This is a genomic window from Pseudomonas sp. GW821-FHT02A11 (genome assembly GCF_059421985.1).
The window spans coordinates 112,631-170,301 of sequence record NZ_JBWKWB010000012.1 but is presented as its reverse complement, the minus strand read 5'-3'; the positions used below and the strand labels follow the sequence as shown (position 1 = coordinate 170,301).

The following is a 57,671-nucleotide window of genomic DNA, read 5'->3' as shown; positions in this document are numbered from 1 at the left end:
GCCGCAGTGGCGCGCATGGATGTCCACCGCAGGCGGTTTAAATCTCACGCCCATGGTGATCCTCGGCTATGGCTCGGTGTTCACCGGCGGTGCCAAACCGCGCAAGCCTGAGGTGAAAGCGCCGTACCTGAACTATGTCGACTACATCACCCGGCAACTGGGCAACCCGGTAAAGTTCTACGAAGTCTGGAATGAGTGGGACGTCGACGGCCCTGGCGACGCACGCTTGAGTAGCGATTACGTGGCGCTGGTGCGAGACGCCGCGCCGATCATCCACAACAACAATCCACAGGCCAAAGTGCTGGCGGGCGCCGCAACCACCGCGGGTATCAAGGCGGGGTTCATCGATCGAATCGTCTCGGGCGGCGTGCTAAATTACGCCGACGGCATCTCGCTGCACCCCTATGTGCATTGCGAAGGCCGCGACCACAACACCCCGGAAAGCTGGATCACCTGGATGCGCGGCATCGACCGCAGCATCAGCAGCAAGGCGGGCAAACAGGTGCCGCTGTACCTGACCGAGATGAGCTGGCCCAGTCACCAAGGCGCCTGCGGCATCGACACCGTGCGTCAGGCCGCCTACCTGGCACGCAGTTACTTCCTCGCCCGCACCGTGCCCAACATCAAGGGCATGTGGTGGTACGACTTGATCAACGATGGCGCTCAGCGCGACGATCAGGAGCACAACTTCGGGCTGCTCGACATCAACCTGAACCCCAAACCCGCCTACCCGGTGCTCAAGGCCATCAGCCCGTACCTGCGCGACTTTACCTACGACGCCACCGCCAGCCTGCAAGCCGACAACGTCTACAAGCTAGCCTTCAGCGATGGCCGGGAAAAGATCATGGTCGCCTGGGCCGTGGGCCGAGAACGCCTGGAAAGCGTCGGCGGATCGGCCATGGACAACGCTCAAATGCGGATGCTCGACACGCAAAAACCGGACAAGGGCATGGTCGACGGCGGACAGCAATGGAACTGCAACGGCGATCAATGCAGCGTCCCGGTGACGTTGACCGAATACCCGAAAATCATCCGTTTAAGCCCCGGTTCGTAAATTGACCGAGCCACCAAGAGCCCGCCTGGCCCCGTCAGCGCGGGCTTTTTAATGAGGTTTTGATGTCATTTCGTGACGTCGCTTGCAAATAGTGGCATTACGACATATCTCGGACATCTCCCGCTGCTAGGCTAGGACTCCTTTCACAGGCACCCATGACCGAGGGAATGATGGGGACTGGATGCAGACTGATCATCGGCTGTTTGCTCTGCCTGTTCGCCTTGCCCATCGTGGCAGGCCCCTTTGTCGCAGGCGGCGCGCAGTGGAAACCCTACGCATTCGAAGACGATAACGGCCATTTGCAGGGCGTTGCAGTGGATATGGCCCGTCGCGTGATGCAGCTCTCCGACGTCGACGTCACCTTTGTCACCTACCCGGTCAACCGCCTGCAGTCGATGCTGCAAAAAGGCGAAATCGACCTCAACTACGCCGATGCACGCGTCTGGAACAGCCCGGAAGAACAAACCCATTACGTGTTCTCCAAGCCTTACTCCACCGTCAACGAGCACCTTTACTTCCTCGCCGATCACCCGGATCGCCAGCGCCCCATCGAACAACTCAGCCACCTCACCATCGGCATGGTGCGCGGCTATACCTACTGGGCGCTCGACCCGGCGCTCCAGGTGCACCGGCTCGAACGGCTGGAAACCTCACAGGACGACGCCCTGATCAAACTGCTGCAAAGCCGACGCGTCGACGCAATCGCCATGGTCGACGACATTTTCAATACCCTGGTAGCGAACTACCACCTTGACCCCAGCCAGTTCCAGCAAGGCGCCAAACTCAGCGAAGCGCCACTGGTGATCAAACTGCAGCCCGAACACGCGCAATGGCTCCCCCAAATCAACCGCGCCATCGACACGTTACGCAGCAGCGGGGAGCTGGAGAACATCAGGCGGCGTTATTTGCCAGGGAGTGGGGTGGTGTTGAATTGTGCGGGGGCTGGGAAGGGGTGTTGAGGAAAAATCTGACAGCCCACGCTGGAAAATCACTCTAGATGCGCCAATAAGACAGCAGTGCTGAGACGTATAATTCATCGCCGAAAACGAAGAACCCCGCCATAAGGCGGAGTTCTTTTACTTCGTCTGTCCTCGGGGGGAGGTGCTTGCACCCGCGTTTCCCGTGGCTAGTGCGAAAACTATATGGGTCTAGGTTCCTCGAGTCAATGCAACAAGCTTGCGCGGTAAAGACCGCATTGTCCCCTGCAAGAATGTCCACCTACGAGGTCCACGCGATCAACGCAGGCCGCGACATATCTGAAGCCCTGAGCCTGTATGCGTGGAATGCTCGGATGTGCAGTGCCTTGCTCACTCCCCTCCACATCTGCGAAGTCGTGGTGCGCAACGCTGTCGCCGAAGCTCTCGAATCGATCCACGGTTCACGATGGCCTTGGAACCCGGGCTTCGAAAGAAGCCTTCCTCGCCAAGCGGGACCAGGCTACAACGCTTTGGGAGATATTCAGGGTGTGCGTCGAAGATGGCATCGACGGGACAAGTCATCGCAGAACTCAAGTTCGTCTTTTGGGAAAAGATGTTCACCAGTAGGCACGATCATCGGATCTGGAATGCGCACCTCATGAGGGTGATGCCAAATCTTGAACCGACAACACCCGCAGCAGAGCATCGAAGAGGATCTTCGACGACTTGAACAAGATCAGATTGTTGAGAAACCGGATTGCTCACCACGAGCCCATTTTCGCTCGCGACCTGCTGAATGATTTTCAGATCATTCAACAGTTGGTTGAAGCCAGATGTATGGCTTCAGCGAATTGGTTGTTTATTGAACAACAAGTGATTGAAACCCTCAACAGCAGGCCATTCTAGGCATCGGCTTGCTCTGCAGGTCTTTCATCCTGCCTGATCCGAAGCCTTTATCGTCAAACGGTCTGGTTGATTTCCACGCTTATCCCCAACATCTCCCGCGCAATCCGGTCGGCATCGATAAACGCCCGCGAATAACTCCCCGACGACGGCACGTAATGGTTGTAATACGTGGCGCCTTCGACGATCGGGCCGGTTATCCACAGATTGGGTTGGGCTTTACCGTGGCTGTCGACGAAGATGCCTTCGCCTTGGTCGTTAAGGCTGTGGATAACTCCGCTTTTGCGCAGCTGGCGGAGGATGTTGGGCTGTGTGTCCGCGCTACGGCTGTCGCTGACGTGGGCGCAAACCAATGCGTTCAGCAGGATCAGCGACCCATCGTTTTGCAGAACCGACACATCGCCCGATTCAGGATTGTGCATAACTTTTGAGCTGTGAATCCATTGCACAAGCCCTGCGTCGACCAGCGCCAACAGCTCCTGATGACGCTCTTTTTGTGGGCCTGCCACCATGCGATTGACCAGCGGCGCGTACTCGGCGAAGAAAATCCGGTGAGACTCACGCGTCAGGCCATTGTTATCCACAACCCGGCGTAGTTGTTCACGACAGCTTCTCCAGACTTCGACCGCTGCCTTGATCGGGCTGTGGTCAAGGCCGGAAATACTCTCTCGCAGGTCCTCTTCGATGAATGCCCGAACGCATTGCGAATAGTTATCCACAACTGCTCGAAGAGAGCGTGGGTTGAAGACGCTTTCATCCAGCAGCGGAACATCGAATTGCTGTGCCAGCGCCCGGGTTTTGCTGTCGATCTCGCCCAACAAAAACGCGGTCGCAACCTCGGATTTAACCCGCAACGCCGACTCACCTTTGAGCGACGCCACCATGCCAAAGTATTCAGCGAACATCTCGGCCTTGAGTACCGGCAGCACATGTGCGTCGAAGTCCAAGCCATCGGGGTGTTGAGCGCGAAGGTCGGCCACTGTGGATAACGTGAAGATCAGCGGCGGGCTCGATGGGCGGTGAGGCGTGATATCGGGGCGAGTGCGATACGGCAATCCGCTGCGCGAATACATGAACATTTGCGGTTCGCGCCCCGAAGGCACATAACGCAGACCTTCAGGACCTTCGACGAAGTGCCCTCCCCGGCCAACCGTCAGCCCCGCGACGATGTCCATGGCTGAGAGCCCCAGCCCTTCGATGCCGAAGGTGTCTGTGGCTGAAACACTTGCCAGCGAAAAGGGTTGTGGATAAGCACGAAGCCGCTTGGTCATGCTTTGCATCCTGTTCACAGCCGGAGCCGCTTCCGCGTGTCCTACGGTGATCAGGAGCCAATCGACCGACTGTTTTTGCCCTCCCGCTGTGGACAACAGGAACCTACCCAAGTCCGTGTGCACAATGTTATCCACAACCCGCGCGTGATGGGTCACGTTGACCTGTTCGGGGAGGGTCCGCAGCACCTCGTCGTAGGTCCAGGCCAAGTACTCCCCAAGCCACTGTCGGGGCAGGAACTCGTCAGGCCGAACGACGCGCTTAGAAGATTTAAAGCGCAGGCACCATTCATAAAAATTCGGCCCCTGCCGCCCGCTCAGCCCGTCCAGCGCAGCCTTATCCGGAAACATCGAGATCTGCGACGCTACGGTATTGAGCATCAGGTAGGACGGTTGCTCCACCAAGTGCAGGCCGGGGCCTGGCCGATGGGGGTCGAACACGCTGATCTCGACCCGCTGCTCTCCCCTGCCAGCCAGCGCACACAGCCGCTCCAGGACCGTCAGCCCGCGCGAGCCGCAGCCGACGATGCCAATCCGGATGGCAGGCGCTTGAGCCCGCCCTTCGGAAACCGAACGGTCAGTGAAGGATTTGCCGAGGCGCAGCGCTGAACTCAGTTCCATCTCAAGGTTTCTCCAAAGAACGAATCAATGGCCACAGCCCGTGACTCGGCCAGCGCGGTATCGACGATGAATTTGCTCAGCGCCAGATCCAGCACACCCAAGCCAAATGGCGAGAATATCGAGGGTTTGCTGGGGTCCAGTTCGACCTCCCCGCGGATCAGCCCGGCCAGCGTGCCGTTCATGAACCGGCGATTGCCGGTGAGCTGCTCCGTCAAATGCGGCGAGGTATTGGCCTTCATGCAGTGCTCGACGTCATCACACAGGTTGTTGGCGTTCAGCAGCAATGGCGGGGCAATGTCACGCAGGGAAATATTCAGCACCACCTGGCCTGCGCGGAACGCCATCGGCGGTTTCACATAGGGCTCACCTGCCGTGGTGGCGAAGATCACAAGTTCAGCCGCCAGGGCTTCAGCGAGCGAGCCGTTGCGGGCTGTGCATAAGTCGATCTGCTCGACGAAATTCGTCAGAGCGCTCGCCGATGCCGCGTCGAAGTCATGCACAACGGCCTGGCCGATGTCCCAGCCTTCGACGGCCAACATGCGCGCGATGTTGCGGGCAATCACGCCGGCACCGACAAATCCTACAGACGCAGCCTTGCGCGACTGACCGTTGAGCCAGTAAGCACCTGACACCGCCGAAGCAGCTGTTCTGACAGCGCTGATCTGCGCGCCCTCCAGGCAGGCGTAGGGGTGGCCGGTCTCGCGATCGTTGAGAATGACCACCGCCGATGCGCGGGGTTTCTTATGCTCGACGTTACCGGGAAAACTCGAAATCCATTTGATCCCGGCCACAGCGTCTTCGCCTTCCAGGGACGCCGGTAGCGCGATGATGCGATTGGCCGGCTGCTGTGGAAAACGCAAAAAGTAACTGTCCGGGTTGAGGGTCTGGCCGTCGTGGTGTTGCAGGTAGACCTGCTCGATGCGGGCGACCATGGTGTGCGCCTGGCGTTCGAGGATGTCCTTGATCACGGCGCCGGGGATGACATGAAAATCAGACATTGGCCACCTCGGCTTCGAAGGTGTGGACGTAGTTCTTGAGGTAACGGCTGATAGGCTGCGAGGAAAGCGCTGACAGCTCAGCGAGACCGAATTTCTGCATCACCCACTCGTCGTTGTAGATGGTTTCCAGATAGCGCTCACCAGCGTCTGGCGAAATCGCCACGACAACCGCGTCCTTCGGGATGCCCAGCGACGGCGCGGCAAGGCCTGCGACAACGGTGCCGGTGGAGCCTCCTGCCAGCACACCGTTTGACTTCGCCAGCCAGCGGCACATCGCGACCGTTGCGCGCTCGTCGACCACCTGCTGTTTATGCAGGTGATTGGCGCGAAAGATCGGCGGCATCTGGCTCGATCCAAGCCCCGGAATGTAGCGATTGCCCGGCGCCTGGCCGAAGGTCACTGAACCTGCGCTGTCCACCGCGATGATCTTGGTACGCGGAGAATGCTTGCGAAAGTACTGCACGCAGCCCATCAGCGTGCCCGTTGTGCCAGCGCCCACCACCAGATAGTCCAGGGCCGGAAAGGCGATGTGGATCGAGCGTGCGGTGGTCTGTTCGTGGGTTCGCGCGTTGGCCGGATTGCTGTACTGGTTGAGCCACAAGTAGCGGGGATCGCGGGCAACGGTGTCGCGAATATAACGGATGCGAGTACCCAAATAGCCGTCGTTGTCATCACGTTCGGTGACGATCACGATCTGTGCGCCAAAGGCTTCCATCATCTTGATGTTGTGCAGGTTGGTGTTCGGGTCAACCACGCAGCAGAACTTGTAGCCGCGCTCGGCGCAGATCATCGCCAGCGCCACACCGAGGTTGCCGGACGAAGACTCGATCAGCACGGTGTCCTTGTGGATAAGTCTGCGCTCGGCGTAGGAATCGATCAGGCCGATCGCGGTTTTCATCTTGATCGAGCCAGCCGGGTTGCAGGACTCAAGCTTCAGGTGCAGGTTTTCAAACCCCAGGCCCTTGAGCCGCACGAAATTCGAATCGCCGACGATATGAGAGATGAAGTTCATGGGCGTGCCTTGGCGCGTGCGGCCATGGAGCGCTTGGGGTGTGGCACCACCGCGGCCAGTTGCCGAGGCTGTGTGGCGAGCAGCGCATCAGTCAGTTGCTGGGCCCGCAGCGCGACCATCGAAAACGACTGCGCATCACTGATGCCGTGGGTTTTCTCCGAGGTGCCGTTGGCGAGAATCTGCACGCCTTCACTGTTCTGCAGGCCGACGCGGTAGTGCCGGTCCACCGACAGGCTGCCGTCGACATCGCGCAGCAACCAGGGTTGCAGCAGCGTCAGCAATGGCGGCACGGCCAGTTGTTCATAACCGGTGCCTAGCACGATGCCGTCGACGTAGAGCGTGGTTTCAAGCCCGGTGTTGCTGTCGCGTAGCACCACTGAATAGGCGTCGCCAACCTTTTCCACAGACACCACGTTGGACCACGTGTGGAGGTTCAGACGCTGATGCCCGCTGACCTCACCTTCGTACATGAAGGAGTACAACGCCTGACTTTCATCGGCGTCGATGCCTGCGTAGTTGGTCGATCGGATCGCGTCGAACACCTCGCTACGACGTGCGGGCTCCAACTGGTGGAAGTAGTCAACCTGCTCCGGCAGGAACGCCATGTTGGGGAATTGCCCCAACTGGCCGACGCGAAAGCCTACGCCCCGATGCACAGAATGCACCTGCGTGGTGGGCGCTGCGCCCAGCAGATGCGCCACCGCCTCGCCTGCGCTCTGCCCCGAGCCCAACACCAGCCAACGCTGGGCAATCGGCCCGCCGCCCAAATGAATGTTTTTCAGGTACTGAGAAGTGTGGAATACGCGCCCACCCAAATGCGCGCTGAACGCTTCAGGGATTCGTGGCAGGCTGCCGTGGGAAAGCACCAGCCGCTTGGTGCGATACGTCCCCTGTGCAGTGACAACATCGACCGCGCGCAGGATGCCTTTTTCCGCGACAGGCAGTACATCCAGCACGCCTTCGTCGTAGGACACATAGTCCTTCAACTGCGCCGCCACCCAACCGATGTAGTCAGACCATTCCACCCGGCTGGCAGGACGCCCCAACAGCCCGAACTTGTACAGGCGCCCCTTCTCCTTGAGGTACATGGCGAACGAGAAACGGCTGCGCGGATTACGCGGGGTCACCAGATCGCGGAATACGTGATGATTAATGTCAGTGCCTGCCAGCAAAAACGCACCGTGCCAGGTGGAGTCGCGGCCTTTCTCGAAGAAACGCACCCGCCCAAACGGCTTCTTGCCGTTGTCTTCCGCTTCGTCTTCCAGCGCACAGGCCAGTGCGATACCGGCGGGACCGAAGCCAACCGACACGACGTCCAGCTCCTGACGCACACCCTCGATTTCAAACTGATTCATGGTGGTTCTTCCTGAAAGGTTTAAAGACGTGGCGAGCCTGAGTGGCCCGATTCAACAGAGCAGCCGTCGTTCGTGGACGCGCTTGTCGGCGTAGACCCAAAGCGAAACCCGGGCATGATCGTTTTCCCCATTGCTGAAACTGATGGGGCCTGCGGGTGTGGAAAACTGATCGAAACGCAATGCATCCAGCAGGCCGCGGCCCTGACGAGCCGCCAGATCCACCAGCGAGAACGCGGCGAGCGTCTCGATGGCGTACACCGGCGCCTTCTCGCCATAGATACGCTGATAGGCCAGGTCCACCGATTGCGCCTCGGGCAAGTCGCTGGCCACTGGAAAACTCACGACGTACACAGTGCCAAGCTGTTCGGGGCCACTGACCAGCGCAGGCGATGCCGCGTCATCGGTAAAGAACAACGGCAATCCAGAGCCGGCGGCGCGGTTTTCCACAAGGAATTGCCGACTGGCCTTGAGGCGTCCGCAAAACACCAGCCCATCGGCTTGCGAGACATCAGTGACGATCTGCACTGTGGATAACTTGGCGGTGTCTTGAAGTTCGTGAAGTTGCCGCTGCCCGTGCAGGCTCGGATCGGCAAACAGCGCCAGCCTTCGCAGGCCCTGGCTTTCAGCGAATGCAAGCAAACGCTTGGCGATCAACCGATCCGACGCACATACCCGAAACGTGGTGCTGCCTTCCTCGGTCAACGCCGCGCAAGTCGAGGCCGGCAAAATCAGCGGAATACCCGCCTGTGCATAAGTTTCCACCACAGCCGCAGCGGACTCCGAGGCGAAGTGACCAATTACCGCGTCCACCCCCGCCTCGAGGAAGCGCTTGGCTGCCGCACGCCCGCCATCGGCACTGGCGCCATCGTCGAAATAGATGTGCTGAGCCCGACGAACATGGCTGAACAGATGGCTCGACAGGTAAACGCCGCGCAGAAAGCTTCGCGCGTGGAGCGTGGTGCCGACGTCCAGCGCCGCGCAGATTCCCAAGCGCATCATGACAAGGCCACCTCAGTAAACCGCGAGGGGCAGAACGCCTGCATGATCGAACGGTGGCTGGCGTCCATCTGCACGCCAGTCATCAGCCCGCCAAGCTCGTAGGCCAGCAGTTCGGCGACGCTGGGCGCCATTTTGAAACCGATCCCGCAGAAGCCGGTCGCAAGGTAAATATGGCTCTGGCCACCTGTGCGCCCGATCAGTGGCCGGCCGTCGTCGGTGTAGGCGTCCCAGGCGACTTGCGTTACGACGGGCAGGCTGTGGTGCTGGTCGTAACCGAGTCTGGCGACTCGCTCCGCGACATCCTGTTCGTTGTCCAGCGCATTCAAGTCCAGTTGATCCGCGTGCTCGGCCTGCTGACGACGCTGCCCGCCGACTTGCATCAGCGTGTTTCCGAGCGGCAATAGATAGGTGTTCAGATGATGCGCAATGATCGGCATGCTCGGCGCCTGATCACAGCTCAATCGGGTGTAGGGAATGGTTCGCGCATGCACCGCGCCATAGGGCCGAAGCAAAGGGCCGCTGGCGCCACAAGCGTCGACCACCCAAGTGGCTTCCAGGCACAGCTTGCCAGCATGAACCTGCACCTTGCCGTCACGTTCCACACAGCTGTCCACCGCCAGATGATCGAGGAATACCGCTTTTTCGCGCACATAACGGCACAGGTTCGAGACTGTGACGCGGGCATCGACGATCCCGCCGTTGCGCTCGATCAGCAGGCATTCCTTTGGGCAAAACGTTGCGAAACGGCCGTTATCCAAGGGGCTGACGGAGGCATGCAACTCGATGTTCTGCGTGCCCTCGCTGCCGACTGCGTCGAGGTATTGGCCGCAGATCTCGGAGCTGGCGATGTAGGCGACGCCGGTGCGCTTGAGCGCCTGTTCGAACAGCGCATGAACGATGCCGGTGCTGCCATGGTGCGCGCCGCGGCTGGTGAGCGGGCGCAGGGCCGGGTCCAGTTCGAGCCCGCGCATAATGCCGCCGGTGTCGCGGGTCGCGCCCTGACCGCCGCCGATGCCCTTTTCCACCAGGGCAACGTCCAGGCCGCTCTCAACCAGCGCAGCAGCAATCGACGCGCCCATGACGCCGGCGCCGATCACGATCACATCGAATGACGTTTTCATCAGCGCGCCTCCCTGATCAGATCTCGTACTCAACGGCGCTGACGTACACCAGTTGCTGAAACACCTCGTTCTCGGTGAGACGGCAATAGCGCAGGATCTGCCTGGCAAGGTCCGGGAACACCGGCGCGCCAATGGCACCGATCAGCGCCATGTACGGCAAGATGCGTTTGCCCAGCAATTGACGGTCACGGGCGGCGTTAATGATGTCGGAGAGCAGTACCGCGAGGCCCTTCATGGTGAAGTGATCCACCGAGGTCACTTCGAACCAGCGTGCGACAAGGATCTTGATCGCGGCCGCATCGGCTGAAGTGACTTTCAGGCTATCGCCGTCCACACGTTCGCGCTCGGCTTGCGCCGCGAGTTTGACCAGCACCTCCTTGAAGGTCTGCTCGCGCCAGGCAGTAAACTTATCCACATCAAAATCGTCGGTGTCCTGCTCGGGAGCGATCAGCGCCAGGTAGAACCGCGCGCTGTCGGTGCAGGCGTTGGCCACCAGATCCCGCGCCCAGATCGCGTAATTGCGGCTGGTGGACAGGTTCTTGCCGTTCAAGGTCAGGAACTGGTTGGTGTAGAAAGTCTGGCGCATACGGTAGCCGTGCAGGGTCTGCAGCAACGCCGGGTAGACCATCATGTGGCTGAAAGCGCAGTCGTAACCGAGGAAATGCACCAGTCGGCCCTTGCCCGAACGGCAGTACTCGTCGTATTCCCACGGCGCGTGTTTTTGCTCGTTTAGGTATTCGCGGAATGCACCCAGGTAGCCCGACAGGCCCATGAACCAGGTGTGGATTCGCCGACTGCCGTCGGGCTTAAGGTCCAGCCCGCCGTCGTGAGGACGCGAGATGGCCCAATCGATGGGGCCGATCTCGAATTCTTCATTGAGAAAACGACGAATGAAAGGCCGCAGCGGCGTGTGCTCGAAGCTGCTTTTCAGGTGATTGCGAAAGTTGGACAGCGCCAGAAATTCGCGCTCTACAGGCTTCCAGATCATCTGCCCGGAGCAGAGCTTGCAGCGAAAATCGCTCATCTTCGAGGCATTGGGCGTGTGTGCACATTCTTCGCACTGGCTGGCGTCGGAATCCGAACCGCAATGATCGCAATTGCCCCGGCCAAAGGCTTCGTAGCCCCATTTGTCGCAATGTTCGCAGTAGGGTTCCTGGCTGACTTTCTTGTAAATGGCTCCCGCCTTCACAGCGGCTTCGTAGGTTTCCTCGACGGCCTTCTTGAAGTAGCTGTTGCGGTAAGGGCGCATCCAGAAGTCGACTTCGATCCCCATCTTTTTCAGGGTGTCGTTGATCTTGTCGGTGTTCTCCAGCGCCAGCTCCTGCGGCGCGCGATCCAGCTCGATACCGCGACGCAGCATGTACGACTGGTAGTCGTCGGAGTACGAAACCAGTGTGCAGTCATGGCCGCGCTGGCGTTGCGCGCGGGTGAAGATGTCGGCGGCCAGAAACGGGCCTGCCATATGACCGATGTGCAGATCGCCATTTGGCGTAGGCGGGGTAATGGTGACCAGAAGCTTGCCCATTACGAAGCCCTCTGATCGGAGACATCGTGAATCGTCGCCTTTTGCAGCGCGAATTCGTTCAGTGCGACGGCTTGCTTTGCGTCTTCATCCAGGAAGCGATTGGCCGAGTCGCGATCCCACCACACCACGTAGAAGTGAAAGTCCTCATCGGTGTCGTTGAGCACGTAATGGTCGGTGTGCTTGGGAATGGCAGCGATATCGCCCATGGTGAACGGGTACGTCTGATCCCCAACGACCAGCTTGGCGGTGCCTTTGATGCCGATGAAGAACTCCTGATCGATCTGCGTGTGCGACAGCGATTTGGTCCCCGGCCGCACTACGCACCAGCCCCCGCCAATCGGGGTGGGATAGCCGTCCCACGGCAACAGTCGGGAACCGTCGAGATCGTATTCATGAACCAGTTTGTCCCACGCCATGGGCCGGAATATTTGAAAGTCTGTCATGAAGTTATCCTTCAGCGCGGAGCATCCCTGCTCGTTGTTTATCGGCGCCAGCCTGTGCGGAACGACGCCGTTGAGTTGAGGGATAAACTGAAGAAAATCACGGGAGGGATCAAACAAGAAATACGCAATCAGCGGTTAAGTTTGACTTAACTCAACTTCGCTTAATCATGAAAGTTATCAGTCGTTTAAGCGGGTTTTCGCGGTTGTGTGTTGTATGAATCAACACTGAAGCAGGACTTAATTGTCGCGATAAACTTCGATGAAACGTTGCAGACAGGCAATACCCTGTGGGAGCGAATTCATTCGCGAGACTTGGGTTCAGGCGACACATCGCTGTCGTCTGTACGGACGTCTCGCGAATGAATTCGCTCCCACAGAGTTGGCAGAGGCTCACAGCGGTATTGATCCAGAGGCCCCCACCGCCGGCAAGCCGGACTGCTACAGAAGGCTAAACGCTTCAACGCGTGGTAAATTCCCGCTGGCTGGCAATCGCTTGGGACACCAGCCAGTCACGAAATTGTCGGCTGGATTTGGGCAGGATAGCGGTCTCGTCATAGACCAGGTAATACGCGATCGGCGTATCAATGGTGGCGCGAAACGGCACGACCAGACGCCCCGAGGCCAGCTCTTCGCGGATCAGCGAGCGGCGCACCAAAGCGATGCCCATGCCCGCCAGAGCGGCTTCGATCACGCCGTTGGAATCCACGAACACAGAGCCCCGATGCACGGCGGCCTCGGCGTCTTCGATACCTACGGCCCTGAGCCACAACGCCCAGTCTTCACGGTGTTCGTCGTGCAAGAGGTTGTAATTTTTCAGGTCGATGGGCGATGACAGAAAGCGCGATTCGGGGAGCAAACTCGGCGCACAAACTGGCTGCAGGCGGTCGTTGATCAGCATTTCCACTTCCAGCCCCGGATAGCGCCCCAAGCCGTGGCGCACTGCAAAGTCGACACCGTCGCCCAGCAGATCCACCAGCCGGTTGGTGGTGCTGATCAGGACTTCGATGCCTGGGCACAGGGCTTGAAAATCAGGCAGGCGGGGCAACAGCCACTGCATGGCAAAACCGCTGGTGCAGCTGACAGTGATGGTGTTGGGGCCGTTGTCGCTCATCAGACGCTGGGTCGCGTCAGAGATCTGCCCCAGTGCAGGGCGAATGGCGCGCAGGTAAATCTTGCCCTCGGGCGTGAGTTCCAGACGCTTGGTGTTGCGTATGAACAGGGTGACGCCAACCGCTTTTTCCAGCTTGGCGATCTGCTGGCTGATCGCCGCTGGCGTGACGAAAAGCTCGCCCGCCGCACTCTTCATGCTGGCGTGACGCCCCGTCGCTTCAAAGCACAGCAAGGCGTACAGGGGCGGGAATTTCATGCCAATCCTTGAGTTAAGAAAATCTAATGTGCGTTAGAAAAGCTCGCTTGAGCCCGGTGACAGACACTGCTGAAATCATCACACCCCGGCTCGACAACCGTCAATCACCCTGTTTCGAGCCGTTTTTTGAACGCATTGAATTCAGGAAGGAAGTGTCATGCGGCCATCTGACTATGTTCGGTTACTGCTTCTCGCGGCAATCTGGGGAGCCAGTTTTCTGTTCATGCGCGTGGCTGCTCCGGTATTGGGCGCGTTACCCACAGCCTTCTTTCGCGTATTGCTCGGCGCGGTCGGCTTGTTGGTCATTCTGGCCATTCTCAAAACCCGACACGACTTCAGCGGCAAGTTCAAAGCCACGCTGGTCTTGGGCGTGATCAACTCCGGTATTCCCTTCTTGATGTACAGCATGGCGGCCTTGTTATTGCCCGCCGGTTATTCCGCGATACTCAACGCAACTACGCCACTCATGGGCGTGTTGATCGGCTCCATGTTTTTTAACGACACCCTGACGACGAAGAAAGCCGCGGGGGTCGTGGTCGGCCTCCTGGGAATCACTTTACTGACGACAACGGGACCTGTGACCTTCACCAGCACGGTCGTCATGGGGGCGTTGGCCTGTCTGGTTGCTACCAGTTGCTACGGGGCCGCCGGGTTCCTGACCCGCCAATGGATTGCTGATCAGGGCGGACTGGATGCCAAACTGGTCGCGTTCGGCAGCCAGATCGGCGCCACGCTGTTTCTTGCGCCGTTCTTCGGGATCTCGGCAGCGGTCAACCCGCCGGCCACCTGGGGCGACTCCACGGTCTGGCTGTCCCTTGCCGCCGTCGGTTTCGTGTGCACGGCCTGCGCCTACATCCTGTATTTCCGTCTGATCGCCGACATCGGCCCGGTCCGCTCGCTGACCGTGACATTCCTGATCCCGCCGTTCGGCGTGCTTTGGGGCGTGCTGTTTCTGGACGAGCACTTGTCGGCTGGCCACCTGTACGGCGGCGGGCTGATCTGCCTCGCAGTGTGGTTCGTGCTCAGCAAGAGCAAACCCAAGCCGGTGCCGCAAGCGCAGGACACCCCCGCCACCACCTGATTCACGCATCATTTAGAAGTTATCCACAGCATGACTGAGGGTCTGGCGCCTTCCCCAATGGCGCCAGACAGGGCCCGGCTGCGCCTGATGTTTGCTTGAAAGCATCACTGCGATGGGACATGAACAGGCTTTTGGAAGTATTGATATGGCAATGCGAACCGAACCATCGACCCGTCAGCCAATTGGCTGTTTCATTCAGGCGGAGTCCATACGATGAGCAGAGCGATCCCGTTGATTGCCCTGCGCACCTTCGTCGAGGTGTGCAAGGTCGGCAGTATGAAACGTGCCGCAGACCATCTGTGCGTGTCCCCGGCGGCGATCAGCCAGCAGATCAAAGGCCTGGAAGACCAGATCGGTAAGCGCCTGTTCGAGCGCGACGCCAAAGGCATTCAGCTCACCGCCAGCGGCCGCAGCCTGTTCGACGAACTCTCCAACACCTTCGATGTGATCGAAAAAGCCTGGACAGGCGCTGCACTCAAGCAACCCCGGCAGACGCGCCTGGTCATCAGCACCACTTCCACCATCGCAAGCTCCTGGCTTATTCCTGCACTCGGCGACTTCAAGGAACGCTGCCCCACGATCGAGATTTCGATCCAGATCTGCAACGGGCTCTCTGACCTGAAACATGGCCATGTGGATATCTCTATCCAGCGGGAAATGGCCACCAGCCCGGACAACCACGCCACGCGCTTGTGGTCGTCTTACTTGATCCCGGTCTGCAGTCCGAACCTGCTCAACAAACAGCGCCGCATCGAAAGTCCACAGGACTGCCTGACTTATCCACTGCTGCAGGACACCGAACGCAATTACTGGAAGGTGTGGATGAACGCTTTTGGCATGGGCAATCGCAAAATGATTCAAGGCTCCAGTTATGGCGACGAGTCCCTGTTGATAAGTGCAGCGTGCGCAGGCCAGGGCATCGCGCTGGTCAACAGCGTCTTCGCCTGCGAAGCCCTGCGCTCCAAGCGTCTGGTGCAGGTGACCAACGCCACCGCCGAGCTGAAATTCGATTACTTCGTTTATTGCGCCAAGGAGCGGCGCGAGGAATGGGCGGTTGTCGAGTTCATGAAGTGGGCGGTGCAGCAGGCCGGTAAAACCGCAAAGGGCCACATGCGGGAAATCGACGGTGCCAGCAAGGTCGCGTGAGCGTCGCGAGAACGCCTTTCAGACGCTGAATTCACTGTTCGACGAGATGATCGTAGCGATGCTGAATGCGTTCCAGCTCGCCCGAACTGCGCAGTTTTTCCAACGCATCCGCCCAAGCCGCCACCACCTTGTCCTCGGAATCAGGGCTGAAGGCAATGTACAGCGACGCGCGATACAGCTCGACGGGAATCCTGCGCAATGTGCCGGGCGGAATATTCAATTGACGGCTGTAATACGCGACCCCTGCGGGTGTATCCCCGACGATGATGTCCGTGCGCCCCGCCAACAGCATGCGGTAGAGCTGTTCGCTCCCCGTCGCACTCTTGTCCAAATTGGTGAAGCCTTGCGCCTGCAACGTATCGGGAATGAGCCCGGCGATTCGCGTGGTGATCTGCGGCGCGCCCATCAACTGCGCCCTTGAGTTCACCGGTTCCTCACTGGACAGCTGATACGGGTAAATCGTCTCCTCCGCGATCGGCCCGACCCACTTGTACAACGACTCGCGATCCGGCGTGCGGAACATCGAAAACAGAATGGTTTTGGGCCGACTCTTCAGCACCTTGGAACTGCGCATGCTGGGCAGAACCACGAACTCGAAGTGATCTCCCGTCAACGCCATGATCGCGCGCACAACCTCGGTGGTCATGCCGGTAAGCTGATTGTTTTCGGTGTAGTTATAGGGCGCCCATTGCTCCGTGACGATCTGATAAGGCTCAGCAGAAGCGGGAGGGCCAAGCAGAAAACAGAGCAATGCCAAGGTAAATGCCGAACGTCTCAAATGTTCTGCCTTCTGAGCTTGCCGGGGAGTGACCAATGAATGATTTGCGAATCATCCGCTCCCTTCACCATAGCTGAGATGAGGGGATTTGGAGAGGAGTTGGCGCTTGGAATCGACGGTCCGGGCGGACCGTCGATTGGGGAGGAGAAGGGTGCTGAATTTTGAGAATTAAAACTGTCGCAGAAGGCCCTCGTTTTTCGGGGCGTCCAGCTCGATCGCGAAATATCGCAAAATTGGCGCAACCTCCCAATCGGCACTGAATTCTTGTTTCGGCTCTGCCCAGCACTGTGACTGCAACCGGACTGCTTAGCCAAATCCATAGGCATAAACCTACACAGAGCCATTATCCAAATTGCGCCCAGGACCACGCTTGCCGGGTGCAGTGATCAACATCAGGAGTTGCCGCTGGCCTGTACATTCCCTTCCGGACCCTTCCCGATGAAGGATCGGCAGGCGAGCGCTCAACTGCCAGCGCTTGCTTTAGCTAATTCTATTGTCCACTCAGATCGCTTCCCTCTTCCCTCTTCCCTCTTCCCTCTTCCCTCTTCGAGAGGCGGAGGCGCAAGCGGCTCCCCACTCCGGATTGGGTCTTTGATGCTTGACAGATCCTGGCAGTCCGCCTAGTTTTGGCGCACTTGCATACGTATGCGGAACGTATCATTCTGATCACGGGCGGCCCGCCCCGCACTGCGGTTACACGCTAATCCAATAACTATAAAAGCTAGGAGAACCTATGCAATCCCCATCACTCACAGCGGATCCAGCAGTGCCGGTTGCCGAGGAAGAACGGCGGTTGCTACGCAAGGTTGCGTGGCGCCTTGTGCCGCTGATCATGATCTGCTTCGTCGTCGCCTACTTCGATCGTGTGAACATCAGTTTCGCCAAGCTGCAGATGCAGTCCGAACTGGGGTTCAGTGACGCCGCGTATGGTCTGGGCGCCAGCATGTTCTTTGTCGGCTACCTGCTGTTCGAGATCCCGAGCAACCTGATTCTGGTGCGTGTCGGCGCACGTCGATGGATAGCGCGGATCATGATCACCTGGGGCATGGCGTCGTCTGCGATGATGCTCGTGCACACCGAAACCATGTTCTACGTGCTCCGGTTTTCACTGGGTGTGCTGGAAGCGGGCTTCGTGCCGGGGGTCATCTACTTCTTCATGCAGTGGTTCCCCGCCAGGCAACGCGGCCGAATCAACTCGTTCTTCTTCGGCGCAAGCGCGTTGTCAGGGATTCTCGGTGGCCCGCTTGCCGGTGGCATCATGAAGTACCTGGCCGGGGTGCATGGGCTGTCCGGCTGGCAGTGGCTGTTTTTGCTTGAGGGCCTGCCATCGATCATTCTCGGATTTGTCGTTCTGTTCGTGCTCAACGACCGGATTGAAGACGCCAAATGGCTCAGCGCACCCGAAAAAACCATGCTCTCCAACGCGCTGAATCGTGAACACAAGGTACATACCTCGCACTCCTTCGGCGCGGCCTTGCGCCAACCCGTCACCTACATGCTGTCGTTGATCTACCTGGGGCTGTGCGCGGGCATCTACGGGATCTTTTTCTGGATGCCGCAACTGGTCAGGACCGCCGGGAGTGCAGATCCATTCGAGATCGGCCTGATCACCATGCTGCCCTACTGCGCTGCCATCATCGGCATCGTCCTGATCGGTAGAAGTTCGGACCGCACAGGTGAGCGACGCTGGCATCTGGTGGGTTGCGTGCTCGCAGGTCTGGTGGGTTATGTGTTGTGCGCGACCTTCGGCGACAGCACGATTCTGTTGCTGATCGGCCTGAGCATCGCGACCACCGGTCTCATCTCGTCATTCGCCCTTTTCTGGGTTTACCCACCGCGCGTACTGACGGGTGTCGCCGCAGCCGGTGGCATCGCGCTCATCAATTCCATCGGGCAGTTTGGCGGTGTATTTGCGCCCTATATGGTTGGCCGGGTCAAAGACCTGACCGGCAGCGCGTCGATGGGCCTGTATGCAATCGCAGCGGTGTGCGGCGTGGCTGCCTTGCTCATTGCATGGGGCTTGCCACGCGCCATTCACTTCATTGAATCCAAGGAGATCACAGATGCGTCCCAACAACGTACTTGAATGCTGGGCACGCGGTCGAGCCGCAGTATCGGGCTGGCTGGCGATCGGCAACACCTACAGCGCGGAAATCGTGGGATGGAGCGGCGTGGATTGCGTGACGGTCGACCTGCAACATGGCATGACCGACATTCAACAGATGATTGGCATGCTGCAGGCCATCTCCGCCACCCCGGCCACGCCCTTCGTCAGGGTGCCGTCGTGCGATCCGGCAATCATGATGAAGGCACTCGACGCGGGTGCCTATGGACTGATTTGCCCGATGGTCGACAATGCCCGGCAGGCGCAGGAATTCGTTGACGCGACGCACTACCCGCCCACGGGTTCTCGAAGCTTTGGCCCGACCCGCGGCTTGCTCTACGGCGGTGCGGATTATTTCAAGCACGCCGATCAGACGATCGTGCGCCTGGCCATGATCGAAACGCTGCCCGGGCTGGAGGCGGTGGAGGAAATTCTCGCCGTCGAGGGCATTCAGGGCATTTTCATTGGTCCTGCGGACCTTGGGCTGGCGCTGGGCAAGGGACCGGTTGGCGACCCCATGGACCCTGATGTACTGGCAGCAATCGAGCGATGCCGGCAGGTTGCAGCCAAGGCTGGAAAGCACATCGGGATCTTCTGCACATCAGGTGCGGTCGCTGCGCGTTACGCGGCTCAGGGTTTCGACTTTGTCGTACCGAATCACGACGCCAACCTGCTCAAGGCAGTACTGGCATCAGAGGTGCAGGCAGCCCGAGGCTGATCCTGGAAAGCAGCAGTTCGAAGCTGGCCCGTCGTCCCCGGCACTGGTGGTAGTGCCGGGGACAACGGGCCGTAATCGCAATACCCAACGCTCGCGGGTCTGCTTGTCTTCCAGAGGAGGATTTTAGCGCGGGGGCTGGTCATTCCTTTGACCAGACACCTTGTGAGGCAGCAGATATTCGATGATCAGATACGATCACTCATTCCACGATGCCGGCGTACGGCATTTCTTTATGGCCATAGCGGCGCACTCGAATATCGGCCTGCTCTCCATGTCCGGAAAAACCTTCCAGTGCGCACAGACGAGAGCAGTACGAGCCCACCAGCGCTGAAGCCTCATCCGTTGTCACCTTCTGGTAGGTGCACGCCTTCAAGAACTTGCCGACCCACAACCCACCGGTGTAACGCGAAGCCTTTTTGGTAGGCAAGGTATGGTTGGTGCCAATCACCTTGTCTCCGAAGGAGACGTTGGTGCGCGGACCGAGGAATAACGCGCCGTAGTTGCGCATGTTCGCCAGGAACCAGTCAGGATTACGGGTCATCACTTGCACATGCTCAAAGGCCAGGGAGTTGGCAATCTCGAGCATCTCTTGATCGCTGTCCGCAACGATGACCTCACCAAACTTTCCCAGGCTTTACGTGCAACAGGCGCGGTCGGCAGGATCGTCAGCAGGCGCTCGATCTGCGCCATCGTGTCCAGGGCCAGCGCCTCGGAGGTGGTCAGCAGAATCGCGAAAGACTTCCGGCTAGTCTGGATAGGGGTATGTGGGTACGATAATGCGATTCTTTCCAGGCAGGATCCGACATTCATGGCTGAATCAATTCGCCGCCCCGTCACAGCTCACGATGTCGCAAAGCTGGCTGGCGTGTCTCAGTCAGCGGTATCGCGCACCTACACCAAGGGCGCGAGCGTGGGCCAGAAGACCCGAGAAAAGGTCGAAGCGGCATCAGCCGCGCTCGGATACCGACCGAACCTGGTCGCACGCTCGCTCATCACCCGCCGCTCGAATCTCATCGGTGTCGTCGTTCCCAGTCTGGAGAATCCGTTCTACTCCGAAGTACTCGAGGCCCTGTCCAAGGCGTTCGACGGATCGGGTTACCGGGTGCTGTTGTTCTCCACCGCTGCCAGCGCAGACTCCGATCCCATACTCGAAGAAGTTCTGCGCCACCGGGTGGACGCACTCATTCTGGTGTCGTCGAGTCTTTCTTCGCGCTTCGCCGAAGAATGCGTACAAATCGGGCTGCCGGTGGTTCTGCTCAATCGCAAGAATGACAGTCAGGCGGTTTCAAGTGTGACCAGTGACAACGCCGAAGGCGGCGCGGTCATTGCCGACTTCCTCGTTGCTTCGGGTCACCAGACGCTGGCATTCATCGCAGGCACCCCCTGCTCGTCAACGAGCAGAGACCGCGAACTGAGTTTCACTAGCCGACTTGAAGAGCACGGCCATGGGACGTTTCTGCGTGAGGTGGGTGGCTACACGTTTGAGGGAGCAATGGCGGCAACCCGGCGACTCATGGCGCGCGCAGAGCGCCCAGACGGCATCTTCTGCGCCAATGACCTGATGGCCATTGCGGCCATGAACGTGATCACCCATGAGTGCCAGTTGACCCTGGGCCACGATGTATCTGTGATTGGCTTCGACAACATCGCGATGGCAGCCTGGCCTTCAGTGTCGTTGACCACTTATCGTCAGCCCATTGACCGCTTCGTACAGGACGCGGTGGACATCATCGAGGCACAGTTGAACAACCACGACACCCCTGCCATTCAAAAAGTGATCGCCGGAAACCTGATCGTTCGCCAGAGCGCCAGATTGCCGAAGGCCGGTTTTGCTGAGGCGAATGGCGAACGAATCTGGCGCGCTGGCAGCTGAACCCGTGCAAGATCGGGCTCGCGGTCTGCCGCGAACCGGATCGTTATCACTCTCCCCTACTACTGAGCCGTCCAGCCGCCATCGATCTTCAGTGACGTCCCGGTAACCATCCGCGCAGCAGGCCCTGCCAGGTAAAGGGCCGCGCCGACGATGTCCTCCATCCGCGCCATGCGCCCCATCGGAATCTTCTCGACCAGGCTTTCGATCTGCCCCGGCGCACTGGCGATCTTGCGGATCAGCGGCGTATCCACGAAGGTCGGGCAGATCGTGTTCACCCTGATGTTGCGGTCGGCAAACTCAACCGCCATCGCTTTCGTCAGCCCCTCGATGGCGTGCTTGGTCATGCAATAGGCCGTGCGGTTGGGCGCACCGACATGGCCCATCTGCGAAGACACATTGATGATCGAGCCACCTTCTTCACCGTTGTGCTTGAGCATTTTCCTCACTGCAGCCTGGGCGACGACGTAGCACGCCCGGACGTTCAGATCGAGCATCTCGTCAAGATGCTCATCGCGCATCTCCAACATCGGCTGCGGGTAATTCGTGCCGGCGTTGTTGACTAGGATATCCAGCTTGGGCAGTTCGTCGATGAGCGCCCTTACATAGGCGCCATCGGTGACGTCGCAGACCAGGATTCTGGCCACTCCCCCACTCGCCTGAATCGTGCGGGCAACTTCTGTCAGCCTGGACTCTGTCCTGCCAAGCAGGAGAACCTCAGCTCCGGCGGCCGCCAATGTCAGCGCGATGCCTGCCCCAATTCCGCCTCCCGCTCCAGTAATCAGAGCCGTTTTTCCTTCCAGACGAAAGGATGGCACTACAAAGGACCTGCTCGACTCGACCATGGCAACCTCAATTTTGCATTCGTATGCACAAAAGCATATCGCTATTGGTGCCTAGTTGAAAGATCATGATAAGAATTGACGACGCCCATGTCGTATTCATAGAAATTGACACGGGTGGGATTAATTTTTGGCGAGTAACAACTTAGGGGGTGAATTCAACCGATCGACGCATCTAGTGTATTGATTGCCTCGCCCCAACTCGCACCACGCGGCAAACTCGATTGGCACCAGAGCCTTGGGAATCAAGGCACCCTTATGTTGAATAACGACCTAAGCCAACTCATGCCCAACGATGCGGCTGTCGACGGGGGCTCGCCATGCAGACGATCGGCCAAGTACCCGGCGCTGAAAGCGTCCCCGCAACTGTAGTATCCAACACGGCCGGCAACTGCTGTGCAGGCACTTCGAAGTGTCCCGATGAACTCGCGATCAGACAGGCTTGAGCGCCGCGCTTGATCACCACCTCACCCACGCCGAAATGCGCGTAGACGCCAAACAATGCTTCAGGCGTTGCATCAGCGAACAGCCCGCTGACGCCCTAGCGTTCAATGCCGGAGTGTTCGGCATGCAGCGCACGACAGGCCGGGCGCCCAGCCATCCGGCCAGGCTGGCGCAGTTGATGCCGGCCGCAGTCGACACCACCAATTGCTGAGGCAGAAGGTGTGGTCGCAGGGCTTCGCAGACCAACCTGATCACTTGGGGCTTGACCGTCAGTACCACCACGTCGGCACCTTCGATAGCGTCGGCGTTGTCGGCAAAGGTGTAGATGCCGTAATCGGCACGGATCTGCGCGCGTTTTTCCGACCTGGGGCAACTGGCGCTATTGCTCATGGGGGTTCTCGTCAACGCAACTGATTGAACACGCGCTCGATGCGGATCAGGCCCCACTCAAGTTCGTCGAGGGTGATGCAAAGCGGTGGCGCCACGCGCAAGACGTTCTCGTGCGTCTCACGGGTCAGTACGCCTTCGCGCAGCAGTGCCTCGCAATAAGGTTTCGCCAGCCGATTCAACTCGATTCCGACCCACAAACCGCAACCACGCACCTCTTGAATCGCCGGATCGTTAAAACCTTGCAGACGTTTTTTCAAGTGTTCACCCAGGCGCGCACTGTTTTCAATCAGGCACTCTTCGTCCAACACCTTCAAGGCCTCAAGCCCAATGGCCGCCGCCAGCGGATTGCCGCCGAACGTCGAGCCATGACTGCCGGGTTCAAATTGATCGAGAATCTCCCGACCGGCGACAAACGCCGACACCGGCATAATTCCGCCACCCAAGGCCTTGCCGAGAATCAACGCATCGGGACGGATCTCTTCGTGTTCGAAGGCGAACCATTTACCAGTGCGCCCGAGGCCGGACTGAATTTCGTCGAGGATCAGCAGCGTATTGGTTTCATCACACAGCTTGCGCAAATCGCGCAAGAAACCCGTCGGCGGCACACGAATGCCTGCCTCACCCTGAATAGGTTCGATCAGCACGGCACAGGTCCGTTCGGTGATTGCATCGCGAAAACTGGCGATGTCGCCAAAGCGCGCTTGTTTAAAGCCGTCACAAAACGGACCGAAGTCGGCTTTGTACGAAGGCTCGGACGAGAAGCCGACGATGGTCGATGTACGGCCATGGAAGTTGTTGTCCGCGACCACGATTTCCGCACGATTAGCCTCGATACCTTTGACCCGGTAACCCCAGCGGCGCGCTGCCTTAATCGCGGTTTCGACGGCCTCGGCGCCGCTGTTCATTGGCAATGCGCCACTGAATCCGGTGACCCGCGACAGCTCTTCTAGAAAGGCGCCCAGTGGCTGGCTGTAGAAGGCCCGAGACACCACGCCGATCTTGTCGATCTGAGCCACCGCCGCCTGACGGATACGCGGATGCACGTGACCGTGACTGACCGCCGAATACGCCGACATCATGTCCAAGTAGCGCAGGTCATTTTCGTCGGTTGCCCAAACACCTTCACCTTGAACCAGCACCACCGGCAGCGGTGAATAGTTGTGAGCGCAGAAGCGGTTTTCCAGCTCGATCGTATCTACAGAGTTCATCGTTGACTTCCTGAAACATTGAATGCGTGTGCGGTGCCTTTAGGCACCCAAAAGCATGCCGGTGCGAATCGGCACCGGACCGGAAACCCGCCCCAGCGGATCACCCGGCTTCACATAGCGAATCTCGCGGCGCATGTAGAGCACGCCGGTGTTGTGGCTGCTGAGGGTGGTCGTTTCGCCGCTCGAAGGGTCGACGATGTCGAACAGCGCCTGGCCGGCCTGAACCTGGCTGCCGACCGGAACTCGATGCACGAGAATGCCAGCCGTGCGGGCGTAGAATTGTTCGCTGCCGGACAACGGCGTGGCTGGATTGAGCAACGGCGGCAGGGGCGACGGCGTACCTTCGATGGCGCCGCGATGGATCAGGTACTCAATGATCGCGGCAGCGTCCCGCTCGGCCAGTTCATAGGAGACGTCACGCTGCCCACGGTGTTCCACCGTCACGGCGATCGTGCCATTGGGAACGGGGAATGCTTTACCGAAGCGCGCTTGCAGGCTCGTCCAAAGCAGGCACAGCGCTTCATCGAAGGAGTAACCCTGTGAGTCATTGGCCAACAGCGAAACCTGCGCGCCCAGGTAACGCGACAACGGCTCCACTTCGTTCCAGATCTCTTCGCCGGTGTACAGGTGCACGGCCGCTTCACGGGAGCAATGCAAATCAAGCACCACATCGGCGTCGTGGGCCAGCAACATCAATGTGCGTTGCAACGATGTGTATTCATCGACAGGGGCCCAGGCGGTCAGACACTCGCGCCAAGCTGCGCGAATCACTTCGAGGTTGCGGTTGGAGTCCTGCCCCAAGAGGCCTTCGACTTTCTGCGCGATCTCTTGATGATGAACCGGGAAATGGCGGTTGTAGTTTCGCCCACTGCTTAACTCGAAACGTCCGCTCAGCGCGCCCATGACGTACTGGCTCAGCCCAGGCGGATTGGCCACGGCTACCAGAACGATTTCATCCTTCAGCCGGTTGGCTTTTTCCAGCGCAACTAGGCAGCGGCGCAGTACCGTCGCCACCAACATAGCGGGTATTTCATCAGCGTGCAGCGCGGCTTGGATGTAAATCTTGCGGCCCTGTCCGGTCGGTCCGTAATGCTCGCTGTCGATATGCCTGCTGCTGCCGTGTGTCGCCTTAAGCAGGGGATGTTCGCGATGTTCCATAAGGTAAAACTCTCGAGTTCAAAAGTAGGACGGCCACTGGGTCAATCATAAATAGAGGCTCTAAATCGCCGTAAGGGCGGTCTCGGCTATCCCGATCGGTCAAATCGATCAGGCGGAAAAAGGTTCATCACCACTGGCGACACTGCTGTCAGCCAGCGGCAAAAACACTGATAAAGGCGGCATCGGCTGCGGCTACCAAAGAGCCAAGGTGTAGCCGAGAATGAGGCGGTTTTCGTTGGTGTCGTTGTAGTAATTCCCGTTGTTCTGCGCGTTGCGCCAGCGCACCGACACACCTTTCAGCGGCCCGCTCTGCACGGCGTAGGAGATGTCAAGATTGCGTTCCCACTCACGTCCCTCGCTAGCGAAGCCGATGATTTCGGCCTGGTCGCCTTTGGCGTAGCGCGTAGAGAACAGCAGACCAGGCACACCGAGTGCGGCGAAGTCGTAGTCATAGCGCGCATGCCAGGCACGCTCATTGGTTTGCGAGAAGTTGCCCAGCTGGTACTCAGTGAAGAGATACGTGACCGCGCCGTCGACATAGGTAAATGGCGTGCTGCCCATCTGTTTCTGGTAACCGCCTCCGATGCTGTGCCCGTTCCAGTTCCATGTCAGGCGGGTGCTCAGGGCACGGTTGTCGACCTTGCCGGCCAGACCGGAGCCATCCTTGTCGGCATCGAAGTAACGTATGTCTGTTTTCACCGTCCCGGCACCGAAAGCGAAGCTGTTTTTCAGGCCGACATACTTTTGCTCATAAAGGTTTTCGAGTTGAGCATAGTGGTAGCTCACGACGGTGTTCGGGGTGAGCTTGTAGTCACCGCCTGCGTAGCGAAACTGGTCGCTGGTGGCGTTTTTGTATGCCTTGTTCTGCGCCGTCAGTCGCATGTCTTCGTAGTCGGTCGAGTCCCGCTCCTTGAACTGATCGAGCTGGCCGAGGCTCACTGTCAGGTCCTTGATGTCGCTGGAAATGAGTTGAGCGCCGTTGAACGACTGCGGGAACAGGCGACTGGTGTTGGGTTGCAGTGTCGGGAGGTTGGGCACCAGATAACCCACGCGCAATTCACTCTTAGCCAGACGCGCCTTGCCGGTTACGCCGAGCTTGGAATAGTCATCGTAGGCACGTTTGTCGCTGCCGCGATTTAGCAAACCTGTACCAGAACGATCAGGACTTGAGTCGAGTTTGATCCCCAGCATGCCGATAGTGTCCACACCAAAACCCACGACGCCCTCGGTAAGCCCGGACTTCACATCGAGGGTAAAACCTTGCGCCCACTCTTCACGCTTGGACTGGGTCGACTCTTCGCGATAGTCACGATTGAAGTAGTAGTTCTTCATGTCCAGCGTGGCACTGCTGTCCTTGAAGAAATCGGCTTGGGCCATGCCCGGGATGCAGCCGGTACCTACGACGCTCAGGCCGGTCATTAATTGAGTCAGGGGTTTTTTCATGTTGTTAGCTCCTGGCAGATCAATTGTTGAGGGAGTGTTTTTCTTGTTTTTCAGGCATGGCTTCGCCGTTCGCGCAAATCATTGATTTGCGCGCCGGTGTCGCGTTGCCTGCTTAGATCACGACTTAAAGCACTGCGGGGACTGGGCTGGGTCGTATGCGATAACCGCCGCCTTCAAGTTTTTCCAGAGGGCTGGCCGCCGCCAGTAGTTTTTGCGTGTAAGGGTGTTGCGGGCGATCAAAGATCTCATCGCGTGCGCCCATCTCGACCACCTTCCCCTGACTCATCACCGCGACCCGATGGGCAATGCGCTCGACCGCCGCCAGGTCGTGGGAGATGAACAGGCAGGCAAAGCCATACTGAGCCTGCAACCGCTCAAACAGCTCGAGAATCTGTTTCTGGATGGTCATGTCCAGAGCCGAAATCGGTTCATCAGCGATCACAAGTCGAGGGTGCCGTACCAACGCGCGGCCGATCGCAACGCGCTGTCGCTGACCGCCCGAAAGTTGATGCGGGAAGCGGTCGACGAAATGATCGGCCAGACCGACATCGATTAAGGTTTGGCGTACGCGTTCGAGCCGTTGCTCCGCATCGAGGCTGTGCTCGTGACGTAAAGGCTCGGCGAGTATTTCGCCAATTTTCATCCGTGGATCGAGAGAGGAAAACGGGTCCTGGAAAATCATCTGGCATTGCAGTCGATGTTCGCGGTTGCCCTTCTTGAGTATGTCGACCCCTTCGAAACGAATAGCGCCTTGACACGGATTGACCAACCCGACCACCGCACGACCTAGGGTGGTCTTGCCCGAACCGCTGCCACCCACCAGCGCCAAGGTTTCACCCGGTGCGATGGTTAGGCTGGCCGAATGCACGACTCGCTTGTATTGGCCCCGCCCCCAAAAACTGCGCGGTCCGGGATGCTCGATGCATAGACCCTCCACTTCCAGCAACGGCCGCTCGCTTGGTGGCAGCGGCAGCAGGTCGCCGCGCCGGGGCAAGGCCTCCAGCAACTGGCGGGTGTACTCGGCTTGCGGAGCCAACAGGATGCGTTCGATGCTGCCCTGCTCCACGGCTCGACCGTCGCGCATGACTACTACTTTGTGGGCGTAGCGCGCCACCAGCGACAGGTCGTGACTGATGAACAGGATCGCGGTGTTTTCCTCGCGAGTGAGCTCGAGCATCAGCTTGAGCACGTCCAGTTGCGCCAAACAGTCGAGTGCAGTGGTCGGTTCGTCGGCGATCAACAGCGCCGGCCGCAGCAACATCACCGAAGCCAGCATGATGCGTTGGCGCATCCCGCCGGAGAACTCGTGGGGATAAGCCGCGAGACAACGCTCGGCATCGGCGATGCCGATGTGGCCAAGCATCCTCAGGCTGCGCTCACGGATTTCCTCTTCGCTCAGATCAGTGTGCAGGCGCAAACCTTCAGCCATTTGCTGGCCGATGGTCAGCGACGGGTTCAGCGAAACCATCGGCTCCTGAAACACCATGCCGATTTTCGCCCCGCGGATCTGGCGCAGTGCCTCTGGCGTTAAGGCATTGAGGTCTTGCCCCTGAAAACATACCGCGCCACCACACTGCTCCAGCGGTGGCGGCAGCAGGCCGATCGCCGCGCGCGCCGCCATGGTCTTGCCGCTGCCGGACTCACCCACCAGCGCAACGATTTCACCGGGAGCGATCGTGAAGCTCAGATCGTCCACGGCCAACGAGCCTTCCGGGCCGACCCGAATCTTCAGGTTTTCCACAGCCAACAAAATATCGGGTGCCGCCATGATCACTTCCTCATCCGCGGGTCGAGACGATCGCGCAGGGCATCGCCGGAAAGATTGAAGGCCAGCAACGACAGGGCAATAAGAACGCCCGGAAACAACCCGAGCCAACTGGCGGTGGCGATGTAAGGACGGCTCGCCGCCAGCATGTTGCCCCAGGTGGCGGCCGGTGGCGGCACACCGAGGCCGAGGAAGCTCAAAGAGCTTTCAGCGAGGATGGCCCAGCCGAACATGCTGGTGGCCAACACGCAGATCGGCGCTACGCAATTGGGCGCGATGTGACGCAGCATGGTGTAAAGCTCCGAGTTGCCGATCACGCGGGACGCCTCGACGAACTCTTTCTCACGCAACGACAACACGGTACCCCGCACCACGCGCACCACCGACGGCGTATAGGCCAGGCTCAGCGCGAGGACAATGCCGTACAGGCTCGGGCCGATGATCGCCATCAAGCCTAGCGCCAGCAGGATGCCGGGGAATGCAAGCAAGGCGTCATTGATCATCATCAGGATGCGATCGACCCAGCCGCGCATGAAGCCCGCGAGCAACCCGAGGAACGTACCGGCGATGACCGCCAGGCTGACCGTCAGCCAGCTGATCCAGAGACTGGTATGCGCACCGATCATCAGGCGGCTGAGCACGTCGCGTCCGTATTCATCGGTTCCCAATAAGTGCTGGAGCGACGGCGCTTGCAAGCGGGCCATCAGGTTCAGCGCCAGGGGATCGGACGGCGTCCAGATCAAGCCCAGTATCGCCATGGCCAGCAACGAAATGAGGAGGCCGCCGCCGATCATGCCGTTCAATGGCAACCGGCCTCGCGCGCGCCGACGCGATACGACGACCGGCGCAACGGGAACGGTATAGGGAGGTGTAGAGACGGGCTTGTTCATAACTTGACCCTTGGATCGAAGAGCGGATAAAGAAGATCGACCAACAAGTTGACGAGCACATAGACGAAGGTCACCAGCAACAGGCAGCCCTGCAACACCGGGTAGTCCCGCGCATAGATCGAATCGACCATCAGGCGACCGAGACCCGGCAAGGTGAACACGGTTTCCAGTACCGCAATGCCGCCGAGCAGGTTGCCGAGGATCAAACCGATCAGTGTCAATGTCGGCGCAAACGCATTGCGCAAAGCGTGGCGCCACAACACCGCCCGCTCGGATAGACCCTTGGCCCGCGCATGGGTGATGTACTCCAAACGTAACACTTCGACGGCACTGGCGCGGGCCATGCGGGTGATAGCGCCAAGCTCGACCAAGGTGAGCGTAACAATCGGCAGGACGATGTAGCTGAGCGCCTGCCCAGGGTTATCGCCGAAGGCGACATAACCCACCACCGGCAACCAGCCCAACTTGATCCCGAACCCGTACAGCAGCAGGAGCCCCAACCAGAAGCTGGGGATCGACAGCAGCAAGGTCGCACCGGCGACCACACCGAAATCCAAGCCGCTGTTCTGTTTCCACGCCGACAACAAACCCAACGGCACGGCAATCAGCGCCGCCATCAGCACCGACACCAGAACGATGCTGGCGCTCACGCTGAAACGGTCGAGCAGCAGCGGCAAGACCGCCTGATTGGTAGTGATAGAAAAGCCTAGATCACCGCTGAGCACCGCTTTGAGCCAGAACACGAACTGCATGACCATCGGCTGATCGAGGCCGAGTGCCTCGCGTGTGGCGGCCAGGCTCTGGACGTCGGCCATATCACCGAGCATCAGCAGCGCCGGATCACCCGGCACCATGCGGATGATGGCGAACACCATCAGTGAGATGAGCAGCAGTGTGGGCAGCGACATGGCTAGCCGCTGCAAAATGAAACGCACCATGTTCAGGGTCTCCCGGCTTGTAGATCGACAGTCCACAGGCGTGGTTTGGAAACCGGCCACGGACGCAGTCCCTGCACGTAATCACGGTGCGCCGAGATCGAGTTGCCGTTGTACATCACGATCAACGGCACATCTTTGATCATCTGTTGATGCAGTTGATCGAACAGCGCCTGACGTTTGGCCGGATCGGATTCGCGCATGGCCTCGGCCAACCACTGCCGGGCCTGCGGATTGTCCCAGACCTTGCGCGGCTCCTTGTCCTTATCGCCGGTTACCGAGTCGAAACTTAGTGCCGGGTCCAGGCGTTCGGAGTAAGGGAACGCCATCATCTGGAAGTTACCGGTCTGATAACGCTCAAGCTGAGTCCCCCATTCCAGGGTTTCGAGCTCAAGGTTGATCCCGCTTTCCTTAGCCATGGCTTGGGTGAACACGCCCATGTCGAAGATCGAGGGATAGCGCTTGTTCACCAGCAGTTTGATCGGCTGACCTTTGTAACCGGCCTCGGCGAGCAGGCGACGGGCCTTCACCGGGTCATAGCCATACCCCTCCTCCTCCACCGCCTGATGGTATTTGCTGCCCATTGCCACCATCGATGCATTGGCCTTGGAGCGGTTGTCGGTCAGGGCGGCGACGATTTGCGATGTGTCCAGCGAGTAGGCAATTGCCTCGCGCAAACGCACATCCTTGAGCAGCGGATCGCGGGTCTGGAACAGCAAGGCGCTGATCGACATGGTACCACTGGACGAAATCTTCACCCCGGGAATCGCCGCCAACTCGTTAGCATCCAGTGGCGTGACATCGATCAACAGGTCGACGTTTTTCGACAACAGCGCAGCCTTGGCCGCCGCTGGATCAGGGATGACCATCAGTTTGATTCGATCGAGCTTCGTCGATTTGTTGCCTGTGTAGCCGTCGGGGCCGGCCTCTTCGCGCGGCGTGTAACCGGCAAAACGCAGCAGTTCGATCGACTGCGCCGGTTTCCACTCACCCAGCTTGAAAGGCCCGGTGCCGATTGGCGCTTTCCAGGCGCCGGCCACAACCGAGCCAGGGTGCAGGATGCCGCTGCCACCACATTCAGGCAGCGCCGTGCTGGCCAGGAAAAGTCCGCTTGGCTTGTCGAGTGTGAACACCACGGTCAGCGGATCTGGTGCGGAGATGTCGACAACTTTGGTACCAGCGCTGCCATCAAATGCGCCGATGCAACGCCATTGGGTTTTCGGGTCGAGGTAGCGGCGCCAGGTCCACAACACTTCTGCAGACGTCAGCGGCGCGCCATTCTGAAACATCACGCCTTCGCGCAGATGGAAGGTGTAGCGCAAGCCGTCATCGGAGACCTGCACATCTTTCGCCAGCAACGGTCCGACGCTGGCATCTTCGCGAAAGGCCACCAGGCCTTCGGTCAAATGCAGGATCACCGCATCAGAGTTGGTGTCACGGTTAACACCCGGTTCGGTGCTGCGGATGTCTGCGTTCAAGGCCACTGTAAGCGAGCTATCTGCCCAAGCGTTGGCTGTCAGTACCGCAGAGAGGCCGCCGACCAGAAGAAAAGCTTTGTTCATTTCAAGAACCTTTAGCTGTCGGCCCGGACGTTGGCAGGACCTCAAGACGAAGGCGCGACCGGGCACAGGGTGATTTTTCTTGTTTTAGCCCCGCCAAACACAGGTCCGGTGGTGGCTTTTTTTGTTTTCTGTGTTTTTGTTTTGAATTCGTTGATGAGGCGGATCTTAGGGGGGCGGTGAGCGCGTTGAGAAGAACGTATGAGTCGATCGTGTTCGGCATTTCCGGCCGCCCCACCATCTATTCATCGGCTTTGCGAATCAAGTGCCCGGCACACGGGGCTTTGCCAGACGATACTGATCTTTTGAAATTCATATCGCCCGATCACGATCACTTCAACGGATAGGCTTTGCAGGCATCTGTTCGGATAAGCTTCGGTCAAATCGATCACCACCCCGCCATGCCCCCAGAGGTAACTGCCCATGACGCTGGTTCACCTTCGTGCCTTCTGCTCGGTCGTCGAGAAAGGCAGTTTTCGTTCGGCGGCACGGCAATTGGGTGTTGCCCAGAGCACACTGACGCAATCGATTCAAAGCCTTGAAAAAGAACTGGGGATCATTCTCATGGCACGCTCCAACCAGGGAATCAACCTGACCCCTGCCGGCGAAAGTTTCCTGACCCGGGCGCGCTCGATCACCATGGACTGCGATCGTGCGTTGCAGGACATCCAGCAGTGGAAAGGCGAGCCTGAAGGGCAGATCGCTCTGGGTGTCACCGCAGAGCCGTTGGCCGAACTGCTGATGCCGGTCTTCAGCAGCTTCACCCGCAAGTTTCCCAAGGTGCAGGTTCACGTCGCCAGCGGCTCGACGAAAATGCTGATCGAGAAAATTCGTGACGGCCGCCTCGATTTTGTCATGTGCCCATTGGCACCCAACGTCACCGACATCGACCTGACGATCGAACGACTCTACAGTTCGGATGCCAGCATCATTGCCCGCAAGGGACACCTCCAGACGCAGGCACGTTCGGTGCGCGAGTTAACTGACTGCCAGTGGATCAGCGTACGCCCGGCAGGCGTCGTGGGTGGTGCCGAAAACCGCCTGATCGAATTGTTCAGGGCCGAAGGCCTGCCACCGCCGAAGATCGCGATCACCGCCGATTCGTTACTGGAAATCCTGCATATCGTGTCCGAGTCGGATTACCTGACAATAGAACCGCGCATGCTGCCCGGCATGAAACTGTTTTCGTCATCGCTGATCACCATCCCGATCCGTGAGCCGCTGGCCACGCGCGACATCTGCTTGATCAGCCGTCGAAGCTCACCGTTCACCCAAATCACGCAAGAACTGACCAGCATGCTGATTTCCTATTCGCGCCTAGTCCATCGGGCCAAAGGCTGACCACGCCCGGGCCGCTCGATCAACCCCGTACACCCCACAAGAGATTTGCTTTCATGCCTGCGCTGCCTTCGTCGTTGTGCGCCGCTCCACTCTCAACAGCCCATGACGGACTGCTTCGCGCGGCGGCCAGCGAAACAGGGATCGACCCTGATCGCATCGTCGCTTTTCTCGACGACGTCGATAACGCTGGGCTGGATCTGCACGGCATGATCCTGCACCGGCACGGCAAAGTCGCGGCTGAAGGCTGGAAGTGGCCTTACGCTCCGGAGCGCCCGCGAATCCTGCACTCGGTGGCGAAAAGCTTCACGGCGTGTGCCATTGGGCTGGCCGTAGATGAAGGCTTGCTGCGGCTCAGCGATACAGTCATCTCTTTTTTTCCGGAACACCTGCCGGCGCACATCGACCCACGGTTGCCGAGCATGACTATCGAGCATCTGCTGACGATGCGCACGGGACATCAGTCCAACACGTCAGGATCGATCTGGCGCGGCATCGACAGCAGCTGGATCACCGAGTTTTTCAAGGTTCCGCTGGTCTACGAGCCTGGCGGACAGTACGTCTATACCAGTGCGGCCAGCTACATGCTGTCGGCCATCATGACCCAGATCACCGGCCAGACCATGCATGAGTATCTGCGTCCTCGTCTGTTCGAACCGCTGGGCATCACTGATGAACATTGGGCAATTGGCCCAGACGGGATCAACCCAGGCGGCAACGGTTTGACCGCCACGCCAGCGTCCATGCTGAAGCTGGGTATCCTCCATGCCCAAGGCGGACTCTGGGAGGGCCAGCGCATTTTGTCCAGCGAGTGGGTGCAAGCCGCGACTCACCCGCAAGGCGCTCCCGACAGCAAGTACGGTTACCATTGGGCTATCAAACCCCAAGGGGGTTACTGTGCCGTCGGCGTGTTCGTGCAAATGGCGATCGTTTTTCCAGCCTTCGGCGCAACACTGGCACTGGTTGGCGCCATGAAGAACTCAGCACACATCATCCCGCACATCGAACGGCATTTTCCGGCGGCGTTTCTCGACAGCAGTGAACGAGCGGATGACGCGGACAAGCGTCTGCTGCAACGCCTCTGTGCGATGCGCCAGATCCCTAGACTCGAGTCCGCGGCCGTTTCGCGGTTCACCACGCCGGTCACCTTCGACGTCCAGGAAAACGAACTCGGCGTCACTCGACTCAGCTTTGCCTTTGAACCAGACACGCTGACCGTCGACCTGAGCGACGAGGCGGGCTCTCACCGTATCGTCAGCGGGTTGAATCGCTGGCATCAGGGCACCACCGACATGCCGGGCAGCGAACTGCATCATGGCTATACCTTCAAGGACGAGGCCGTGATTGCCGGTGCCCGTTGGCTTGACCCGATAACCTTGGAAATGCAGTGGATCTATATCGCCAGCGCCTTCCGTGACACCATCCGCTGCACCTTTACAGAGGATGGCGTGGCGTGGGAACGCTCGGTCAATGTGAACAGCGGAGCATTGGCTCATCCACCGCTACAGGGACGCCGTCGGAAAATCTGAGCCCCAGAGGCACTTGATGTAAAGACTTCTCCTCAAAATCCTGAGCTTTTCATCACTGTCGCGCAGGGAGCGTAAACTGACCGGAGTAGCGTGCATCCAGCATCTGGCGTTCACGGTCGCCAGCAAGCGCATTATGGAGCCGAAGTCGCACTGGGTAGACGTACTAACCAACCAACTAATACATAGGGTGGCTTTTTGAGATTATCGTAAACAGGAAAGCAGTCGGGAGGCGTGAAAACGAGATTCACGACTAGCGATTAAGAATAGCGATTGAATCAATGCCAGACTGACGTAACAGAGACGCCGAACGGGGCCAACGGGCGTGAAATTGCGATGCTACAGCTTCAACAAAATACTTCATAACCATACTGGCTAACCTGGGTACAGCATAATTCGGTCAAGGTTTGATTACTCATATTCGGGATTCGCTTAGACGCCTCAACGGGCTGGCACGAAGGGACGGAGGTAGGCATGGATGGATCCAACGGGGTAGCAGGAGCTAGGGGCTGCTAGCTTCACCGGCTCCTGCGACAGCTTTAATTCTGTAAAACCAGTGCTGAGAAAAACGTGGATAACTTATTCCACAGTCACCGACTTGGCCAAGTTACGCGGCTGATCCACGTCCGTGCCCTTGAGCACGGCGACGTAGTACGACAGCAGCTGCAGCGGGATGGTGTAGAGAATCGGAGCCAGGGCGTCGACGATATGTGGCATGGCGATGACGTGGGTGCCTTCGCCGTTGTTCAAGCCGGCCTGTTCGTCGGCGAAGACGATCAGCTCGCCGCCACGGGCGCGGACTTCCTGCAGGTTGGACTTGAGCTTTTCCAGCAGTTCGTTGTTCGGCGCGACGGTCACGACCGGCATGTCGCTGTCGACCAGTGCCAGCGGGCCATGCTTCAGCTCGCCTGCCGGATAGGCTTCGGCGTGAATGTAGGAGATCTCCTTGAGTTTCAGAGCCCCTTCCATCGCCACCGGGAACTGCGCGCCACGGCCCAGAAACAGGGTGTGGTTCTTTTCGGCGAACAGTTCGGCGACCTTTTCCACCGTGCTGTCCATGGCCAGCGCTTCACCCAGGCGGGTCGGCAGGCGACGCAGTTCTTCGACCAGTTCGGCTTCTATGCCCGCTTGCAGCGTGCCCTTGACCTGGCCCAGGGACAGGGTCAGCAGCATCAGCGCAACCAGTTGGGTGGTGAACGCCTTGGTCGAGGCGACGCCGATTTCAGGACCAGCCTGGGTCAGCAAGGTCAGGTCGGATTCGCGCACCAGTGAGCTGATGCTGACGTTGCAGATCGCGAGGCTGGCGAGGAATCCCAGCTCCTTGGCGTTGCGCAGCGCAGCGAGGGTGTCCGCCGTTTCGCCGGACTGCGAGATCGAAACGAACAGGGTATCGGGCTGAACCACGACCTTGCGGTAGCGGAATTCGCTGGCGACTTCGACCTGGCACGGAATACCCGCCAACCCTTCAAGCCAGTAGCGAGCAACCATGCCAGCGTGGTAGCTGGTGCCGCAGGCAACGATCTGCACGTTACGCACCTTGGCGAACAGTTCAGCAGCCTGAGGGCCAAAAGCCTGAACCAGCACCTGGCCCTGTCCGAGGCGGTTTTCCAAGGTGCGCTGCACGACTTTTGGCTGCTCATGGATTTCCTTGAGCATGAAATGGCGGAACTCGCCCTTGTCGGCAGCTTCGGCGCCTTCGCGGTACTGCACCACTTCGCGCTCGACCGGCTGACCGTCGGCGGTCCAGATCTGCACGCTGTCACGGCGGATCTCGGCGATGTCGCCTTCTTCCAGGTACATGAAGCGGTCGGTCACCTGACGCAGCGCCAACTGGTCGGACGCCAGGAAATTCTCCCCCAGACCCAGCCCCACCACCAGCGGGCTGCCGCTGCGAGCGGCGATCAAGCGATCCGGTTGCTTGGCGCTGATCACGGCCAAACCATAAGCGCCATGCAGCTCTTTGACCGTGGCTTTCAGGGCAGCGGCCAGATCTGGCGTGTCCTGCAGCTTGTGGTGCAGCAGGTGGACGATGACTTCGGTGTCAGTGTCGGAGGTGAACAGATAGCCCAAGTCTTTGAGGCGATTGCGCAACGGCTCGTGGTTTTCAATGATGCCGTTGTGGACAACAGCCAGCTCGCCGCTGGAGAAATGCGGGTGGGCGTTGTGCTCCACAGGTGCGCCGTGGGTGGCCCAGCGGGTGTGGGCGATGCCCAGACGACCAGCCAGCGGCTCGCCTGCCAGAGATTGCTCCAGCTCGTTGACCTTGCCGACGCGACGACGGCGCTCCAACACACCCGCATTGCTGAACAGCGCCACCCCGGCGCTATCGTAGCCGCGGTATTCGAGGCGCTTGAGGCCTTCAAGCAGGATGGCAGTGACATTACGTTCAGCGACGGCGCCGACAATTCCACACATGGTCTTCTCCTAGGAAACAGCGGCGCAGATCAACGTCACGCCGCGAGCCTGAATTTGGTCGCGAGCCTCTTGGGGCAAGCGATCATCGGTAATGAGGGTATGGATGCTGCTCCACGGCAGCTCCAGATTGGGAATCTTGCGACCGACTTTGTCGGCTTCGACCATCACGATCACTTCCCGGGCGACTTCGGCCATGACGCGGCTCAAGCCCAGCAGTTCGTTGAAGGTCGTGGTGCCCCGCTGCAAGTCGATGCCATCGGCACCGATAAACAGTTGATCGAAATCGTAGGAACGCAGCACCTGTTCGGCGACCTGACCCTGAAAGGACTCGGAATGCGGGTCCCAGGTGCCGCCGGTCATCAGCAACACCGGCTCGTGCTCCAGTTCGCCCAAGGCGTTGGCCACGTGCAGGGAGTTGGTCATCACCACCAGGCCGGGCTGCAGACCCAGCTCTGGAATCATCGCGGCGGTGGTGCTGCCACTGTCAATGATGATCCGCGCATGTTCACGGATACGAGCGACCGCTGCCCTTGCAATGGCCTGCTTGTAACGTGACACCGGCTGGCCGGGCTCGCCGATCAGCTCCTGCGGCATGGGAATAGCGCCGCCGTAGCGGCGCAACAACAGGCCATTGCTTTCCAGCGCGGCGAGATCCTTACGAACCGTAACCTCAGAGGTTTCGAAACGCTTGGCCAAAGCGTCCACGCTGACTTCGCCCTGCTCATTGAGCAGCGCAAGAATGTTATGGCGACGTTGAGGTGTATTGCGTTTCGACATTTGGGCTTTAAGTTTCGTTTCGAAAGATAACGACGGCAATAGAAGCCTATCGAAAGATATTCGTCAAGAGGTCAAACGCTTAATAAAGCCGAAGGGTACAGCGATGGTTGTGGATAAATTGAGGCTGGCAAAGGAGATGGAATTAGGCCTGGACACCCCTTGGCAGATGTCCAGGCGAATTCGCTCTGTGGATAACTTCAGGTTTTCTTGATCTTTACCGGACGCTTCCAGCCATCGATGTTGCGCTGACGTGCACGCGCCACAGCCAGTTGCTCGGCGGCAACGTTCTGGTTGATCGTGGAACCTGCCGCCGTGGTCGCGCCAGAGGAGATATCCACAGGTGCCACCAACGAGTTGTTGGAGCCGATGAACACGTCCTCGCCCAGCACCGTTTTGTGTTTGTTGGCGCCATCGTAGTTGCAGGTGATGGTGCCCGCGCCGATGTTGGTGCGCGCACCGATCATAGCGTCACCCAGGTAGGTCAGATGGCCGGCCTTGGCGCCCTCGCCCATCTCGGCGTTTTTCAGCTCGACGAAGTTACCCACATGGGCTCGTGGGCCCAGCACACTGCCCGGACGCAAGCGCGCGAACGGGCCGGCATCTGCGGCTTCCCCGACGATGGCGCCTTCCAGGTGGCTGTTGGCCTTGATGATCGCGCCTTTGCGCAGGGTGCTATCCTTGATCACGCAGTTCGGGCCGATAGACACATCGTCCTCGATGATCACACGGCCTTCCAGGATCACGTTGATGTCGATCAGCACGTCACGCCCCACGGTGACTTCGCCACGGACATCAAAACGCGCAGGATCACGCAGCGTCACGCCCAAGGCCATCAAACGGCGTGCTTCGCGCAGCTGATAGTGACGCTCGAGCTCAGCCAGCTGGTTGCGATCGTTGGCGCCCTGTACTTCCATGGCGTCCAGTGGCTGCGCGGTCGCGACGGTCAGGCCGTCATTCACCGCCATGGCGATGACATCGGTGAGATAGTACTCGCCCTGAGCGTTGTTGTTCGACAGACGCCCCAGCCAGTCTGCCAGGCGCTTGCCGGGCACCGCCAGAATGCCGGTATTGCCTTCCTTGATGGCCTTCTGCGCGTCGGTAGCATCCTTGTGCTCGACGATAGCGCTGACGCGGTTGTCGGCATCGCGAACGATACGGCCGTAACCGGTCGGGTCGTTCAGGTTGACGGTGAGCAGCCCAAGCTGCTGATCGTTGACCAAGGTCAGCAGGCGCTGCAGAGTCTCGACCTCGATCAGCGGCACGTCACCGTAGAGGATCAGCACAGTGTCGGCACTCAACACAGGAACGGCTTGAGCCACGGCATGACCGGTGCCCAGTTGTTTGTCCTGCAGGACAAAATTCAGATCATCGGCTGCGAGTCGCTCGCGCACTCGATCTGCGCCGTGACCAATCACCACTTGAATGCTCTGCGGAGAAAGCTGGCGCGCGCTGTGGATAACATGACCCAACATGGAGTTGCCGGCGACCGGGTGCAGCACCTTGGGCAGAGCCGAGCGCATGCGAGTGCCCTGGCCCGCAGCGAGAATGACGATATCGAGAGACATGAAGAGATTCCAGGCAAACGTGCCGCAGCCGAAGCCGGGCGGATGATTCAGGCGTTGGACGCCGAAAAAAGAAAAAGGGTAGCCGAGGCTACCCTTTTACTCAATCGCGCATGAAGGACGATGGCCTTAGCCGCCGAACTTCTTGCGAATCTGCTGAACGGTACGCAGCTGGGCTGCGGCTTCCGCCAGACGTGCAGCGGCAGATCCGTAATCGAAATCTGCGCCCTTTTCATTCAGGGCTTTCTCAGCAGCCTTGACGGCTTCCTGAGCAGAGGCTTCGTCCAGGTCGGCAGCGCGTTGCACGGTATCGGCAAGCACTTTGACCATGTTCGGTTGAACCTCAAGGAAACCACCGGAGATGTAGAACACCTCGGCTTCTCCACCCTGCTTGATCAGACGGATAGGACCCGGCTTCAGATCAGTGATCAGCGGCGCGTGACCTGGAGCAATACCGATATCACCCAGGTTACCGTGCGCAATCACCATCTCGACCAGACCGGAGAAAATCTCTCCTTCCGCGCTGACGATATCGCAATGGACTGTCATAGCCATTTGCCTGCCTCAACCTGATGAGCGCCCGTTGCCGGGCGCCTGGATTACAGTTTCTTGGCTTTCTCGATCGCTTCTTCGATGCCGCCAACCATGTAGAACGCTTGTTCTGGCAGGTGGTCGTAGTCACCGTTGAGGATGCCTTTGAAGCCAGCAATGGTGTCTTTCAGGGAAACGTATTTACCCGATGCACCGGTGAAGACTTCAGCCACGAAGAACGGCTGCGACAGGAAGCGCTGAATCTTACGAGCACGGGCAACCAACTGCTTGTCGGTTTCGGACAGCTCGTCCATACCCAGGATCGCGATGATGTCTTTCAGCTCTTTGTAACGCTGCAGCACGTACTGAACGCCACGAGCAGTTTCGTAGTGCTCGGTACCGATCACGTTCGGGTCCAGCTGACGCGAAGTCGAGTCCAGTGGATCGACCGCTGGGTAGATACCCAGGGAAGCGATGTCACGGGACAGAACGACGGTGGCGTCCAAGTGGGCGAAGGTGGTCGCTGGCGACGGGTCGGTCAAGTCGTCCGCAGGTACGTAAACGGCCTGGATCGAGGTGATCGAACCTTGTTTGGTCGAAGTGATGCGCTCTTGCAGCACGCCCATCTCTTCAGCCAGGGTCGGCTGATAACCTACTGCCGAAGGCATACGGCCCAGCAGTGCGGATACTTCAGTACCGGCCAGGGTGTAACGGTAGATGTTGTCGACGAACAGCAGAACGTCGTTACCTTCGTCACGGAATTTCTCGGCCATGGTCAAACCGGTCAGAGCTACGCGCAGACGGTTTCCCGGCGGCTCGTTCATCTGGCCGTATACCAGTGCCACTTTGTCCAGAACGTTGGAGTCCTTCATCTCGTGGTAGAAGTCGTTACCCTCACGAGTACGCTCACCCACACCGGCGAACACGGAATAACCGCTGTGCTCGATGGCGATGTTACGGATCAGTTCCATCATGTTTACGGTTTTGCCTACACCGGCACCACCGAACAGACCGACTTTACCGCCCTTGGCGAACGGGCAAACCAGGTCGATAACCTTGATGCCGGTTTCCAGCAGGTCGTTGCCGCCTGCCTGGTCAGCGAACGAAGGCGCTGGACGGTGGATGCCCCAACGCTCGTCAGCCTCGATCGGGCCCGCTTCGTCGATCGGGTTGCCCAGAACGTCCATGATGCGGCCCAGAGTACCCTTACCAACCGGTACGGAGATGGCGGCGCCAGTGTCGATGACGTCCAGACCGCGCTTCAAGCCTTCGGTGGAACCCATCGCAATGGTACGAACCACGCCGTCGCCCAGCTGCTGCTGAACTTCCAGAGTGGTTTCCGCGCCTTGTACTTTCAGCGCGTTGTAGATGCTCGGTACGCTCTCGCGTGGAAATTCCACGTCGATCACGGCGCCGATGATTTGAACGATACGTCCGCTACTCATTAGCTGGATCCTCTGAATATTTGAACCGTTAAACCGCGGCAGCGCCGCCGACGATTTCCGAGATCTCTTGGGTGATCGCTGCCTGACGCGCCTTGTTGTAGATCAGCTGCAAATCGCTGATCAGGTCACCGGCGTTGTCAGTGGCGTTCTTCATTGCGATCATCCGCGCGGCTTGTTCAGCTGCGTTGTTCTCGACCACCGCCTGGTAGACCTGCGACTCCACGTAACGCACCATCAAGCCGTCCAGCAGCTCTTTTGCGTCGGGTTCGTACAGGTAATCCCAGTGGTGCTTGAGTTCTTGATCCGGGGTTGCGACCAACGGAACCAGTTGCTCGACCGTTGGCTGCTGAGTCATGGTGTTGATGAACTTGTTGGATACCACGGACAGGCGGTCAATACGGCCCTCCAGGTAGGCATCCAGCATCACCTTGACGCTGCCGATCAAATCATTGATCGACGGCTCTTCGCCCAGATGGCTGATCGCAGCGACGACGTTGCCGCCGAAGTTGCGGAAAAACGCCGCACCTTTGCTGCCGATCACGCACAGATCGATCTCTACGCCGTTTTCACGGTTCTGCGCCATGTCCTTGACCAAAGCCTTGAACAGGTTGGTATTCAAACCACCGCACAGACCACGGTCACTGCTCACCACGATATAACCGGCACGCTTTACTGGGCGATCGATCATGAACGGGTGGCGGTATTCCGGGTTAGCGTTGGCAAGATGACCAATCACCTGGCGGATGCGCTCCGCGTAAGGACGGCTAGCAGCCATGCGCATTTGAGCCTTGCGCATTTTGCTGACCGCCACTTTTTCCATGGCGCTGGTGATCTTTTGCGTGCTTTTGATGCTCGCAATCTTGCTGCGAATCTCTTTTGCGCCTGCCATGTAACACCTATCAGGTTAGCAAGCGGGAGCCTCGCGACTCCCGCTGCGGCTTACCAGGTTTGGGTGGCCTTGAACTTCTCGATACCGGCTTTGAGGCCAGAATCGATTTCGTCATTGAAGTCACCCTTCACGTTGATCTTGGCCATCAAATCGGCGTGATCGCGGTTGAAGTAAGCAATCAGCGCTTGTTCGAAGCTGCCGACCTTGGCGATTTCAACGTCGGTCAGGAACCCACGCTCAGCGGCATACAGCGACAGCGACATGTCGGCGATCGACATTGGCGCATATTGCTTCTGCTTCATCAGCTCGGTAACGCGCTGACCATGCTCAAGTTGCTTACGGGTCGCTTCGTCCAGGTCAGATGCGAACTGGGCGAATGCTGCCAGTTCACGGTACTGAGCCAGAGCGGTACGGATACCACCGGACAGCTTCTTGATGATCTTGGTCTGAGCGGCACCGCCCACACGGGATACCGAAACACCAGCGTTCACTGCCGGGCGGATGCCCGAGTTGAACATGGCCGACTCCAGGAAGATCTGACCGTCGGTGATGGAAATCACGTTGGTCGGAACGAACGCGGAAACGTCGCCAGCCTGGGTTTCGATGATCGGCAGTGCGGTCAGGGAACCGGTTTTGCCGGTCACTGCGCCGTTGGTGAACTTCTCTACGTATTCTTCCGAAACGCGGGAAGCGCGCTCCAGCAGACGGGAGTGGAGATAGAACACGTCGCCTGGGTAAGCTTCACGTCCTGGCGGACGACGCAGCAGCAGGGAGATCTGGCGGTAAGCCACAGCCTGCTTGGACAGATCGTCATAAACGATCAGCGCGTCTTCACCGCGGTCGCGGAAGAATTCGCCCATGGTGCAACCGGCGTAAGGCGCCAGGAATTGCAGCGCAGGGGATTCCGAAGCACTGGCAGCCACGATGATCGTGTTGGCCAGCGCGCCGTTTTCTTCCAGCTTGCGAACCACGTTGGCGATGGTCGATTGCTTCTGACCAACCGCGACGTAGACGCAGAAAATGCCGCTGTCTTTCTGGTTGATGATCGCGTCGATCGCCAGAGCGGTTTTACCGATCTGACGGTCACCGATGATCAGCTCACGCTGGCCACGGCCGACAGGGATCATGGCATCGACAGCCTTGTAGCCAGTCTGTACAGGCTGGTCTACCGACTTACGCCAGATAACGCCCGGAGCAACTTTCTCGACCGCATCGGTCTCGGTGTTGTTCAGAGGGCCCTTACCGTCGACTGGGTTACCCAGTGCGTCGACTACGCGACCCAGCAGTTCCTTGCCAACCGGAACTTCCAGGATGCGGCCGGTGCACTTGGCACTCATGCCTTCAGCCAGCGATGTGTATGCGCCCAGTACCACCGCACCTACGGAGTCTTGCTCCAGGTTCAGTGCCATACCGTAGACGCCGCCCGGGAACTCGATCATTTCGCCGTACATAGCGTCGGCCAGACCGTGAATCCGCACGATACCGTCAGACACGCTGACGACAGTGCCTTCGTTTCGGGCTTGGGAGGCTACATCGAGTTTCTCGATGCGGCCCTTGATGATTTCACTAATTTCGGAAGGATTGAGTTGCTGCATTGCTCTGCTGCCCCTTCAAACTCAAGATTTCAATGCTTCGGCTAGTTGCGCGAGTTTGCCGCGAACTGAGCCATCGATAACCAGGTCGCCGGCGCGGATGATGACACCACCTATCAGGGCAGCATCCTCCGCAGCGTGCAGGCGCACTTCCCGGCCGAGCCGTGCACTGAGAACCTTGGCGAGTTTGTCTTGCTGTTCTTGGTTCAATGCAAAAGCACTGGTGACATCCACATCGACCGATTTTTCCTGCTCGGCTTTCATCAGCTCGAACAGTTCGGAGATCTCCGGCAGAAGCTGGAGACGGTCGTTTTCAGCAACGACGTGGATGAAATTCTGTGCCTTGGCATCGAACTTGTCGCCGCACACTTCAATAAAAGTGGCGGCCTTGTCTGCGCTCGTCAGTCGCGGGGCCTTGAGCAGGCGCTGCATAGTGTCGTCTTGCGACACTGCAGCAGCCAGGCCGAGCATGGCTGACCAATTGGCCAGTTGCTGGTGGGCCTGGGCATGCTCGAAGGCTGCCTTAGCGTAAGGTCGGGCCAACGTGGTCAGTTCTGCCATGATCGCCCTCGCTTAAATTTCTGCAGCCAGTTTGTTAACCAGCTCCGCGTGCGCGTTTTGATCGATTGTGGCACCCAGGATCTTCTCAGCACCGTTGACAGCCAGGCTACCCAGTTGGGCACGCAGCGCGTCTTTGACACCGTTCAGTTCCTGCTCGATCTCGGCCTGAGCCTGAGCCTTGATGCGGTCGGCATCGACACGAGCCTGTTCACGGGCTTCGTCGACAATCTGAGTACCGCGTTTCTTGGCTTGCTCAATGATTTCAGCTGCCTGAGCTTTCGCATCGCGCAGTTGCTGGGCCGCTTTATCTTGGGCCAGCTCCAGGTCGCGAGCTGCTCGGGTGGCAGCGTCCAGTCCATCCGCGATCTTCTTCTGACGTTCGTGCAAAGCCGCGATGACCGGAGGCCACACGAACTTCATGCAGAACAGCACAAAAATGAAGAACGCAACGGACTGGCCAATCAGGGTTGCATTAATGTTCACGCCAACACCTCGCTCGTTCGTTGTCCATCACACTAATCAACTCGAAAATTCGAGTGATTAGCCAGCGAGTTGACCAACGAATGGGTTCGCAAAGGTGAAGAACAGAGCGATACCAACACCGATCATGGTCACGGCGTCGAGCAGACCAGCCACGATGAACATTTTAACTTGCAGCATTGGAACCATTTCTGGCTGACGCGCTGCGCCTTCCAGGAATTTACCGCCCAGCAGGCCGAAACCGATTGCGGTACCCAGAGCGCCCAGGCCGATCAGCAGTGCAACAGCGATAGCAGTTAGACCAACTACAGTTTCCATCTTTCCTCCCGACTTTTACGTCGTATTGGTTAGGTTTTCTTAGATTAAAGCGGTAAAACAAAATCGTTTTTTACATCAGCCCTTGCGGGCACCCCTCACCGCAATGAGGGGTTCATCAGACTCGCCAGGCGGGTCTTAATGGTTATCTTCGTGAGCCATCGACAAGTAGACGATGGTCAGCATCATGAAGATGAACGCTTGCAGGGTGATGATCAGGATGTGGAATACCGCCCACGCCCATTGCAGAACCACGCCCAGACCGCTCAGCCAGAGCAGGCCACTGCCGAACATGACGGCGATCAGGATGAACACCAGTTCGCCAGCGTACATGTTGCCGAACAGACGCAGAGCCAGAGAAACCGGTTTGGCGATCAGAGTCACGAATTCAAGCAGGAAGTTGACAGGAATCAACAGCGCCTGGACCAGAACGTTCTTGCTGCCGAACGGGTGAAGGGTCAGCTCGCCGATGAAGCCGCCGATGCCCTTGACCTTGATGCTGTAGAAAATGATCAGCGCGAAGACCGACAGCGCCATACCGATGGTCGCGTTAGGGTCGGTGGTCGACACCGCGCGGAACGGAATGTGGTGGTCGCCCGAAATCATGACCGCCAGCTGTGGAATCCAGTCGACAGGCACCAGGTCGACCGCGTTCATCAGGAAAACCCAGACGAAAATGGTCAGTGCCAGTGGCGCGATAACGGCGCTGCGGCCGTGGAAGCTGTCTTTCACGCTGCCGTCGACGAACTCGATCAGGACTTCAACGAAGTTCTGCAGAGCGCCCGGTTGACCGGAGGTCGCCTTTTTGGCGGCCAGGCGGAAAATCAGGACGAAAATCAGACCCAGAGCGACCGACCAGCCGAGAGTATCGAGGTGGAAAGCCCAAAAGCCCATTTCTTTTGCTTCGGCTGCGGAATGCGCGAAGCCCCAAGTGCCGTCAGGCAAATGACCGAAGGTCAAGTTCTGCAGGTGGTGCTGGATATAGCCCGAAGCTGTTTGCTCTGCCATGGTTGCCTCAAACGCCCTAAGGTCTCAAAAGTCTTGTTCTCATCAGCAGGGGTGCGAACCAACTGACCAACTGGGTCAGCATGAACACGCCGAAAACCGCCAGCGGGGCCAGCGGCTTCACACCTGCAAAGGTCAGTGCAAAGAGCACTGCCGTAAAAATCAGTTTGCCTGCCTCGCCGGCGTAGAACGACCGAACGATGGCTTGCGCTGCCCGGGCTCCGGAAAACCGGAAGGCCTTATGGGCAAAGTACAAATTGGGCAGCCACGCTATCAGGCCTCCGCAAAGACCTGAATATCCAGCTACGACTCCGTGCCACTGCCATAGCGTCACCGCTGCCAGCAGCAGGACGATCAATTGCGCCAGCAATACCGGGAAAACAGCCAGACGATGGAACGGCAAGCGGTTTGGCGTGCGTGTTTCCATCACATGGGCTCCTCGTATGCCAGCCGCCAAAATCAATAACTTGGCATAATTTGTGCCGACAAAATGCGCGCAGAGTATAGGGGCGGTTCAGCCCCTATTCAACTGCCGGGTAGTGATTTCCGACTACGCGCTACCGATCATTTGTTTCAGCGGATGTGGGCGAGTACGCCCTGCAACTCGTCGAGCGAGTTATAACGGATGACCAACTGGCCTTTTCCTTTCTGGCCATGGCGAATCTGCACCGCAGAGCCCAGCCGCTCGGCCAGGCGCTGTTCAAGACGGGCGATATCCGGGTCGGCTTTGACCGGTGCAGCGTTCTCCTGTTTGCCGCTCAACCACTGGCGAACCAGTGCTTCAGTCTGGCGCACGGTCAGGCCGCGTGCGACAACATGTCGCGCCCCGTCAACCTGCTGTTCTTCCGGCAGCCCCAGCAACGCACGGGCATGACCCATTTCCAGATCGCCGTGGGACAGCATGGTCTTGATTACTTCAGGTAGCGCGATCAGGCGCAGCAGATTGGCCACGCTGACGCGGGACTTACCCACAGCCTCGGCGACCTGCTGCTGCGTCAGCTGAAATTCGTTTTGTAGACGCTGCAGGGCAATCGCCTCCTCAATGGGATTGAGGTCTTCGCGCTGAATGTTTTCGATCAGCGCCATGGCAATGGCCGCTTCATCCGGCACGTCGCGCACCATCGCCGGGATCGTCTCGACGCCTGCTTGCTGGCTCGCGCGCCAGCGGCGTTCGCCGGCGATGATCTCGAAGCGACTGTCGGCAATCGGACGCACCACGATCGGCTGCATGACGCCTTGCGCCCTGATCGAGTTGGCCAGTTCTTCCAACGCCTGGGGGTCCATGTCGCGACGTGGCTGGTACTTGCCGCGCTGGATCAGGTCCAGCGGTATGTGTTGCAGCTCGCGCTGATCGGCCTGTACGGCCTGTTCTTCCAGCGCACTGACGGTGGGACTGCTCAGAAGTGCGTCCAGCCCACGTCCGAGTCCTCGTTTCTTGACGGCCATGGAGTTTCCTTAAGTGGGCTGGGCAGCGGCGCGGGGTGATCGGCGTTGACGACGAACCATCTCGCCAGCCAGTGCCAGGTAAGCCAGCGCACCGCGTGAACTCTTGTCGTAAGCCAGAGCAGGCATGCCGAAACTCGGGGCCTCGGCCAGACGGATGTTGCGCGGGATCACGGTGTCGTACAGCTGATCGCCGAAATGTTCCTTGAGCTGCGCCGAGACGTCGTTGATCAGGCTCAGGCGCGGGTCATACATGGTCCGCAGCAGGCCTTCGATCTTGAGCGAAGGATTGAGCAGCTCACCGATGCGTTTGATGTTATCCACAAGGTCGCTCAGGCCTTCGAGTGCGTAATACTCGCACTGCATGGGGATAATCACGCCATCGGCGGCCACCAGCGCATTGAGCGTCAGCATCGACAGCGAAGGTGGGCAGTCGATAAGGATGTAATCGTAATTTTCGCGGATTGGTGCCAGCGCGGTGCGCAGGCGCGCCTCTTTCATCTGCATTTCCAGCAGGACGACTTCGGCAGCGGTCAGGTCGCGGTTCGCCGGCAGCAGTTGATAACCGCCGTGCTCGGAGAAATGCATGGCCTGATTCAGGTCGCATTCGCCGATCAACAGATCGTAGACGGAATGCTCAAGCGCGTGCTTATCCACACCGCTACCCATGGTGGCGTTGCCCTGTGGATCGAGATCGATCAACAACACCCGACGTTTGGTTGCGACCAGCGACGCTGCGAGGTTGATGCAGGTGGTGGTTTTACCCACACCACCCTTTTGGTTCGCTATCGCGAATACCTTAGCCATTCTTGCGTGTGTTCCCTGTCATGCCGTGCGGCGCAGTATCAGCAGATGCCGTTGCCCTTGGCAACCGGGCACGGCCAAGGCCTGCGCGCTTTCCAGATGAAAATCTGCGGGCAATGCTACCAGTTCATCCGCAGGATGCAGACCCTTCATCGCCAACCAGCGTGTTTTGCTGTCGCCCATGTGGCGCGTCCAGCCCGTGAAGTCTTCAAGGCTGCTGAATGCACGGGAAATGATCCCGGTAAACGGCAGCTCGGGCTGGAAGGCTTCGGCACGGCTGTGGATAACTGTCAGGTTGTCGAGCGCAAGCTCCAGTTTGACCTGGGTCAAGAAACGGGTTTTCTTGCCGTTGCTGTCCAAGAGCATGACTTTCATGTCCGGAAACATGATGGCCAGTGGAATGCCCGGCATGCCGCCGCCGCTGCCAACATCGAGTTGACGCTCGCCTTCGATGAAAGGAACCACACTTAGGCTGTCGAGCAAGTGACGGGAGACCATCTCGTCCGGATCGCGCACGGCGGTCAGGTTGTAGGCCTTGTTCCATTTGATCAGCAATGCCAGATAAGCCAACAGCTGTGCGTGCTGCGTTTCACTCAGCTCGACGCCCAGTTCGCGGGCGCCAAGGGTCAATTCTTCTGCGTGCTGCGGGGTAACCAATGAACTCAAGCGCTTTGCTCCAACTGACGGCCCGCGCCGCGTTTTTTCAAGTGAATCATCAGCAGCGAAATGGCCGCCGGGGTAACGCCCGGAATTCGGGATGCCTGACCAAGGGTCTCTGGACGAGTTATCCCCAACTTGCTTTGGATTTCTTTCGACAGACCGGAAATGCCTGTGTAATCGATGTCGGCAGGCAGCTTGGTGTCCTCGCTGGCGCGCAGCCGGGCGATTTCGTCCTGCTGGCGATCGATGTAACCGGCGTATTTGGTCTTGATTTCGACCTGTTCGGCGACCTGTGGATCGATCAAGCCATTGCCAGTCAGCGCGACCAGGCTCGCGTAGTCCACTTCCGGACGTCTAAGCAGGTTGAGCAGGTTGTATTCGTGAGTCAGCGGCGTGCCGAAGTGAGCGGAAACCGCATCACCCTGCTCGGTGCCCGGGCGAATCCACGTCGATTTCAAGCGTTGCTCTTCCAGCTCGATGCCTTCGCGCTTGGCGCAGAACGCCGCCCAACGCGCATCGTCGACCAGACCCAGCTCGCGTCCTTTTTCGGTCAGGCGCAGGTCGGCGTTGTCTTCACGCAGGATCAAGCGGTATTCGGCGCGGGAAGTGAACATCCGGTAGGGCTCTTGGGTGCCGAGGGTGATCAGGTCATCCACAAGCACGCCGATGTACGCCTCGTCACGACGCGGGCACCAGCTTTCCTTGCCCTGTGCACGCAATGCGGCGTTGGCACCGGCGAGCAAACCTTGCGCACCGGCTTCTTCGTAACCGGTGGTGCCGTTGATCTGTCCAGCAAAGAACAGACCGGCAATGACTTTGGTTTCCAGGCTGTATTTCAGATCGCGCGGATCGAAGTAGTCGTACTCGATCGCGTAACCGGGCCGCACGATGTGGGCGTTTTCCATGCCGCGGATCGAACGCACAATCTGCAGCTGCACATCGAAGGGTAGCGAGGTCGAGATGCCGTTCGGGTACAGCTCATGGGTGGTCAGGCCTTCCGGCTCGATGAACACCTGATGGCTTTCCTTGTCGGCAAAACGATGAATCTTGTCTTCGATCGATGGGCAGTAGCGCGGGCCGATGCCTTCGATTTCGCCGGCAGCCGAGTACATCGGCGAACGGTCGAGGTTGGCCGCGATGATTTCGTGGGTGCGTGCGTTGGTATGGGTAATCCAGCAGCTGACCTGACGTGGGTGCTGTTCTTTGGAACCCAGGAACGACATGACCGGAATCGGCGTGTCACCGGGTTGCTCAGTCATGACCGAGAAATCCACAGAGCGACCGTCGATGCGCGGCGGCGTACCGGTTTTCAAGCGACCCACCCGCAACGGCAGCTCACGTAGACGACGAGCCAGCGCGATGGAAGGCGGATCCCCTGCCCGGCCACCGGAATAGTTCTGCAAACCGATGTGGATAAGTCCGCCCAGGAAGGTGCCTGTGGTCAGGACAACCGAGTCGGCCATGAAGCGCAAGCCCATCTGAGTCACAACGCCGCGTACCTGATCCTGCTCGACAATCAGGTCGTCACAGGATTGCTGAAATATCCACAGGTTCGGCTGGTTCTCGATGATCTCGCGAATCGCGGCTTTATACAGAATGCGGTCGGCTTGGGCACGCGTTGCACGTACGGCCGGGCCTTTGCGGCTGTTCAGTACGCGAAATTGAATCCCACCCAGATCGGTTGCGGTGGCCATGGCGCCGCCGAGCGCATCGATCTCTTTGACCAGATGGCTTTTACCAATCCCGCCAATGGCAGGGTTGCAGCTCATTTGCCCAAGGGTTTCCACGTTATGCGTCAGCAGCAGGGTTTTAGCACCCATGCGAGCAGACGCCAGTGCTGCCTCGGTACCGGCATGACCGCCGCCGATGACGATCACTTCAAAACGGGAAGGGAAATCCACCACGCACCTCGTGCCTGTTAATGGGGGGAATAGGAAATTGGCGGCAAGTATAGGGACTTCCCCCCCTTGAAAGGAACCTTTTGCGCAAAATTTAACCAGCTGTGGATGAATGGCAGTTAAAAAATTAAAAGAGAGAGATATTTATAAAAGCTTTGTTTTTATGTTTATGTTTAGAGGATAGCCTCTCTGTGGATAGATTCATGCAGCCCTTATTCTGCTTGCTGTACAGAGAATCAAAACGCTGTGATCAGGTAGCAACGAGCACGTTGGATAACCCGCTTAAGCCTGTGGATTAAATGACCTGTTACCCACAGGGGCGATTATCCCTAGGTCAGAGGCCCACTTATCAACTGAGCTGAATCGGGGTTATGCACAGGGCTCATTTCGCATCTCTTACCGGCTTCGCAGATAAACAGCAGGCGCACGAAAGCGATCCGACGGCCTGAACGGCGCGGAGGGAAGGAATGTGAGAGACAAAAAAACAGGCAGACCGCAGAAAACGAGTCTGCCTCTGGACGGGAGAAGGGATTACTTACCGATGCAGAAGCTGGAAAAGATGCGTCCCAGCAGATCATCAGAGCTGAACGCCCCGGTAATCTCGCCCAGGAACTGCTGTGCCAGTCGCAAATCTTCTGCCAGCAATTCACCGGCGCCCGCAAGTGTCAGCTGCGAACGGCCGTGTTCTAGGGAGGCGCTTGCCTTGTGCAGCGCTTCCAGGTGACGCCGGCGTGCGCTGAAGCTGCTTTCGGAGGTCTGTTGATAACCCATGCAGGCTTTCAGGTGCTCGCGCAGCAGCTCAAGGCCCTCTCCGCCAGCCTTGGCACTCAGGTTGATAGTAACGTGGCCATCGGCGCTGACTTCAAGCTCTACCGGATCGCCACTGAGGTCCGCCTTGTTACGGATCAGGGTGACATGAGCCGGATCAGGGCGTTGCTCAAGAAATTCCGGCCACAGGGCAAACGGATCAAGGGCTTCAGTCGCTGTTGCGTCCACAACAAGGAGAATCCGATCAGCTTCATTGATGGCTTTCAAGGCACGCTCGACACCGATGCGCTCAACCTGGTCTTCGGTGTCACGAAGACCTGCGGTGTCCACAACATGAAGCGGCATGCCATCGATGTGGATATGTTCGCGCAAGATGTCGCGGGTGGTGCCAGCGATCTCGGTCACGATCGCAGCCTCCCTGCCAGCCAGCGCATTGAGCAGACTCGATTTGCCCGCGTTCGGACGGCCGGCGATGACCACGGTCATGCCGTCGCGCAACAAAGCCCCTTGATTCGCTTCGCCCAGCACCGTAGATAACTGCTCGCGCACTTCATCGAGCATTTTGAGCACGTGGCCATCGGCAAGGAAGTCGATTTCTTCCTCGGGGAAGTCGATCGCAGCTTCAACGTAAATGCGTAGGCTGATGAGCCGCTCGGTGAGGTTATGCACACGCTGGGAGAACGCGCCCTGCAGAGAACGCAGGGCATTACGCGCAGCCTGGGCGGAACTGGCTTCGATCAGGTCAGCGATTGCCTCGGCCTGGGCCAGGTCGAGCTTGTCGTTGAGGAATGCACGTTCGCTGAATTCGCCCGGTCTGGCCAGGCGGCTGCCCAGTTGTACACAGCGCTGCAGCAGCATATCGAGCACGATCGGGCCGCCGTGGCCTTGCAGTTCAAGCACATCTTCGCCGGTGAACGAGTTCGGGCCGGGGAAATACAGCGCGATACCTTCATCGATGATTTGGCCGTGTTCATCCTGAAATGGGCCGTAATGAGCGTGCCGCGGCTGCAGCTGTTTGCCGACGATGGCCTGGGCTGCAGCACTCGCCAACGGGCCGGAGATACGCACAATCCCAACGCCGCCCCGTCCCTGAGCAGTGGCGATGGCGGCGATGGTTTCACGAGGGACGTTCATGGTCCGACTCCTGAATAACTGACGGATAGCAAAACGCCCCACGAGGGGGCGTTCTGCATTTACTTATTCACAGGGTAGATCAAGCCGCGGCTTTCTTGGCCTTGGCCTCGATGCTGCGCGTGATGTACCACTGTTGAGTGATGGACAGGGTGTTGTTCACAACCCAGTACAGCACCAGACCCGCCGGGAACCACAGGAAGAAGAAGGTGAAGATGATTGGCATCAGCTTCATCACTTTGGCCTGCATCGGATCCGGAGGTGTAGGGTTCAGACGCTGCTGGATGAACATGGTCGCGCCCATGATGATCGGCAGGATGAAGAACGGATCCTTGATCGACAGATCGGTTATCCACAGCAGCCAAGGCGCTTGACGCATCTCGACGCTTTCCAGCAATACCCAATACAGCGACAGGAAAACCGGCATTTGCACAAGAATTGGCAAGCATCCACCCAGCGGGTTGATCTTCTCTTTCTTGTACAGCTCCATCATCGACTGCGAAAGCTTCTGGCGGTCATCGCCATGTTGCTCTTTGAGTGCAGCCAGACGCGGGGCAACGGCACGCATACGGGCCATCGACTTGTAGCTGGCGGCCGACAGCGGGAAGAAAAGCCCTTTGATAAGCATGGTCAGGAAGATGATCGACCAGCCCCAGTTACCCACAATGCTGTGGATATGTTGCAGCAGCCAGAAAATTGGCTGGGCAATGAACCAGAGAATGCCGTAGTCGACGGTCAGTTCCAGACCTGGGGACAACTCTTTCAGAACAGCCTGGCTCTTTGGACCGGCGTAAAGCGTGGTCGTGGTTTCAGCTTTCGCACCCGGCGCTACGGTCAACGCAGGGCCAGTGAAACCGATAATGTAGTTGCCGGCGCTGTCTTTACGAGTGGTAACGGTGTTGCTGTCAGACTTGTTCGGGATCCATGCGGTCACGAAATAGTGCTGCAGCCACGCCACCCAGCCACCTTGAACGGTGTCTTTGACCGAGCCTTTGTCGATGTCTTTCATCGAAACCTTTTTGTAAGGCTCCGAAGGTGTCCACATTGCAGCACCTAGGTACGTCGCGGTACCGGTGGCAGTGGTCGACGACGGATCGGCACTGTTGTCGCGCTTGAGCTGAGCAAACAGGTTGCCGTTCCATGCTTGAGCGCTCTGGTTGTCGATCAGGTAGCTGACGGTCAGGTCATACAGGCCGCGTTTGAACGTGAAACGCTTGATGTAGTTGACGCCGGCATCGCTGAATTTCAGGTCAACGACCAGATCGTTCTGACCATCGGCCAGCTGGAAGCTTTTCTGTGTAGCCGAGTAAACCGGACGACCAGCGGCACGTGCATCCGGGCCATTGGCACCAGTCAGACCGCTCTGAGCGAGGAAAGTACGCTCGCCACCGTTGTCGAACAGCTGGAATGGAATCTCCGGATGATCCTGACGACGTGGATAAAGTGGCAGGCGAAGCTGCACGACGTCACCACCTACCGGGTCGATTTCGAGATTCAATACGTCGGTCTTGACCTGAATCAGGTCCTTGCTGGCTGCAACCGGCGCATCGGCAGGTGCAGCGACTTCGCCTGTCGCACTCGGAACGTCTGCGTTTGCGGCAGTTGAACCTTGTGGGGTGTCAGGAAGCGCGGCGTTATTGGTGCTGGCAGCAACATTCTGAGTCGGCAAGGCAGCCTGACCGTAGTCCTGGTTCCATTTCAGGACACCGACATAGGTCACGATTGCCAGGGCGACGATCAGGATCGTGCGTTTAATATCCATGATTACTCGGCCATCGAAGAGGAACGGGAGGTGGGAACTGGTGGAACCGGGTCGAAACCACCGGGATTCCACGGATGACAGCGACCCAAGCGACGCAGGGTCAGCCAGCCGCCGCGTACCAGGCCATGATTTTCTATGGCTTCGTACGCATAGCAGGAGCAACTGGGATAGAAACGACAGTGACTGGCCATCAGGGGACTAATGGCATAGCGGTAAAACTGGATCGGAACGAGTGCCAGTTTACGCATCAGGACTGTCTACCCCCGCAGTTTCGGTTTTGGCTTCTGAAGTCGGTCGGCTGCGCGCCAGACGTTTCCAGAGCTTGCCGAAATGCTGAATCAGTTCGGGGTTTTCAATGTCACCCAAGCCTTTACGCGCGACAACCACGATATCCCAGCCAACCAGGTTGTCCTGGTGGAGGCGAAACGATTCGCGCATCAGGCGTTTCAAGCGGTTGCGCTCAACGGAGAGCTTCACGCTCTTCTTGCCGATCACCAACCCGAGACGGGCGTGATCTAGATCGTTGTTGCGCACAAGGAGCAGGAGATTTTTCCCCGGAACCTTGCCGGCGGGGGAGTCAAAGACTGCCTTGAAATGCCGGGGTGTCAGCAAACGCTTTTCCCGACTGAAGTCCTGACTCACCACCTGTACCGATTAATCAAACTGCCAGACGCTTACGGCCTTTGGCGCGACGACGCGACAGAACTGCACGGCCGTTTTTGGTAGCCATACGAGCACGGAAACCGTGGGTGCGGGCGCGCTTGATGGTGCTCGGTTGGAAAGTACGTTTCATGGTGTGTTACCTGGTTCGTCCACAACGGGCCGGAATGACCCCGTTTTAAGAGAGCGGGGATTCTAGAGAAAGCAAGCTCGCAGGTCAATTTCCAACCAACGTTTCCTGCATTCATTCCTTTATGGGGATTTTTCAGGGCCCAAGCCCGTTCTCCAGAACGTCACCGAACCTTAGACATAAAAATAAAGAAGGAGAGTATTTAAAGCTTTTCTGTAAAGCTTATAAGAACTTAGGGAGGCATCTTCTGTGGATAAGTCATCACAGGCATGTAAACACGTGCTGTACAGAGGATCACAACTCTGTCGACAAACAGTGCTGCGCCTGTGCCATGACCTCGGAAAACCTGTGTATGAAAGACCTCTTTATCCACAGCCTGGTTATCCACAGATTTTCGACCCGAGTTATGCAATGGGATCAGTGGCGGTTATCCACAAAGCTTATGCACATGCCATTGGTCGGCTTCATTGTCGATAACACCTTGATTTTGGGATGCCTGTTAGCGACCTACATGTGGATAAGTCCGTCGGGGGTGGTTACAATGGGCGCTTGTTTTTGCCTCACCGGCTTTCGAAACTAGGGGATATCCGTGTCAGTGGAACTTTGGCAGCAGTGCGTGGAGCTTTTGCGCGATGAGCTGCCTGCCCAACAATTCAACACCTGGATCCGTCCGCTACAGGTCGAAGCCGAGGGCGACGAGTTGCGCGTTTACGCGCCCAACCGTTTCGTACTCGACTGGGTGAATGAAAAGTATCTTGGCCGCTTGCTCGAACTGCTGGGCGAACATGGCCAAGGCATCGCGCCCGCGCTCTCCTTATTAATAGGCAGCAAGCGCAGCTCTGCGCCTCGCGCAGCTCCCAATGCACCCTTGGCCGCGGCGGTAGCGGCGTCACAGGCGGCTCAGAGCGTTGCTACCAAGCCTCATCTGGCACCAACCCCAACCTCGGAACCGAGCGCCCCTTCGCCCGTCGTGCAGCCTTCGCTGGATGTCGATGACGAGCCTTCGCGAGACAGTTTCGACCCGATGGCGGGCGCCAGTTCACAGCAGGCTCCCGTGCGTGCGGAGCAGCGCAATGTGCAGGTCGAAGGTGCACTCAAGCACACCAGTTATCTGAACCGCACCTTCACGTTCGAGAATTTCGTTGAAGGTAAATCCAACCAGCTTGCCCGCGCGGCCGCCTGGCAAGTGGCGGATAACCCCAAGCACGGTTACAACCCGCTCTTCCTTTATGGTGGCGTTGGCTTGGGTAAGACTCACTTGATGCACGCTGTGGGTAACCACCTGCTCAAGAAGAATCCGAACGCCAAAGTCGTGTACCTGCACTCCGAGCGTTTCGTGGCCGACATGGTCAAGGCGCTGCAGCTGAACGCGATCAATGAATTCAAGCGCTTCTACCGTTCGGTGGATGCTTTGCTGATCGACGACATTCAATTCTTCGCTCGCAAGGAGCGTTCGCAGGAAGAGTTTTTCCACACCTTCAATGCCTTGCTCGAGGGCGGTCAGCAGGTGATCCTCACCAGCGACCGCTATCCAAAAGAGATCGAAGGCCTGGAAGAACGCCTGAAGTCACGCTTCGGCTGGGGCCTCACCGTTGCGGTCGAGCCGCCAGAGCTTGAAACCCGCGTGGCGATTCTGATGAAAAAAGCCGATCAGGCGAAGGTCGAACTTCCCCATGATGCCGCTTTCTTTATAGCCCAGCGTATTCGTTCCAACGTGCGTGAGCTGGAGGGGGCGCTAAAGCGTGTCATCGCTCACTCGCACTTCATGGGGCGTGACATCACCATTGAGTTGATCCGCGAATCGCTCAAGGACCTGTTGGCGCTGCAGGACAAACTGGTGAGTGTGGATAACATTCAGCGCACGGTGGCCGAGTACTACAAGATCAAGATCTCCGACCTTCTGTCGAAACGTCGTTCGAGATCGGTCGCGCGGCCGCGTCAGGTGGCCATGGCGCTGTCCAAGGAATTAACCAACCACAGTCTGCCGGAGATCGGCGACGTGTTTGGTGGCCGCGACCACACCACCGTGCTGCACGCCTGCCGCAAGATCAACGAACTTAAAGAAT

The 57,671-nt window shown here is 58.6% G+C and carries 50 protein-coding genes and 2 pseudogenes (2 of these 52 running past the window's edge); 10 read left to right on the top strand and 42 right to left on the bottom strand.

Annotated features, from left to right (window positions below; translation table 11 throughout):
- Both AC07V9_RS18375 and AC07V9_RS18370 read left to right on the top strand, forming a co-directional pair.
- A protein-coding gene (locus AC07V9_RS18375; RefSeq protein ID WP_495017078.1) for a hypothetical protein crosses the window boundary here: on the top strand, positions 1–1,054 show its 3' portion. Its footprint begins 230 nt before the window's first position; 1,054 of the gene's 1,284 nt are visible here — the last part of the coding sequence; its start codon lies off the left edge, out of view; its stop codon occupies positions 1,052–1,054.
- 167 nt (positions 1,055–1,221) lie between these two features.
- Positions 1,222–2,013 (top strand): substrate-binding periplasmic protein, encoded by a 792-nt coding sequence (locus AC07V9_RS18370; RefSeq protein ID WP_495017077.1) that lies wholly within the window; start codon positions 1,222–1,224, stop codon positions 2,011–2,013.
- A 917-nt stretch (positions 2,014–2,930) separates the two neighbouring features.
- Here the strand turns inward: AC07V9_RS18370 and AC07V9_RS18365 are convergent.
- The 9 genes from AC07V9_RS18365 to gcvA all read right to left on the bottom strand — a co-directional run bounded on the left by AC07V9_RS18365 (position 2,931) and on the right by gcvA (position 13,582).
- Positions 2,931–4,763: an FAD/NAD(P)-binding protein gene (locus tag AC07V9_RS18365; protein WP_495017076.1), complete on the bottom strand. Its 1,833-nt coding sequence runs from the start codon at positions 4,761–4,763 to the stop codon at positions 2,931–2,933.
- The gene (sbnB, locus tag AC07V9_RS18360) at positions 4,754–5,761 is read right to left on the bottom strand and encodes a 2,3-diaminopropionate biosynthesis protein SbnB (protein WP_495017075.1); all 1,008 of its coding nucleotides are present in this window, start codon (positions 5,759–5,761) and stop codon (positions 4,754–4,756) included. The genes AC07V9_RS18365 and sbnB overlap by 10 nt, the downstream gene beginning before the upstream one ends.
- Positions 5,754–6,773, bottom strand: a complete 1,020-nt coding sequence (gene sbnA / locus AC07V9_RS18355) for a 2,3-diaminopropionate biosynthesis protein SbnA (RefSeq protein ID WP_495017074.1) — start codon at positions 6,771–6,773, stop codon at positions 5,754–5,756. Before sbnA ends, sbnB begins: the two co-directional genes overlap by 8 nt.
- Positions 6,770–8,128 carry a SidA/IucD/PvdA family monooxygenase gene (locus tag AC07V9_RS18350; protein ID WP_495017073.1) on the bottom strand — a complete coding sequence of 453 codons (1,359 nt, stop codon included), beginning with the start codon at positions 8,126–8,128 and terminating at the stop codon, positions 6,770–6,772. The genes sbnA and AC07V9_RS18350 overlap by 4 nt, the downstream gene beginning before the upstream one ends.
- A gap of 51 nt (positions 8,129–8,179) precedes the next feature.
- Complete coding sequence (locus AC07V9_RS18345) at positions 8,180–9,127, bottom strand: ABC transporter substrate-binding protein (protein WP_495017072.1); 948 nt, start codon at positions 9,125–9,127, stop codon at positions 8,180–8,182.
- Positions 9,124–10,248, bottom strand: a complete 1,125-nt coding sequence (locus AC07V9_RS18340) for an NAD(P)/FAD-dependent oxidoreductase (protein ID WP_495017071.1) — start codon at positions 10,246–10,248, stop codon at positions 9,124–9,126. Before AC07V9_RS18340 ends, AC07V9_RS18345 begins: the two co-directional genes overlap by 4 nt.
- Before the next feature lie 16 nt (positions 10,249–10,264).
- On the bottom strand, positions 10,265–11,773 hold the full coding sequence (locus AC07V9_RS18335; protein WP_495017070.1) for a methionine--tRNA ligase: 1,509 nt from the start codon (positions 11,771–11,773) through the stop codon (positions 10,265–10,267).
- Positions 11,773–12,216: a cupin domain-containing protein gene (locus tag AC07V9_RS18330; protein ID WP_495017069.1), complete on the bottom strand. Its 444-nt coding sequence runs from the start codon at positions 12,214–12,216 to the stop codon at positions 11,773–11,775. Before AC07V9_RS18330 ends, AC07V9_RS18335 begins: the two co-directional genes overlap by 1 nt.
- A gap of 457 nt (positions 12,217–12,673) precedes the next feature.
- Positions 12,674–13,582, bottom strand: a complete 909-nt coding sequence (gcvA, locus tag AC07V9_RS18325; protein WP_495017068.1) for a transcriptional regulator GcvA — start codon at positions 13,580–13,582, stop codon at positions 12,674–12,676.
- Between the two features lie 157 nt (positions 13,583–13,739).
- On the opposite strand from gcvA, the gene AC07V9_RS18320 reads away from it, so the two are divergent.
- Together AC07V9_RS18320 and AC07V9_RS18315 are read left to right on the top strand one after the other, a co-directional pair.
- The gene (locus AC07V9_RS18320; protein WP_495017067.1) at positions 13,740–14,663 is read left to right on the top strand and encodes a DMT family transporter; all 924 of its coding nucleotides are present in this window, start codon (positions 13,740–13,742) and stop codon (positions 14,661–14,663) included.
- 213 nt (positions 14,664–14,876) lie between these two features.
- Entirely contained in the window at positions 14,877–15,809 is a 933-nt protein-coding gene (locus AC07V9_RS18315) for a LysR substrate-binding domain-containing protein (protein WP_495017066.1), read from the top strand.
- A 31-nt stretch (positions 15,810–15,840) separates the two neighbouring features.
- Here AC07V9_RS18315 and AC07V9_RS18310 read toward each other — a convergent pair whose 3' ends face one another.
- Positions 15,841–16,587 carry a substrate-binding periplasmic protein gene (locus tag AC07V9_RS18310; protein WP_495017065.1) on the bottom strand — a complete coding sequence of 249 codons (747 nt, stop codon included), beginning with the start codon at positions 16,585–16,587 and terminating at the stop codon, positions 15,841–15,843.
- Between the two features lie 733 nt (positions 16,588–17,320).
- Here AC07V9_RS18310 and AC07V9_RS18305 point away from each other — a divergent pair.
- Together AC07V9_RS18305 and AC07V9_RS18300 are read left to right on the top strand one after the other, a co-directional pair.
- Positions 17,321–18,673 carry an MFS transporter gene (locus tag AC07V9_RS18305; RefSeq protein ID WP_495017064.1) on the top strand — a complete coding sequence of 451 codons (1,353 nt, stop codon included), beginning with the start codon at positions 17,321–17,323 and terminating at the stop codon, positions 18,671–18,673.
- Complete coding sequence (locus AC07V9_RS18300) at positions 18,651–19,409, top strand: HpcH/HpaI aldolase family protein (RefSeq protein ID WP_495017063.1); 759 nt, start codon at positions 18,651–18,653, stop codon at positions 19,407–19,409. Before AC07V9_RS18305 ends, AC07V9_RS18300 begins: the two co-directional genes overlap by 23 nt.
- A gap of 199 nt (positions 19,410–19,608) precedes the next feature.
- Here the strand turns inward: AC07V9_RS18300 and AC07V9_RS18295 are convergent.
- A pseudogene (locus AC07V9_RS18295) lies at positions 19,609–20,141 on the bottom strand (histidinol dehydrogenase); the annotation flags it as partial.
- A gap of 76 nt (positions 20,142–20,217) precedes the next feature.
- Between AC07V9_RS18295 and AC07V9_RS18290 the strand changes: the two are divergent.
- On the top strand, positions 20,218–21,282 hold the full coding sequence (locus AC07V9_RS18290) for a LacI family DNA-binding transcriptional regulator (protein ID WP_495017062.1): 1,065 nt from the start codon (positions 20,218–20,220) through the stop codon (positions 21,280–21,282).
- A gap of 59 nt (positions 21,283–21,341) precedes the next feature.
- On the opposite strand, the gene AC07V9_RS18285 is transcribed toward AC07V9_RS18290, so the two are convergent.
- The 10 genes and pseudogenes from AC07V9_RS18285 to AC07V9_RS18240 all read right to left on the bottom strand — a co-directional run bounded on the left by AC07V9_RS18285 (position 21,342) and on the right by AC07V9_RS18240 (position 32,338).
- Positions 21,342–22,124: an SDR family NAD(P)-dependent oxidoreductase gene (locus tag AC07V9_RS18285; RefSeq protein WP_495017061.1), complete on the bottom strand. Its 783-nt coding sequence runs from the start codon at positions 22,122–22,124 to the stop codon at positions 21,342–21,344.
- Positions 22,125–22,635: 511 nt separating this feature from the next.
- Positions 22,636–22,943: pseudogene (locus AC07V9_RS18280) on the bottom strand (pyrroline-5-carboxylate reductase family protein); the annotation flags it as partial.
- Between the two features lie 23 nt (positions 22,944–22,966).
- Positions 22,967–24,163 (bottom strand): ornithine--oxo-acid transaminase, encoded by a 1,197-nt coding sequence (gene rocD / locus AC07V9_RS18275; protein WP_495017060.1) that lies wholly within the window; start codon positions 24,161–24,163, stop codon positions 22,967–22,969.
- 39 nt (positions 24,164–24,202) lie between these two features.
- Complete coding sequence (locus AC07V9_RS18270; RefSeq protein WP_495017059.1) at positions 24,203–25,321, bottom strand: succinylglutamate desuccinylase/aspartoacylase family protein; 1,119 nt, start codon at positions 25,319–25,321, stop codon at positions 24,203–24,205.
- 192 nt (positions 25,322–25,513) lie between these two features.
- Complete coding sequence (locus AC07V9_RS18265; RefSeq protein ID WP_495017058.1) at positions 25,514–26,764, bottom strand: OprD family porin; 1,251 nt, start codon at positions 26,762–26,764, stop codon at positions 25,514–25,516.
- A 124-nt stretch (positions 26,765–26,888) separates the two neighbouring features.
- Positions 26,889–28,532 carry an ABC transporter ATP-binding protein gene (locus AC07V9_RS18260; protein ID WP_495017057.1) on the bottom strand — a complete coding sequence of 548 codons (1,644 nt, stop codon included), beginning with the start codon at positions 28,530–28,532 and terminating at the stop codon, positions 26,889–26,891.
- Between the two features lie 2 nt (positions 28,533–28,534).
- Positions 28,535–29,323, bottom strand: coding sequence for an ABC transporter permease (locus tag AC07V9_RS18255; RefSeq protein ID WP_495017087.1), 789 nt, complete (start codon positions 29,321–29,323; stop codon positions 28,535–28,537).
- Positions 29,324–29,415: 92 nt separating this feature from the next.
- Positions 29,416–30,357 (bottom strand): ABC transporter permease, encoded by a 942-nt coding sequence (locus tag AC07V9_RS18250; RefSeq protein ID WP_495017056.1) that lies wholly within the window; start codon positions 30,355–30,357, stop codon positions 29,416–29,418.
- 2 nt (positions 30,358–30,359) lie between these two features.
- On the bottom strand, positions 30,360–31,916 hold the full coding sequence (locus AC07V9_RS18245) for an ABC transporter substrate-binding protein (protein ID WP_495017055.1): 1,557 nt from the start codon (positions 31,914–31,916) through the stop codon (positions 30,360–30,362).
- 242 nt (positions 31,917–32,158) lie between these two features.
- Positions 32,159–32,338 carry a hypothetical protein gene (locus tag AC07V9_RS18240; RefSeq protein ID WP_495017054.1) on the bottom strand — a complete coding sequence of 60 codons (180 nt, stop codon included), beginning with the start codon at positions 32,336–32,338 and terminating at the stop codon, positions 32,159–32,161.
- Here AC07V9_RS18240 and AC07V9_RS18235 point away from each other — a divergent pair.
- The gene (locus tag AC07V9_RS18235; RefSeq protein ID WP_495017053.1) at positions 32,337–33,254 is read left to right on the top strand and encodes a LysR substrate-binding domain-containing protein; all 918 of its coding nucleotides are present in this window, start codon (positions 32,337–32,339) and stop codon (positions 33,252–33,254) included. The genes AC07V9_RS18240 and AC07V9_RS18235 overlap by 2 nt on opposite strands.
- Before the next feature lie 53 nt (positions 33,255–33,307).
- Complete coding sequence (locus AC07V9_RS18230) at positions 33,308–34,780, top strand: serine hydrolase domain-containing protein (RefSeq protein ID WP_495017052.1); 1,473 nt, start codon at positions 33,308–33,310, stop codon at positions 34,778–34,780.
- Positions 34,781–35,356: 576 nt separating this feature from the next.
- Here AC07V9_RS18230 and glmS read toward each other — a convergent pair.
- The 21 genes from glmS to rpmH all read right to left on the bottom strand — a co-directional run bounded on the left by glmS (position 35,357) and on the right by rpmH (position 55,608).
- Complete coding sequence (glmS, locus tag AC07V9_RS18225) at positions 35,357–37,192, bottom strand: glutamine--fructose-6-phosphate transaminase (isomerizing) (RefSeq protein WP_495017051.1); 1,836 nt, start codon at positions 37,190–37,192, stop codon at positions 35,357–35,359.
- 9 nt (positions 37,193–37,201) lie between these two features.
- The gene (locus tag AC07V9_RS18220; RefSeq protein WP_495017050.1) at positions 37,202–37,969 is read right to left on the bottom strand and encodes a DeoR/GlpR family DNA-binding transcription regulator; all 768 of its coding nucleotides are present in this window, start codon (positions 37,967–37,969) and stop codon (positions 37,202–37,204) included.
- 197 nt (positions 37,970–38,166) lie between these two features.
- Positions 38,167–39,534, bottom strand: coding sequence for a bifunctional UDP-N-acetylglucosamine diphosphorylase/glucosamine-1-phosphate N-acetyltransferase GlmU (gene glmU / locus AC07V9_RS18215; protein ID WP_495017049.1), 1,368 nt, complete (start codon positions 39,532–39,534; stop codon positions 38,167–38,169).
- Between the two features lie 126 nt (positions 39,535–39,660).
- Positions 39,661–40,086 carry a F0F1 ATP synthase subunit epsilon gene (locus AC07V9_RS18210; RefSeq protein WP_043192055.1) on the bottom strand — a complete coding sequence of 142 codons (426 nt, stop codon included), beginning with the start codon at positions 40,084–40,086 and terminating at the stop codon, positions 39,661–39,663.
- 44 nt (positions 40,087–40,130) lie between these two features.
- A complete protein-coding gene (atpD, locus tag AC07V9_RS18205; protein ID WP_495017048.1) occupies positions 40,131–41,507 on the bottom strand; it encodes a F0F1 ATP synthase subunit beta in 1,377 nt (458 codons plus the stop codon).
- A 28-nt stretch (positions 41,508–41,535) separates the two neighbouring features.
- Entirely contained in the window at positions 41,536–42,396 is an 861-nt protein-coding gene (gene atpG, locus AC07V9_RS18200) for a F0F1 ATP synthase subunit gamma (protein ID WP_495017047.1), read from the bottom strand.
- 50 nt (positions 42,397–42,446) lie between these two features.
- A complete protein-coding gene (atpA, locus tag AC07V9_RS18195; protein ID WP_108236322.1) occupies positions 42,447–43,991 on the bottom strand; it encodes a F0F1 ATP synthase subunit alpha in 1,545 nt (514 codons plus the stop codon).
- 21 nt (positions 43,992–44,012) lie between these two features.
- Positions 44,013–44,549 (bottom strand): F0F1 ATP synthase subunit delta, encoded by a 537-nt coding sequence (locus tag AC07V9_RS18190; RefSeq protein ID WP_495017046.1) that lies wholly within the window; start codon positions 44,547–44,549, stop codon positions 44,013–44,015.
- A gap of 12 nt (positions 44,550–44,561) precedes the next feature.
- A complete protein-coding gene (locus AC07V9_RS18185) occupies positions 44,562–45,032 on the bottom strand; it encodes a F0F1 ATP synthase subunit B (protein WP_404639369.1) in 471 nt (156 codons plus the stop codon).
- A gap of 57 nt (positions 45,033–45,089) precedes the next feature.
- Positions 45,090–45,347 carry a F0F1 ATP synthase subunit C gene (atpE, locus tag AC07V9_RS18180; protein ID WP_002555987.1) on the bottom strand — a complete coding sequence of 86 codons (258 nt, stop codon included), beginning with the start codon at positions 45,345–45,347 and terminating at the stop codon, positions 45,090–45,092.
- Positions 45,348–45,482: 135 nt separating this feature from the next.
- Positions 45,483–46,352, bottom strand: coding sequence for a F0F1 ATP synthase subunit A (atpB, locus tag AC07V9_RS18175; RefSeq protein ID WP_495017045.1), 870 nt, complete (start codon positions 46,350–46,352; stop codon positions 45,483–45,485).
- A gap of 16 nt (positions 46,353–46,368) precedes the next feature.
- Positions 46,369–46,776 (bottom strand): F0F1 ATP synthase subunit I, encoded by a 408-nt coding sequence (locus tag AC07V9_RS18170; protein ID WP_074757410.1) that lies wholly within the window; start codon positions 46,774–46,776, stop codon positions 46,369–46,371.
- 146 nt (positions 46,777–46,922) lie between these two features.
- Entirely contained in the window at positions 46,923–47,795 is an 873-nt protein-coding gene (locus AC07V9_RS18165; RefSeq protein ID WP_495017044.1) for a ParB/RepB/Spo0J family partition protein, read from the bottom strand.
- A gap of 9 nt (positions 47,796–47,804) precedes the next feature.
- Positions 47,805–48,599, bottom strand: coding sequence for a ParA family protein (locus tag AC07V9_RS18160; RefSeq protein WP_495017043.1), 795 nt, complete (start codon positions 48,597–48,599; stop codon positions 47,805–47,807).
- Positions 48,600–48,617: 18 nt separating this feature from the next.
- A complete protein-coding gene (rsmG, locus tag AC07V9_RS18155; RefSeq protein WP_495017042.1) occupies positions 48,618–49,262 on the bottom strand; it encodes a 16S rRNA (guanine(527)-N(7))-methyltransferase RsmG in 645 nt (214 codons plus the stop codon).
- Positions 49,259–51,157, bottom strand: coding sequence for a tRNA uridine-5-carboxymethylaminomethyl(34) synthesis enzyme MnmG (mnmG, locus tag AC07V9_RS18150; protein WP_495017041.1), 1,899 nt, complete (start codon positions 51,155–51,157; stop codon positions 49,259–49,261). The genes rsmG and mnmG overlap by 4 nt, the downstream gene beginning before the upstream one ends.
- A gap of 528 nt (positions 51,158–51,685) precedes the next feature.
- Positions 51,686–53,056: a tRNA uridine-5-carboxymethylaminomethyl(34) synthesis GTPase MnmE gene (mnmE, locus tag AC07V9_RS18145; protein WP_495017040.1), complete on the bottom strand. Its 1,371-nt coding sequence runs from the start codon at positions 53,054–53,056 to the stop codon at positions 51,686–51,688.
- A 79-nt stretch (positions 53,057–53,135) separates the two neighbouring features.
- Positions 53,136–54,815, bottom strand: a complete 1,680-nt coding sequence (gene yidC, locus AC07V9_RS18140; protein ID WP_495017039.1) for a membrane protein insertase YidC — start codon at positions 54,813–54,815, stop codon at positions 53,136–53,138.
- Positions 54,816–54,817: 2 nt separating this feature from the next.
- Positions 54,818–55,063, bottom strand: coding sequence for a membrane protein insertion efficiency factor YidD (gene yidD, locus AC07V9_RS18135; RefSeq protein ID WP_495017038.1), 246 nt, complete (start codon positions 55,061–55,063; stop codon positions 54,818–54,820).
- Positions 55,056–55,457 (bottom strand): ribonuclease P protein component, encoded by a 402-nt coding sequence (gene rnpA / locus AC07V9_RS18130; RefSeq protein ID WP_495017037.1) that lies wholly within the window; start codon positions 55,455–55,457, stop codon positions 55,056–55,058. Before rnpA ends, yidD begins: the two co-directional genes overlap by 8 nt.
- Positions 55,458–55,473: 16 nt before the next feature.
- Complete coding sequence (gene rpmH, locus AC07V9_RS18125; RefSeq protein WP_002551315.1) at positions 55,474–55,608, bottom strand: 50S ribosomal protein L34; 135 nt, start codon at positions 55,606–55,608, stop codon at positions 55,474–55,476.
- Positions 55,609–56,194: 586 nt separating this feature from the next.
- Between rpmH and dnaA the strand changes: the two genes are divergently transcribed.
- Positions 56,195–57,671: the 5' portion of a chromosomal replication initiator protein DnaA gene (dnaA, locus tag AC07V9_RS18120; RefSeq protein ID WP_495017036.1), read on the top strand. Its footprint extends 56 nt past the window's final position; 1,477 of the gene's 1,533 nt are visible here — the first part of the coding sequence; its start codon is at positions 56,195–56,197; its stop codon lies beyond the right edge, outside the window.

Coding starts and splice junctions, on each gene's coding strand:
- AC07V9_RS18370 (WP_495017077.1), top strand. CDS start 1,222: ATGATGGGGACTGGATGCAGACTGATCATCGGCTGTTTGCTCTGCCTG.
- AC07V9_RS18365 (WP_495017076.1), bottom strand. CDS start 4,763: ATGGAACTGAGTTCAGCGCTGCGCCTCGGCAAATCCTTCACTGACCGT.
- sbnB (WP_495017075.1), bottom strand. CDS start 5,761: ATGTCTGATTTTCATGTCATCCCCGGCGCCGTGATCAAGGACATCCTC.
- sbnA (WP_495017074.1), bottom strand. CDS start 6,773: ATGAACTTCATCTCTCATATCGTCGGCGATTCGAATTTCGTGCGGCTC.
- AC07V9_RS18350 (WP_495017073.1), bottom strand. CDS start 8,128: ATGAATCAGTTTGAAATCGAGGGTGTGCGTCAGGAGCTGGACGTCGTG.
- AC07V9_RS18345 (WP_495017072.1), bottom strand. CDS start 9,127: ATGATGCGCTTGGGAATCTGCGCGGCGCTGGACGTCGGCACCACGCTC.
- AC07V9_RS18340 (WP_495017071.1), bottom strand. CDS start 10,248: ATGAAAACGTCATTCGATGTGATCGTGATCGGCGCCGGCGTCATGGGC.
- AC07V9_RS18335 (WP_495017070.1), bottom strand. CDS start 11,773: ATGGGCAAGCTTCTGGTCACCATTACCCCGCCTACGCCAAATGGCGAT.
- AC07V9_RS18330 (WP_495017069.1), bottom strand. CDS start 12,216: ATGACAGACTTTCAAATATTCCGGCCCATGGCGTGGGACAAACTGGTT.
- gcvA (WP_495017068.1), bottom strand. CDS start 13,582: ATGAAATTCCCGCCCCTGTACGCCTTGCTGTGCTTTGAAGCGACGGGG.
- AC07V9_RS18320 (WP_495017067.1), top strand. CDS start 13,740: ATGCGGCCATCTGACTATGTTCGGTTACTGCTTCTCGCGGCAATCTGG.
- AC07V9_RS18315 (WP_495017066.1), top strand. CDS start 14,877: ATGAGCAGAGCGATCCCGTTGATTGCCCTGCGCACCTTCGTCGAGGTG.
- AC07V9_RS18305 (WP_495017064.1), top strand. CDS start 17,321: ATGCAATCCCCATCACTCACAGCGGATCCAGCAGTGCCGGTTGCCGAG.
- AC07V9_RS18300 (WP_495017063.1), top strand. CDS start 18,651: ATGCGTCCCAACAACGTACTTGAATGCTGGGCACGCGGTCGAGCCGCA.
- AC07V9_RS18290 (WP_495017062.1), top strand. CDS start 20,218: ATGGCTGAATCAATTCGCCGCCCCGTCACAGCTCACGATGTCGCAAAG.
- AC07V9_RS18285 (WP_495017061.1), bottom strand. CDS start 22,124: ATGGTCGAGTCGAGCAGGTCCTTTGTAGTGCCATCCTTTCGTCTGGAA.
- rocD (WP_495017060.1), bottom strand. CDS start 24,163: ATGAACTCTGTAGATACGATCGAGCTGGAAAACCGCTTCTGCGCTCAC.
- AC07V9_RS18270 (WP_495017059.1), bottom strand. CDS start 25,321: ATGGAACATCGCGAACATCCCCTGCTTAAGGCGACACACGGCAGCAGC.
- AC07V9_RS18265 (WP_495017058.1), bottom strand. CDS start 26,764: ATGAAAAAACCCCTGACTCAATTAATGACCGGCCTGAGCGTCGTAGGT.
- AC07V9_RS18260 (WP_495017057.1), bottom strand. CDS start 28,532: ATGGCGGCACCCGATATTTTGTTGGCTGTGGAAAACCTGAAGATTCGG.
- AC07V9_RS18255 (WP_495017087.1), bottom strand. CDS start 29,323: ATGATCGGCGGCGGCCTCCTCATTTCGTTGCTGGCCATGGCGATACTG.
- AC07V9_RS18250 (WP_495017056.1), bottom strand. CDS start 30,357: ATGGTGCGTTTCATTTTGCAGCGGCTAGCCATGTCGCTGCCCACACTG.
- AC07V9_RS18245 (WP_495017055.1), bottom strand. CDS start 31,916: ATGAACAAAGCTTTTCTTCTGGTCGGCGGCCTCTCTGCGGTACTGACA.
- AC07V9_RS18235 (WP_495017053.1), top strand. CDS start 32,337: ATGACGCTGGTTCACCTTCGTGCCTTCTGCTCGGTCGTCGAGAAAGGC.
- AC07V9_RS18240 (WP_495017054.1), bottom strand. CDS start 32,338: ATGGGCAGTTACCTCTGGGGGCATGGCGGGGTGGTGATCGATTTGACC.
- AC07V9_RS18230 (WP_495017052.1), top strand. CDS start 33,308: ATGCCTGCGCTGCCTTCGTCGTTGTGCGCCGCTCCACTCTCAACAGCC.
- glmS (WP_495017051.1), bottom strand. CDS start 37,192: ATGTGTGGAATTGTCGGCGCCGTCGCTGAACGTAATGTCACTGCCATC.
- AC07V9_RS18220 (WP_495017050.1), bottom strand. CDS start 37,969: ATGTCGAAACGCAATACACCTCAACGTCGCCATAACATTCTTGCGCTG.
- glmU (WP_495017049.1), bottom strand. CDS start 39,534: ATGTCTCTCGATATCGTCATTCTCGCTGCGGGCCAGGGCACTCGCATG.
- AC07V9_RS18210 (WP_043192055.1), bottom strand. CDS start 40,086: ATGGCTATGACAGTCCATTGCGATATCGTCAGCGCGGAAGGAGAGATT.
- atpD (WP_495017048.1), bottom strand. CDS start 41,507: ATGAGTAGCGGACGTATCGTTCAAATCATCGGCGCCGTGATCGACGTG.
- atpG (WP_495017047.1), bottom strand. CDS start 42,396: ATGGCAGGCGCAAAAGAGATTCGCAGCAAGATTGCGAGCATCAAAAGC.
- atpA (WP_108236322.1), bottom strand. CDS start 43,991: ATGCAGCAACTCAATCCTTCCGAAATTAGTGAAATCATCAAGGGCCGC.
- AC07V9_RS18190 (WP_495017046.1), bottom strand. CDS start 44,549: ATGGCAGAACTGACCACGTTGGCCCGACCTTACGCTAAGGCAGCCTTC.
- atpE (WP_002555987.1), bottom strand. CDS start 45,347: ATGGAAACTGTAGTTGGTCTAACTGCTATCGCTGTTGCACTGCTGATC.
- atpB (WP_495017045.1), bottom strand. CDS start 46,352: ATGGCAGAGCAAACAGCTTCGGGCTATATCCAGCACCACCTGCAGAAC.
- AC07V9_RS18170 (WP_074757410.1), bottom strand. CDS start 46,776: ATGGAAACACGCACGCCAAACCGCTTGCCGTTCCATCGTCTGGCTGTT.
- AC07V9_RS18165 (WP_495017044.1), bottom strand. CDS start 47,795: ATGGCCGTCAAGAAACGAGGACTCGGACGTGGGCTGGACGCACTTCTG.
- AC07V9_RS18160 (WP_495017043.1), bottom strand. CDS start 48,599: ATGGCTAAGGTATTCGCGATAGCGAACCAAAAGGGTGGTGTGGGTAAA.
- mnmE (WP_495017040.1), bottom strand. CDS start 53,056: ATGAACGTCCCTCGTGAAACCATCGCCGCCATCGCCACTGCTCAGGGA.
- yidC (WP_495017039.1), bottom strand. CDS start 54,815: ATGGATATTAAACGCACGATCCTGATCGTCGCCCTGGCAATCGTGACC.
- yidD (WP_495017038.1), bottom strand. CDS start 55,063: ATGCGTAAACTGGCACTCGTTCCGATCCAGTTTTACCGCTATGCCATT.
- rpmH (WP_002551315.1), bottom strand. CDS start 55,608: ATGAAACGTACTTTCCAACCGAGCACCATCAAGCGCGCCCGCACCCAC.